The 44,592-nt window shown below is 39.1% G+C and carries 50 protein-coding genes and 2 pseudogenes; 32 read left to right on the forward strand and 20 right to left on the reverse strand.

Translation table 11 applies throughout. The annotated features are described in order from the left end of the window. Positions 1–139: 139 nt before the first annotated feature. Positions 140–1,024, reverse strand: coding sequence for an N-6 DNA methylase (locus tag XEN7305_RS26710; RefSeq protein ID WP_006510160.1), 885 nt, complete (start codon positions 1,022–1,024; stop codon positions 140–142). 169 nt (positions 1,025–1,193) lie between these two features. Between XEN7305_RS26710 and XEN7305_RS14265 the strand changes: the two genes are divergently transcribed. The 3 genes from XEN7305_RS14265 to XEN7305_RS14275 all read left to right on the forward strand — a co-directional run bounded on the left by XEN7305_RS14265 (position 1,194) and on the right by XEN7305_RS14275 (position 2,191). Continuing rightward, positions 1,194–1,427 carry a hypothetical protein gene (locus XEN7305_RS14265; RefSeq protein WP_006510161.1) on the forward strand — a complete coding sequence of 78 codons (234 nt, stop codon included), beginning with the start codon at positions 1,194–1,196 and terminating at the stop codon, positions 1,425–1,427. A gap of 62 nt (positions 1,428–1,489) precedes the next feature. Next, positions 1,490–1,681: a DUF1778 domain-containing protein gene (locus XEN7305_RS14270; protein WP_006510162.1), complete on the forward strand. Its 192-nt coding sequence runs from the start codon at positions 1,490–1,492 to the stop codon at positions 1,679–1,681. Between the two features lie 183 nt (positions 1,682–1,864). Next, positions 1,865–2,191 carry an N-acetyltransferase gene (locus XEN7305_RS14275; protein WP_006510163.1) on the forward strand — a complete coding sequence of 109 codons (327 nt, stop codon included), beginning with the start codon at positions 1,865–1,867 and terminating at the stop codon, positions 2,189–2,191. An 8-nt stretch (positions 2,192–2,199) separates the two neighbouring features. Here XEN7305_RS14275 and XEN7305_RS14280 read toward each other — a convergent pair whose 3' ends face one another. Continuing rightward, positions 2,200–3,174: a tyrosine-type recombinase/integrase gene (locus XEN7305_RS14280; RefSeq protein ID WP_006510164.1), complete on the reverse strand. Its 975-nt coding sequence runs from the start codon at positions 3,172–3,174 to the stop codon at positions 2,200–2,202. A gap of 735 nt (positions 3,175–3,909) precedes the next feature. On the opposite strand from XEN7305_RS14280, the pseudogene XEN7305_RS27695 reads away from it, so the two are divergent. The 11 genes and pseudogenes from XEN7305_RS27695 to XEN7305_RS14330 form a co-directional block, all read left to right on the forward strand. Continuing rightward, positions 3,910–4,002: pseudogene (locus XEN7305_RS27695) on the forward strand (recombinase family protein); the annotation flags it as partial. 250 nt (positions 4,003–4,252) lie between these two features. After that, entirely contained in the window at positions 4,253–4,801 is a 549-nt protein-coding gene (locus XEN7305_RS14285; RefSeq protein ID WP_006510166.1) for a recombinase family protein, read from the forward strand. After that, positions 4,794–6,275 (forward strand): Mu transposase C-terminal domain-containing protein, encoded by a 1,482-nt coding sequence (locus tag XEN7305_RS14290; RefSeq protein ID WP_006510167.1) that lies wholly within the window; start codon positions 4,794–4,796, stop codon positions 6,273–6,275. Before XEN7305_RS14285 ends, XEN7305_RS14290 begins: the two co-directional genes overlap by 8 nt. Then, entirely contained in the window at positions 6,268–7,110 is an 843-nt protein-coding gene (locus tag XEN7305_RS14295; protein ID WP_006510168.1) for an AAA family ATPase, read from the forward strand. The genes XEN7305_RS14290 and XEN7305_RS14295 overlap by 8 nt, the downstream gene beginning before the upstream one ends. A gap of 6 nt (positions 7,111–7,116) precedes the next feature. Beyond that, the gene (locus XEN7305_RS14300; RefSeq protein ID WP_006510169.1) at positions 7,117–7,491 is read left to right on the forward strand and encodes a recombinase family protein; all 375 of its coding nucleotides are present in this window, start codon (positions 7,117–7,119) and stop codon (positions 7,489–7,491) included. 113 nt (positions 7,492–7,604) lie between these two features. Beyond that, positions 7,605–8,012 (forward strand): site-specific integrase, encoded by a 408-nt coding sequence (locus XEN7305_RS14305; RefSeq protein WP_052035179.1) that lies wholly within the window; start codon positions 7,605–7,607, stop codon positions 8,010–8,012. Positions 8,013–8,406: 394 nt separating this feature from the next. After that, positions 8,407–9,378 carry a pentapeptide repeat-containing protein gene (locus tag XEN7305_RS26715; RefSeq protein WP_006510171.1) on the forward strand — a complete coding sequence of 324 codons (972 nt, stop codon included), beginning with the start codon at positions 8,407–8,409 and terminating at the stop codon, positions 9,376–9,378. Between the two features lie 82 nt (positions 9,379–9,460). Then, positions 9,461–10,039 (forward strand): hypothetical protein, encoded by a 579-nt coding sequence (locus XEN7305_RS14315; protein WP_006510172.1) that lies wholly within the window; start codon positions 9,461–9,463, stop codon positions 10,037–10,039. A 168-nt stretch (positions 10,040–10,207) separates the two neighbouring features. Further along, a complete protein-coding gene (locus tag XEN7305_RS14320; protein WP_006510173.1) occupies positions 10,208–11,563 on the forward strand; it encodes a hypothetical protein in 1,356 nt (451 codons plus the stop codon). A gap of 44 nt (positions 11,564–11,607) precedes the next feature. Further along, positions 11,608–12,051: a hypothetical protein gene (locus XEN7305_RS14325; protein WP_006510174.1), complete on the forward strand. Its 444-nt coding sequence runs from the start codon at positions 11,608–11,610 to the stop codon at positions 12,049–12,051. A 38-nt stretch (positions 12,052–12,089) separates the two neighbouring features. After that, a complete protein-coding gene (locus XEN7305_RS14330; protein WP_006510175.1) occupies positions 12,090–12,293 on the forward strand; it encodes a hypothetical protein in 204 nt (67 codons plus the stop codon). 221 nt (positions 12,294–12,514) lie between these two features. Here XEN7305_RS14330 and XEN7305_RS14335 read toward each other — a convergent pair whose 3' ends face one another. The 5 genes from XEN7305_RS14335 to XEN7305_RS14355 form a co-directional block, all read right to left on the reverse strand. Then, positions 12,515–13,225 carry a hypothetical protein gene (locus XEN7305_RS14335; RefSeq protein WP_006510176.1) on the reverse strand — a complete coding sequence of 237 codons (711 nt, stop codon included), beginning with the start codon at positions 13,223–13,225 and terminating at the stop codon, positions 12,515–12,517. Further along, complete coding sequence (locus tag XEN7305_RS14340) at positions 13,222–14,148, reverse strand: hypothetical protein (protein ID WP_006510177.1); 927 nt, start codon at positions 14,146–14,148, stop codon at positions 13,222–13,224. The genes XEN7305_RS14335 and XEN7305_RS14340 overlap by 4 nt, the downstream gene beginning before the upstream one ends. Before the next feature lie 116 nt (positions 14,149–14,264). Continuing rightward, positions 14,265–14,615: a hypothetical protein gene (locus tag XEN7305_RS14345; protein ID WP_006510178.1), complete on the reverse strand. Its 351-nt coding sequence runs from the start codon at positions 14,613–14,615 to the stop codon at positions 14,265–14,267. A 40-nt stretch (positions 14,616–14,655) separates the two neighbouring features. After that, positions 14,656–15,225 carry a hypothetical protein gene (locus XEN7305_RS14350; RefSeq protein WP_006510179.1) on the reverse strand — a complete coding sequence of 190 codons (570 nt, stop codon included), beginning with the start codon at positions 15,223–15,225 and terminating at the stop codon, positions 14,656–14,658. A gap of 376 nt (positions 15,226–15,601) precedes the next feature. Next, on the reverse strand, positions 15,602–19,174 hold the full coding sequence (locus tag XEN7305_RS14355; protein ID WP_006510180.1) for a plasmid replication protein, CyRepA1 family: 3,573 nt from the start codon (positions 19,172–19,174) through the stop codon (positions 15,602–15,604). Positions 19,175–19,685: 511 nt separating this feature from the next. Between XEN7305_RS14355 and XEN7305_RS14360 the strand changes: the two genes are divergently transcribed. Beyond that, positions 19,686–20,063: a hypothetical protein gene (locus XEN7305_RS14360; RefSeq protein ID WP_006510181.1), complete on the forward strand. Its 378-nt coding sequence runs from the start codon at positions 19,686–19,688 to the stop codon at positions 20,061–20,063. 427 nt (positions 20,064–20,490) lie between these two features. Here XEN7305_RS14360 and XEN7305_RS30355 read toward each other — a convergent pair. Then, positions 20,491–21,159 (reverse strand): annotated as a pseudogene (locus XEN7305_RS30355) (hypothetical protein); the annotation flags it as partial. Positions 21,160–21,808: 649 nt separating this feature from the next. Between XEN7305_RS30355 and XEN7305_RS14370 the strand changes: the two are divergent. From XEN7305_RS14370 to XEN7305_RS14400, 7 genes are all read left to right on the forward strand, one after another. After that, complete coding sequence (locus tag XEN7305_RS14370) at positions 21,809–22,696, forward strand: hypothetical protein (RefSeq protein WP_144053280.1); 888 nt, start codon at positions 21,809–21,811, stop codon at positions 22,694–22,696. 14 nt (positions 22,697–22,710) lie between these two features. Beyond that, positions 22,711–23,568 (forward strand): hypothetical protein, encoded by an 858-nt coding sequence (locus XEN7305_RS14375; protein WP_006510184.1) that lies wholly within the window; start codon positions 22,711–22,713, stop codon positions 23,566–23,568. Between the two features lie 69 nt (positions 23,569–23,637). Further along, entirely contained in the window at positions 23,638–23,991 is a 354-nt protein-coding gene (locus tag XEN7305_RS14380) for a hypothetical protein (protein ID WP_006510185.1), read from the forward strand. A 35-nt stretch (positions 23,992–24,026) separates the two neighbouring features. Further along, positions 24,027–26,030 carry a type IV secretory system conjugative DNA transfer family protein gene (locus XEN7305_RS14385; RefSeq protein WP_158500401.1) on the forward strand — a complete coding sequence of 668 codons (2,004 nt, stop codon included), beginning with the start codon at positions 24,027–24,029 and terminating at the stop codon, positions 26,028–26,030. 11 nt (positions 26,031–26,041) lie between these two features. Beyond that, on the forward strand, positions 26,042–26,806 hold the full coding sequence (locus tag XEN7305_RS14390) for a hypothetical protein (RefSeq protein WP_006510187.1): 765 nt from the start codon (positions 26,042–26,044) through the stop codon (positions 26,804–26,806). Continuing rightward, positions 26,796–27,518, forward strand: a complete 723-nt coding sequence (locus XEN7305_RS14395) for a DUF6753 family protein (protein WP_006510188.1) — start codon at positions 26,796–26,798, stop codon at positions 27,516–27,518. The genes XEN7305_RS14390 and XEN7305_RS14395 overlap by 11 nt, the downstream gene beginning before the upstream one ends. Before the next feature lie 57 nt (positions 27,519–27,575). Next, positions 27,576–28,256, forward strand: a complete 681-nt coding sequence (locus tag XEN7305_RS14400; RefSeq protein ID WP_006510189.1) for a hypothetical protein — start codon at positions 27,576–27,578, stop codon at positions 28,254–28,256. Here the strand turns inward: XEN7305_RS14400 and XEN7305_RS14405 are convergent. Beyond that, positions 28,253–31,684, reverse strand: coding sequence for a hypothetical protein (locus XEN7305_RS14405; protein ID WP_006510190.1), 3,432 nt, complete (start codon positions 31,682–31,684; stop codon positions 28,253–28,255). The two genes, XEN7305_RS14400 and XEN7305_RS14405, sit on opposite strands and share 4 nt — an antisense overlap. Before the next feature lie 28 nt (positions 31,685–31,712). Next, positions 31,713–32,090, reverse strand: coding sequence for a plasmid mobilization relaxosome protein MobC (mobC, locus tag XEN7305_RS14410; protein WP_006510191.1), 378 nt, complete (start codon positions 32,088–32,090; stop codon positions 31,713–31,715). 528 nt (positions 32,091–32,618) lie between these two features. On the opposite strand from mobC, the gene XEN7305_RS14415 reads away from it, so the two are divergent. Continuing rightward, positions 32,619–33,113 carry a hypothetical protein gene (locus XEN7305_RS14415; protein ID WP_006510192.1) on the forward strand — a complete coding sequence of 165 codons (495 nt, stop codon included), beginning with the start codon at positions 32,619–32,621 and terminating at the stop codon, positions 33,111–33,113. 15 nt (positions 33,114–33,128) lie between these two features. Here XEN7305_RS14415 and XEN7305_RS26720 read toward each other — a convergent pair whose 3' ends face one another. Further along, the gene (locus XEN7305_RS26720; RefSeq protein WP_144053281.1) at positions 33,129–33,827 is read right to left on the reverse strand and encodes a SprT-like domain-containing protein; all 699 of its coding nucleotides are present in this window, start codon (positions 33,825–33,827) and stop codon (positions 33,129–33,131) included. Between the two features lie 194 nt (positions 33,828–34,021). Between XEN7305_RS26720 and XEN7305_RS14425 the strand changes: the two genes are divergently transcribed. Beyond that, complete coding sequence (locus XEN7305_RS14425; RefSeq protein ID WP_006510194.1) at positions 34,022–34,348, forward strand: hypothetical protein; 327 nt, start codon at positions 34,022–34,024, stop codon at positions 34,346–34,348. Positions 34,349–34,353: 5 nt separating this feature from the next. On the opposite strand, the gene XEN7305_RS14430 is transcribed toward XEN7305_RS14425, so the two are convergent. Together XEN7305_RS14430 and XEN7305_RS14435 are read right to left on the reverse strand one after the other, a co-directional pair. Beyond that, complete coding sequence (locus XEN7305_RS14430; protein ID WP_006510195.1) at positions 34,354–34,602, reverse strand: WGR domain-containing protein; 249 nt, start codon at positions 34,600–34,602, stop codon at positions 34,354–34,356. Positions 34,603–35,157: 555 nt separating this feature from the next. Continuing rightward, on the reverse strand, positions 35,158–36,183 hold the full coding sequence (locus tag XEN7305_RS14435; protein ID WP_006510196.1) for a replication initiator protein A: 1,026 nt from the start codon (positions 36,181–36,183) through the stop codon (positions 35,158–35,160). 163 nt (positions 36,184–36,346) lie between these two features. Between XEN7305_RS14435 and XEN7305_RS14440 the strand changes: the two genes are divergently transcribed. The 3 genes from XEN7305_RS14440 to XEN7305_RS14450 are packed head-to-tail and all read left to right on the forward strand — an operon-like array spanning position 36,347 to position 38,413. Beyond that, positions 36,347–37,069: a ParA family protein gene (locus tag XEN7305_RS14440; protein ID WP_006510197.1), complete on the forward strand. Its 723-nt coding sequence runs from the start codon at positions 36,347–36,349 to the stop codon at positions 37,067–37,069. Beyond that, entirely contained in the window at positions 37,062–37,883 is an 822-nt protein-coding gene (locus XEN7305_RS14445) for a ParB/RepB/Spo0J family partition protein (RefSeq protein WP_006510198.1), read from the forward strand. Before XEN7305_RS14440 ends, XEN7305_RS14445 begins: the two co-directional genes overlap by 8 nt. Continuing rightward, positions 37,880–38,413 carry a metal-dependent hydrolase gene (locus tag XEN7305_RS14450; RefSeq protein ID WP_006510199.1) on the forward strand — a complete coding sequence of 178 codons (534 nt, stop codon included), beginning with the start codon at positions 37,880–37,882 and terminating at the stop codon, positions 38,411–38,413. Before XEN7305_RS14445 ends, XEN7305_RS14450 begins: the two co-directional genes overlap by 4 nt. 71 nt (positions 38,414–38,484) lie before the next feature. Here XEN7305_RS14450 and XEN7305_RS14455 read toward each other — a convergent pair whose 3' ends face one another. Further along, positions 38,485–38,979: an antirestriction protein ArdA gene (locus tag XEN7305_RS14455; protein ID WP_006510200.1), complete on the reverse strand. Its 495-nt coding sequence runs from the start codon at positions 38,977–38,979 to the stop codon at positions 38,485–38,487. Between the two features lie 307 nt (positions 38,980–39,286). On the opposite strand from XEN7305_RS14455, the gene XEN7305_RS14465 reads away from it, so the two are divergent. Next, the gene (locus XEN7305_RS14465; protein ID WP_006510202.1) at positions 39,287–39,580 is read left to right on the forward strand and encodes a hypothetical protein; all 294 of its coding nucleotides are present in this window, start codon (positions 39,287–39,289) and stop codon (positions 39,578–39,580) included. After that, complete coding sequence (locus tag XEN7305_RS14470) at positions 39,580–40,029, forward strand: type II toxin-antitoxin system VapC family toxin (protein ID WP_006510203.1); 450 nt, start codon at positions 39,580–39,582, stop codon at positions 40,027–40,029. Before XEN7305_RS14465 ends, XEN7305_RS14470 begins: the two co-directional genes overlap by 1 nt. A gap of 47 nt (positions 40,030–40,076) precedes the next feature. Here XEN7305_RS14470 and XEN7305_RS14475 read toward each other — a convergent pair whose 3' ends face one another. Next, a complete protein-coding gene (locus XEN7305_RS14475) occupies positions 40,077–40,442 on the reverse strand; it encodes a single-stranded DNA-binding protein (RefSeq protein WP_006510204.1) in 366 nt (121 codons plus the stop codon). Positions 40,443–40,474: 32 nt separating this feature from the next. Between XEN7305_RS14475 and XEN7305_RS14480 the strand changes: the two genes are divergently transcribed. Further along, positions 40,475–40,717 carry a hypothetical protein gene (locus tag XEN7305_RS14480; protein ID WP_040897929.1) on the forward strand — a complete coding sequence of 81 codons (243 nt, stop codon included), beginning with the start codon at positions 40,475–40,477 and terminating at the stop codon, positions 40,715–40,717. A 246-nt stretch (positions 40,718–40,963) separates the two neighbouring features. After that, positions 40,964–41,275, forward strand: coding sequence for a hypothetical protein (locus XEN7305_RS14485; RefSeq protein WP_158500402.1), 312 nt, complete (start codon positions 40,964–40,966; stop codon positions 41,273–41,275). 27 nt (positions 41,276–41,302) lie between these two features. On the opposite strand, the gene XEN7305_RS14490 is transcribed toward XEN7305_RS14485, so the two are convergent. Both XEN7305_RS14490 and XEN7305_RS29045 read right to left on the reverse strand, forming a co-directional pair. Further along, positions 41,303–41,560 (reverse strand): hypothetical protein, encoded by a 258-nt coding sequence (locus XEN7305_RS14490; RefSeq protein WP_006510206.1) that lies wholly within the window; start codon positions 41,558–41,560, stop codon positions 41,303–41,305. 115 nt (positions 41,561–41,675) lie between these two features. Then, on the reverse strand, positions 41,676–41,816 hold the full coding sequence (locus XEN7305_RS29045; RefSeq protein WP_158500403.1) for a hypothetical protein: 141 nt from the start codon (positions 41,814–41,816) through the stop codon (positions 41,676–41,678). A 308-nt stretch (positions 41,817–42,124) separates the two neighbouring features. On the opposite strand from XEN7305_RS29045, the gene XEN7305_RS14495 reads away from it, so the two are divergent. Beyond that, positions 42,125–42,709 carry a site-specific integrase gene (locus XEN7305_RS14495; protein ID WP_006510208.1) on the forward strand — a complete coding sequence of 195 codons (585 nt, stop codon included), beginning with the start codon at positions 42,125–42,127 and terminating at the stop codon, positions 42,707–42,709. Positions 42,710–42,844: 135 nt separating this feature from the next. On the opposite strand, the gene XEN7305_RS14500 is transcribed toward XEN7305_RS14495, so the two are convergent. The 3 genes from XEN7305_RS14500 to XEN7305_RS14510 all read right to left on the reverse strand — a co-directional run bounded on the left by XEN7305_RS14500 (position 42,845) and on the right by XEN7305_RS14510 (position 44,170). Beyond that, a complete protein-coding gene (locus XEN7305_RS14500; protein ID WP_006510209.1) occupies positions 42,845–43,447 on the reverse strand; it encodes a hypothetical protein in 603 nt (200 codons plus the stop codon). Between the two features lie 86 nt (positions 43,448–43,533). Continuing rightward, complete coding sequence (locus XEN7305_RS14505; RefSeq protein WP_006510210.1) at positions 43,534–43,911, reverse strand: type II toxin-antitoxin system VapC family toxin; 378 nt, start codon at positions 43,909–43,911, stop codon at positions 43,534–43,536. Then, positions 43,901–44,170 carry a hypothetical protein gene (locus tag XEN7305_RS14510; RefSeq protein ID WP_006510211.1) on the reverse strand — a complete coding sequence of 90 codons (270 nt, stop codon included), beginning with the start codon at positions 44,168–44,170 and terminating at the stop codon, positions 43,901–43,903. The genes XEN7305_RS14505 and XEN7305_RS14510 overlap by 11 nt, the downstream gene beginning before the upstream one ends. Between the last annotated feature and the right edge of the window lie 422 nt (positions 44,171–44,592).

Consider the following 44,592-nt stretch of genomic DNA (forward strand, 5'->3'; position numbering starts at 1 on the left):
CTTTCCTCTTAGTAGGAAATTAATAGAATGGAAACATTAAACAATAAGTCATAATCATCTAGATAATCGGGAAGGCTTCTTTCCTCTTAGTAGGAAATTAATAGAATTGAGCAATTTTTCACTAAAAAAAGTGAATTTGTCAGGATTCATATTCCTGGCTATCAAATAGTGATAACTGCTCAATAATGTCATCTTTTTTAGCAAAACTTATATCAGGTTTTGTTGCTTGATCTTCTTCTTCAATAGCAGCTTCTTTTTCTTGTGTCTGCTGTGGAGGTTTTTCTAGCTGAGTTAGAAAATTATGCATATGCTGCACCATTTTCAGCGTCTTATTATTTTCTAACCAGTCTTCAAAGAACATCATTTGGGGCGTTTTACGAGTCTCCCAGATTTCCATTGAAATAGTATTTCCATGTTCAACAACTGCTTGTAAATCCATCAGCGATAGCTGAAGATAGGTCATATTAAAGCAGTTACGACTAATATCTGTGGCGTGAAACTGCACATGATTTCTAGGGTCAATTCCTTGATGAGCCACTTCATGGGCTGCTGCGATTAAGGTTCCTCCTGCTCCCGATGCTGGGTCGCTGATGGTGATAATGCCTTTTTCTTTAACTTGCTGCTTAACATCTCCTATCATCATTTTGGCCATAGCAGTACTCACAGTGAAGGGCGTGAAAAACTGCCCTGCATCTTCGTTAGTCAGTTCCAGAGAACCATATATTTCTCCTAGAAAATCACCTTTATAGACACTAATTCCTTCAACGGTTAAAGCTGTTAAACTGGCAAACTGATTGAGTTCTTCTCGACTATAACGGCCTGCTACTTCTAAATATTTCTCTTCGTATTCTTGATAGCTTTCATCTTTGGGCAGTTCTCCAGCATTAAAGGGCATTTGACGTACAGCTATTGCTGCGGTTTCTAGCCAATCACTAAAGATCGTTCCTTTATTCTTGCTATAGCTGAGATTTTTGATAATATCTGCAAAATCTTTTTTGATAATTTCTACGGTACGCTGGGGCATGGAGAGCCTTTTTCTGGTTCGTTGAAGCTAGAACATATTGAAGTTGTGAACCTTCAGAAAAGCCAGCATATTAGAATATGTCAAGGTGGATTTAGGCTATATCCCTTGACAGATCATAAAATAGCTATTTGATAAGAATTATTTTCTAGAATCAATTAATAGAGTAATCATGTTCTCTTCTTGGAATAATTTTGATGAACTGACTTCTGAATCAATAAGCGATTTACCCTTTTTTCGCGCTCAGGATAATTTGTGGCTCAAGTTGGCTGAAAATTTGACCGCAGAGGCCACAGGAACTTCAGCTTTTTTGAACGATACTATTGAACATCTTCTTGAATCAGCTGAGAGTAAGAGTCTGGATTTATCTCAATCCCAAAGAGAATTCACAAATCAAATCAAGTAGTAATATATATAAATAAGCAGTCTTTTATTGTATCTTAATTAATACTCATATATAATTAGAGTATGATGCAGCAAAATATAAAGTCCTCTACCAATTCTCCTTTTTCTAAGGAGCAGCAACGGTCTCGTCCTTTGCTTAATTTATCCCCACGAGACCAACAAACGATTGCGGAAGCTCTTGTAACCCCTCCTTCTCCTAATGAAGCTCTCCAAAAGGCTGCCCGTGATTATAAACAAACAGTTCATCCCAGTTAATGTCTCGTGTTTGGTTAACAGAACTTTTTAACAAAAAAAATCCATAATCGCCGTAATTTTACCTGTGGAGAGCCTGCATTAGATCGTTATCTGCAACAACAGGGTACTCAAGATGTCCGTCGTAGGATTACTGCACTTTATGTTTGGTCGGATGAAACCAAACAAATCATTGGTTACTATACTTTGTCGGCAGCAGATCTTCCGACTGATTCGGTGAGACCCGAAACTTTACAAGCTTTAAAACATCCCCCTTATCAATCTATCCCTGCGATTTTAATTGGTCGCTTGGCTCTTACTGTTGACCGACAAGGTGATGGACAAAGTGCTGGTAGATTATTGATGGATGCTCTTTATCGTTGTCTCAATCTTTCACAACAACTCGGAGCTGCTGGTGTTGTTGTCGATGCTAAAAATGACCGAGCAATTAGATTCTATCGGAAATATGGATTTTTAACACTGCAAGATAGTGAAAATATTTTATTTCTGCCGATGAAAACTATTCCTGATTGAGTCAAAACTCAATACTGAATCCGCTCAATCTCATCGAGTGTTATCGCATCACTGGTGCGGTCATATAGCTGAGTCGTCCGAATATTGGCATGAGCAGCAATTTTCTGGGCTTTATCAATCGTGCCACCTCGTTCAAGATAGGTGGTAATCCCCGTAGCCCGAAAAGAATGATTTCCTATGGGAGTCATAATATCCGCCTCGATTCTTCTTCTTTGAATCATGTCATAGGCATTCCCGCGAGTCAGTCTTCTGGTAGTAAGCAAACGAGATTGCCCCCGAGTAGATCTAAATAGTGGCGTATGATTGCCAAAATCCAATGATTCTTGAGAGCGAGCTTTTTCAAGGTATGCATCTAAATATTCTTCGGCTTTGTGATGGGCTGGCACGTCATATTGAATCCCTCCTTTTTCCTGAAGCCTAAACCAATACCTTTTTCCCCTGGCAAAATAATCTCCCACTGACATATTTAGCACCGCACTAATTCGAGCAAAACTATAGGCCATAACGGCTATCAATGCCCGATCTCGTAAACCCACCACATGAGTATCATCAATACTCTCCAGCAGTATTTTCGTTTCTTCCGCTGTCAAAATAGGCGTAGAACCTTTCTTGACATTATGCTTGGGTCCCTTGACCGTCGCGGCGGGATTTTCCTCTAATACTCCTCGGACCACCAACCAGGAAAACAAAGATCTAATAGCGGCTAAATGTTGGTTAACCGTCGGCTTTGATTTTTCCCGCAGCAGTTTTTCAATATAGGTCGCCACGACCAACGCATGGATCTGCTCTAATTCAGTTATTCCAATCTCTTCAACCCATCGCAAAAACTGAACAACAGCTTGCCGATAGGCTGCTCTGGTATTGGGATTGCGAATCTGAGCTGTAAAAAACTCTAAGAAGCAAAATACAGTTTTTTCATCGGCATTTTCCACGATGACTGGTAAATTACTCGATAAATAAGGAATAATAATTTCATTTTTCATTCCTTTATCCTCTCTTGTTATTGATTAATTCTTGAAGTTATTCCCCATAAAAAACCGCAAAAATACCTTATTCTGACTCCTGTCTCCTTAATCCTGACTCCTTCATCTTAAAAGACATAATGTCACTTTATGTACTATAAGTTCTCACCTCAAACAACCCCCAAAAGAGCAAAATAAATCTATAATTTTATCGAGGGAAAACTTTTAAAGCTTGATTATATCTCTCTAAAATAAATATTAAAATGTCCAAGAATAAATATTAATATTTAAGAGATATTGAGTGAAGTTTAATGCTCAAGGAATAACTTCAAATCCTTCTTTACCATTTAATCGATAGACATAAAAATCACTATCTAAAGTAAAAATCCGCTTCATCCCTAAAGCTTCTGCCGCAGCTACTAATTGTAGTGGCTTGCAAAAACTAAGCCCTCGGCTCGCAAAAACCCCAATTTTCGGCTCAGATTATTTTGCAAAAACTAACCGCTTCGGCTCACAATATCTACAAAAGGACTCACATTATCTGCAAATGGCTTGCAAAAACTAATTTGGGCTCAGATTATTTGCAAAACCTCTGTAGTTCTTAATTGGCATGAGTTTTCACTATTTTTCGCTTAATAGTGTCCAGAAAAAAGGATGGGATTAACTGAACGAATATGTGGTTCAATGAGAGTATAAACTAAACGATATACGTTCAATTAAATACCAAGCATAGTTTTGTTTGGAACCCTAGTAATTATGGTTGCTTATGCCTATCTGCGAGTCTCTACAGACCATCAAGATTTAGATAATCAACGTCACGGCATTTTAGAATATGCCAATCATCATGGCTGTAACTTTCATAATTAAATAGCGTAAAATCTTTAGAATTATTTGGCGTAATACAGATCAACTAGCATAGCTGATTTTGATTTGACTGTGGCAAAACTTTCAAGTTTTGCCACAAATTCAGAATTTATGATTTTGTTAGGTTTTTTCTGTTGCAAATGTTAGTCGCAAAAGTGTATGATTTATGCACTATGTTTTGCGACGCGAAGCTAGTACTTTATTGCAACAGATTTGACCAAGGGAGATCCTAAAATTGAAAATTGGTTATGCTCGCGTTAGTACAAATGACCAAAATCTAGAAAATCAAATTTCTTTACTCAAAGAAAATGGTTGTGAAGAAATCTTTGAAGAGAAAATTTCCGGGGCGAAAAAAACTCGTCCTGAATTGGAGAAGCTATTAAGTCAAATCCGTAAAGATGACACATTGGTAGTGTGTAAATTAGATCGTCTGGCTCGTTCTACTCATCACCTTTTAGAAATAGTTGAAATATTACGAGAGAAAAAAGCTGCTTTTTATTCTCTAGGAGAACCTTGGGCAGATACCACGAGCCATGCAGGGAAAATGATTATGACTGTTTTTGCCGGTATCGCCGAGTTTGAACGAGATTTAATTCGAGAGCGTACCAGTGTGGGACGAGAAGCTGCTATGAAACGAGGTGTTAAATTTGGTCGTCCGAAAAAGCTTTCCCATGAACAGAAAGAACTAATTCTACAATTGAGAGAAGAAGGAAAATCAGTATCTGAGTTAGCCAAAACCTTCAATGTAGACCGTTCTACCATTTACCGTTTATCTAATGTCTGAATCAATGAATGATTCGATATCTAATCTAAGTGAGTTATCAGAAAGCTCTAGAGTAATAGCCTGGGAACGATACCAGATTCTACGACCTCATCTAGAAGATGCTGTGCCCTTAAAGCGAGTAGCACTGGATGCAGCTATTCCTTTTAGAACTGCCCAACGCTGGGTGGCAAATTATAAAAAGTCTGGATTGGCTGGATTATGCCGAGGTGAGAGAAAAGATCGTGGTACCCATCGGGTGATTAACGATGAAGTCAAAAAACTGATTGAAGGATTAGCTCTACAGAAGCCAGCAATGAGTATCGCAACCATTCATCGTCGGGTTACCGATTGGTGTAATCGTTCTCAGATAGCTGCTCCTTCCTACAGTACGGTTTATAGCATGATCCGTAATCTCGACCCGGCTTTGATGACATTGGCTCAGTCAGGAACCAAAGCCTATAAGCAAACATTTGAATTACTCCATCGTCATGAGGCAGAAAAACCCAACGCTATTTGGCAAGCAGATCATACGCTGTTAGATATCTGGATCAAAGATGAAAAAGAACAGCCTGTAAGACCTTGGCTTACCGTGATTATGGATGACTATAGCCGAGCGATCGCGGGATACTATATTTCTTTCTCTGCTCCTTCTGCTTTACAAACAGCATTGGCATTGAAACAAGGCATCTGGCGTAAAAACAACCCCTCATGGCATATCTGTGGTATTCCAGAAATTCTCTACACAGATCATGGTAGTGATTTTACTTCTCATCATATTGAACAAGTTTGTCTCGATCTGAAAATCCAACTGATATTCTCCACTGTTGGCGAACCCAGAGGTAGAGGAAAGATTGAGCGATTTTTTAGGACTGTGAATCAACTACTGCTAGCCAAATTACCTGGGTATGCGCCACCTGGGCATAAATCACCCAATCCAGTTCTGAATTTTAATGAGCTTGACCAGGAGTTTGAAAGGTTTTTGATTGAGTATCATCAAATAGAGCATAGTCAAACTAAACACGCTCCTCAGAAACGTTGGAATGGAAAGGGGTTTCTACCCCAACTACCAGAATCGGTGGAAAAACTAGATCTGCTTTTATTGACTATTAAAGACACGAGGCGCATTCAAAGAGATGGGATTAAATTTCAGGGCTTGAGATATACAGATCCTTTACTGGCAAACTATATCGGAGAAGATGTTAGCATCCGTTATGACCCCAGAGATATGACAGAAATTAGAGTTTACTATCAAAGTAAATTTCTCTGTCGTGTTATCTGTCCTGATTTATCTACCGAAACCGTTACGCTCAAAGAAATTAAGGCGGCTCGTAATCAAAGGCGCAAACAACTCAAACAGCAGATTAAAGATCGGGTATCTATTGTTGATGCTTTGATGGGAAATAAAAAACCGACTTCTCTGACAAATCCTGAGCCAGAAAAAATCGTGACTAAAAACCCTAAAAAGCCAGCTTTAAAGCGATACTACAATGACTAGTACCCCTCAAAAATACGCTGATGATACCCTTGCTATTGAAGAGAAAAACTCTTTTATTATCACCAAAGAATATCGCCGATTTGCTGAGTTCTGCGATGCTTGTCGTCGAGAGAAATATATTGGCTTATGTTATGGTGCGCCAGGAGTAGGAAAAACTCTTTCGGCTCGTTACTATGCCAAGTGGTTTTTCCTGGAAAATCGTCTCCCTACGCATCTTCCCTATCTGCCGTTACATCCAGACATTAGTTCTTGTCGCACTTTGCTTTATACAGCAGAAATGTCCAACCCTTATCGCACAATCAAACAGAGAATTTCCCAGATGCGGACTCAATTGGGTCGTTTTAATGAAGAACTGTTACCCCCCGAACAACAAACTAGGACTGTCAATAATATCGGTCGTTTCTGTGAGTTAATCATTGTGGATGAGACTGAACGTTTAAAAATGGAAGGAATCGAGCAGTTTCGAGAAATTTACGACCGAGGGGATATTGGCTTGATTTTTATTGGAATGCCCGGATTGGAGAAAAAGTTATCTCGATATCCCCAACTCTATTCCCGTGTTGGTTTTGCTCATCAGTATCATGCTTTAAGTCAAGAAGAAATGCGTTTTATCCTCTCTCATTACTGGGAAAAGCTAGATTTGAGTATGAATCCTAATGACTTTACTGATGCTGAAGCGGTGTCAGCGATCGCTAGAATCACTAACGGTAATTTTCGACTTTTAAATCGCCTATTTCGACAGATTCAGCGCGTGATTAAAATCAATGAACTCAACTGTATCACGGCTGAAGTTGTTGAAGCTGCTAGGGAATGTTTAGTTATTGGAGTAATTTAACGGAAAATGAAAATTGGTTATGTTTGTGATGTTAGAGAGCAAAAAAGCGATCCCACTTCTCGTATAGTTATGGCTTTAAAAGAAGCTGGTTGTCAAACAATATTTAGTGATTTACTCGATTTCGAGAAAGGCGAGCAGTTAAATTTGGCATTGGCTTTAGAGTATGCCAGAGCGGGAGATACTTTAGTTGTTTGGGACATTTCTGCCTTCTCTTCAGACACTCAAAACTTTGCAAACATCATGCAGATGCTACAACAAAGAGATATTGGTCTACAAATCCTGGCAGAAAATTTCTCGGAAATTAAACCTCATAGTTGGGAAAGCCAAGTCATGTTGGAGTCTTACTCTGTTCTTGCTAATTTAGAACGTAGATTAAAATAACGGGCTGCTCTCAAAGTGAAATTAGCTGCATTAGTCAATTTGTATTACGCCAAATAATTCTAAAGATTTTACGCCACTTAATCCTGAAAGTTACACCAATACGATTTAATTATTTGGAACAGACGCTGCGATTTCGGTCGCTGAAGAAGCGGGATAAGCTTGTCTATAGAGATGTTCCTATTCCAACCGAGCTAGTGGTAACTCTTGATGATCTGTTTGGGGTTAGAGATATCTTGATGAGGAAAGGATCTTATAAGAAGAATCAGCCTTTATGGAGTTGGTCGCGTCATCATGCCTGGTTTCTGGTTAAAGGAGTGATGAGCAAAGCCCAGATCCCCGATGGAGCACATAAGAAACCTATGGGGTTAAGACACGGATACGGAGTTGCTGCGGTTCGAGCTCAGATTCCACTTAATATGATTCAGAAATGGATGGGGCACGCTGACATCACGACAACCGCTGTTTATGCCAAGGTTTTAGAGGAGTCAGATCGAATTGTCGCTGCAAGAATGTGGAACTAAACTTTGTTTTAAGTAGTTGTGTTTTTAATAAATTTTTATTTGTAAGTTAGTAAAGATATCTATAGCTACTCGAAAATGGGTTTGACACACCTAGTGTTTGTACTTGTTACAACAAAAAACATCAATAACATATGATTTTTATATATTTGTAGATATGTTTATGTGTTTTAGATGAACAATTTTGGTTGAATTCTTAAATAAATGTTACTTAATAAGTTAAGAATCTCTAATAATCTACGTAATCTTATTTAGCCTTATTTTTTTTTGATTATTTACTCTCTGGATAAACACTAATACTAGACCAAAAAAAAGCGAATAGAATTAGATTAAAGTTCAAGTAAGACCTAAACAAGACTCCAAATTTGATTGTTACTTCTTAGATCGACTCAAAATCATGGTTATTTGTTTTCCAGATCCAGAAATTCGTAAAAAATCTCACCATAGCAATTTAGCGGAATTGCCATCAAAACAACCTTTAGGAGAAATTTTATTAGAAGCTGGATTAATTTCTATCTTTCAGATTGAAGTCGCTTTAGCTGAACAAAAGCAGTCTGATTACAGAATTGGCGAAATCTTAGCTCATCATGGTTGGATAAAGCAAGAAACTGCTGATTTCTTTGCTCAAAGATGGTCAAATCTTATTCAAAAAACTCAGACAAGACCTTTAACCTATTATTTATTTGCTGCATCATTATTAGATAAGAAGCAATTGCTAAGCTTAAAGCAACAGCAAAAACAACAAAGTTCTCATATGAGACTTCATGAACTCGCATTAGAAAAAGGTTATGTTGCACAAACGACCATTGATTACTTCCTAAAATCTTTGTTCAAAATTCATCGGAGTCAAAGTTTATCTTTTACTAGTTCCTATAAAATTATCAAAGGTTTCATTAATGGAAAATCTGACTTTCGAGATTCTGAACTCACCCAGGCTCCTTTAAATGGTGTCAGATTACAGAGCGTTATATTAGACAATTCTATTTTAAGACAAGCTAACTTAAACAATAGTAATCTAAGCTATTCTAGTTTTTCCGAAGTTAATCTGGCTTTAGCTAATCTTGAGATGGCAAATTTATCTCACGCTAATTTTCGGCAAGCATGTTTAATTGAAGCTAATTTGCGCAGAAGTAATTTAGAATCAGCCAATTTCCAGTCAGCTAACTTGCAAGAAGCAGATTTAAGAGGAGCTAATTTACTGAATGCTTCTTTTGCCAGCGCAGATCTCAGGGGAGCTAAGTTCTCGCCAGCATATTCCTATGACGTTTATTATGATAAAAACACTGCTTTTGATAGCAACTTTAATCCAATTAAGGCAGGCTGGAAATTACAAAAATTCTTAAAAATTAGTCATTACTCTCAAGAGTAATAGCAGTAAGTATCTCTCTTCTATCTTGTTATCTTTTATAATATCTTAAATATCTAACAAATATATTAACTATTTATACATTGTGCTAAAAACAATAAGAATTAATGAGTGTAAAGTAAACAATAGTTATAATCTAGTCACTCATAAACGTATTGGTGAAATTTTACTAGAAGCTGATTTAATTACTGTTCCTCAGATAAAAGTAGCTTTAGAAGATCAAACTCATAATCCCCATCTGATGCTAGGAGAAATTCTGGCATTAAGAGGGTGGTTACTAGAGAAAACCGCTGATTTTTTTGCTTCTAACTGGCCTAAACTGCTTGAACAAGATCGAAAAAAACAACTAGGCTGGTACTTACAAGAATCAGGTTTATTAGAAGCCTCAGATATTGACAGAATACTAGCTGAACAAAGAAGAATAGATTCTAAGTTTGGTGCTATAGCTGTGCTCAATGGATACATTAAGAAATCAACCTTAGATTTTTTCTTAATGTATCTATATCCTCAAGAATTTAAGCTGCCTGATACTCGAACAAGACATAAAAATCAAGGCAAGAAAAAACTGTCATTACTAAATACAAGTAAAGTAGTCAGTGAATTAAACCTATATAGTAATCATCATTCCGATGATGACAGATTTCTTGTAAAATGGATTGATTAACTTTTCTGGTAAAATTACTTACGTATTAGCAACTATTCTACTTTTAATATTCAATGAATTATAAGAATATATTCAAGATAAAAAACATCATTAATTGATTTTTATACTTATTTTTACTTATATAATATTTATTACTACAAAACGTAATATCTTGTAAGTAATATATTAATGAAAAACTTCTATCGATTATTATTAATTTCTGGACTGCTAATTAACGGAACAGTTTTTTCTTCTATAGATCCTGTTTTTGCCGAAGAAACTGACTCAACAGAGGCGCAAGGGTTTGTCACTCCAGCTACGATAAATCGTATTATGACTCCTGGCAGTTCTATTTCTATAGAGCGTCAAGTAACAATTCAAATCGACGATATTCTTGAAACAACTACTGTAGCTCCAGATAAATTAGATGTCTTATTCCTAGCTGACAATACTCATAGTATGGGTCCAGCTATTCAAAACGTTCAGGACAATGCAGAAGTATTACTTAATACCCTTGCAAATACATATAACGATCTTGAAGTAGGTGTAGCTAGATATTATGGAGATCCCCAAGAACAAATTGGGCATTGGGAAGAAACAGGAGAAACTGTCAACTATGATTACGAATATACTTATTTAGAATTTGATACTTGCTATAACTCCCAGGGAGAGGCTTGGGATTGCTATAGGTACGATGTCAAAAGAACTAATAGTGATACTGGAGATATCCATACTTGGACTGGTTCATACAGTGAGTCAACTTATCTTAATTGGGGTTCATTTCACACAGAATCTCATACAGAAGAAATTTCTAATTACAGCTCATCGGATTTAGGGGCAGATAATGCCTATCATCTCCAAACTCCAGTTGCGGGAGGAACTAAGGATGATGCCATTACCGCTATTAATGAATGGGCAGCTAGCTCTGGAGGTGATTGGGCTGAGGGCAGCTTTTTTGCTTTGCATCAAGCGGCAAGTTCTGGAGCTGACATTAATGGTTATGCGACAGGAGATATAACTAATTGGCGCGATGATGCGATGAAGATTATTGTCTGGTTTGGGGATGCTCAATCCCATACTAAAACTGTTGAGCTACAACAGGCGATTTCTGCTCTTCAAGAACAAGATATTAGAGTCGTGGCGATTCATACTTATTCGACGGAAAAAAGCTACGAACAAGGATTAGACTATGATTCTCAAGCTTCTACAATTGCTAATTCGAATAATGGAGCTTTTGCCAGTGTCTTTAGTTCTGATCTTGCAGATACAATGGTTTCTATGATTGGTGATTCTGCTGTTGAAACTGTTACTATTTCTCCTAAAATTGACTTAAGTTTTAGTTCAGTGGGAGATACTAACGGACTTAATATTACTTATAGTTGTAGTGATTTTCTTGGCTGTGACAATGTGGGAGATGGGGATGTTCGTCAGTTTACCATGGAGATAACAAGCACTAACTCTGGTAAGTATTATTTTCAAACTTTAGTTAATAATGTGTTGAATGCTGAAGCTGATAATAACATTAATGTTGTATATGTCGATTAACTCTATCATATTAAAATTTAATTTAAGTTTATGGGCTTAGTTTTATGGAAAATATTATTTTAATATCAACCGCAGATTTAAAACAAAAAGGAATCTTTAATTCAGGAGAAAATTTAGTTGAACTAAACGACTTTACTTTTAAAAAGGGAGTGAGTTTTAGTATAGAAGATAAAGAAAAAATTGTAGAAACTTATAAAATAAAGTCTCAAAGTAATGGCAAATATTTACTGGTAGAAGACAAGTTTATGTTAACGATTTGGAGTGAGGTAAAAGCTGACTTATCTCAGTCTCAAGATAATTCTTCCCAGCAAATCTCTTCTCAGAGTATCAACCATCCTGAACAAAAAAATCGTACAAAAACGATAACTAGGCGGTATCGAGGACAAACTTATGAAGTAGTAGTTCCTGATTTATCCTCTTCTGAAGCATCAGACCATAAACCAGAAAAAAAATATCTTAAGTATAGAGGTAAATATATTAATTCGTGAGGTTTTATTCAAAAAGATAGTTTCTGGTCAAAGGAGTAATGAATAAAGCTCAGATTCTCGATGGAGTCCATAAGAATCCGATAGGGTTACGACAGAGATACGAAGTTGCTGCGGTTCTAGCTTGCATTACACTTAATATGATTCAGAAATTGATAGGTCACTCAGATATCACGACAATCGCTGACTATGCCAAGGTTTTAAAGGAGTCAGAACGAATGCTTGTTGCGCGAGTTTGGTCGTGATTGCGACAAATATTGCTGAAAATTTTACGTCATTTATCTCTAAAAGTTACAGATAGCGATCGTTCACGACAAGCAAAAGACGCTAAAAGCCTTCAGTAATAAGAAGTTGGGAGTAGGGGAGGGTTATTAGAAAGTGAGCGCTCAGATTTTCCATGAGTCAGAGAAATCTGACACTATTACCAATACTGTTAGATTTTCTCAATTATCATTAATTCAAGCATCTAATATGCTACCGACACCATCTGCCGTTTACGTCTTTCTCTCACAATATTAGGAATATACTTATTTTTATGGTCTTGATCTTTAAATCCTAGACGTTGATAAACATCTCCACCAATGCCAGGCTCTACGATCCCTCGCTCATCCCGCACATCATCTTCGGCAAAGTAAAAGAACTCAAATTTATCGTAAATCGACTTATCAAAGGAGCTTTTGAGTTTTTCTGGCGCTCCTTTATAAAGAACAGGTGCAACGATAAATATTTTTTCTGGCTCTATATCTTGAATAAGATTGGTAAGATTTGTTCTGACAACACAAGCCCCAGAAATAATAGACTTGACTACTATTAAATATTGAACCCGCTTATTTGCTAGAGGTTCTTGGTATTGTCTTAAAATAGGTGCGACTTTCAGACCCTGCTCCTCAAAAGGAGAAAAACGTTTATTCCAAAAACAAGAAAAAGAAACCTTACAGTTATTGTGCTCCAGGGGATTTAAAATTCCTTTGGCCAAGAAATCGGCGTCTTCAACAGTACATGCTAAATGGATAGTACTCTCAGATGATGCAATACGCTTGAAAATCGCTGACCCAAACTCCAGACCAAGATTCATCATGGCCTCTTGATAGGCTTTTTCAGAGGTGTTTAAATCTGCTAGTTTAGCAAGCAGGATTTTCGTCTGGTGATTGGATAAACTAGAATAACTTCTGGTCATAGCAAGTTCTCAAGGTCATCAAAGTTAGTTGGTTCTTGTTGTTTTACTCTTTCCTGGAAACGGCGAAAGTCTTCTTTTTCACAGCTATATGGCAAAGTACCTCGATCTAGTCCATTTAGAAAGCTCCAATGAAAGAAACCCTTATTCAGGTTATAAGAGAATCCTGAAATATTATCAAAAATAATCTTAACAGCAGGATCTAGAACAAATTCTCTATCAACCTCAAATGACCTTATATAGCTGGGAGAATAGGATTGCGCTGTTTTCAATAACTCCAATGCAGAAATACGTGATTTATTAGCAGACTGCCAAGCTCCAAGAAGCACGGTTGCCACACATTCTATTTTATCGGGTTCTGGCTCCTCAAAGGCGCAAAGATATTTGATAGCTTTCTTAAACTCTTCTTGATGGGCTAAAAGTTGGCGAAATTCCTCATCAAAAGGAAAATGCAGCACCCTAGTAAATTCAGCTATTTTGCTGGGGATGCTTGGGGACATTGAATCTCTAACAGCCAAATTTGAGACTACCAAACACATGACGGAATTTTCTTTCCCCATAGAGCAATTATATTGATATTGCTTAGCAAAATCATCGCAAAGTGATTTAAGCTTACTCCCCCAAGACAAAGCAGCACTGGTTTTTAACTGATAATGAAGACATGAATCATCATCGTCATTTTCTATGACCAAATCATCAACAAAGCCAATAATCTGGCTTGAGAAGAATAAAACCTTTTTTTCTTCAATAACTTCTGGCGCTCGCTTGGCTAATTGAAAAGTGGCATAATAGCTCTCATAATCGGCTCCCTTTTCATTAATGCGGCCACCCCTATGTTTATTTTCTAGATAGGTTTTGACCTCAGAATCCCACAAACGTTCAACCCTTTGCAATAGATCTTCTTGTTTGTTGTCAGCGTTTGTCATACTGGACTGAATAAAAGGTTCGGGTTCTCAAACAAAACTATCATTAAATTATGTTTTGTGAAAATAGAGGAACAAAAATAAAGCCAAAAAGGGTCATATTCCTGTAATTTATCTCTCTATTGCTTCTTATTCTGCTTGATCGCTTTTTTCATAGTTTCTTGAAAGGAATCATGCAGTTGCCTCAAAAATTTAGGTGTTCCCCATTCTTTAACAATTTCACCAAAATCATCGCCGACAATTCGTCTTGTCGTACACCAGAGTTCTATCTGATCTCCTGCCTCTTCATTTGTGACATATTTAATCTCACAGATCATGCCACGACTCGCAATTTCGCGATTAACCCAGTTTTTCGTAGCTTCGAATATTTGTTCACTACTGAGTTCTCTTGGCAGATCATAATAGGTAATCTCTCGTCGTCCTTTATGGGTGACGACTTTAAAAGGATTTTCTACGGTAAGTTTAGGCATAAAATAGCTCTCTTTATTGATCCTCAAAGCCTAAAAGCTTTTATCTTTCAGAAGTTGATTTAATCCAAGAATGAAGTTGGCTCTTGATTTGCTTCATAAACCGACTTGTTTGCTGAATATCTGCGCTCACTTTCTCAGCGAGTTTTTGTTTTAAGCTGTTCTTACTTGAAAAATTATTAGTTGTTTTGAGTTGTTCTGGCTCTGCTAATTCTTCTGCGTGAAGAATATCTTCTGGTTTTACAAAGTATGTATGATGTTGAGGTTTGCCAAATATATCTTCAGAGATCGCTTGAATGCTGGTGGTGACATCTGACCAGTAAAAGCTGAGATTATGACTTAAATATTGAACTTCTTCTCTAAATTGCTCTGTGGCAAAGCTTATGACTTCTTTAATTTGTTGCAGCGGTTTGTCCCGCTGCCAAAGTCTGATAAATTCATCAATGACATCATTTAATTCAGCTTCAGCCGATCTTTGAGGCATGATTTCTGGCAAAGGAGCTATTTCTAATCCTCGTTTGCTAAACTCTTGCTCCACAAGGCTTTTGTAAGCCGTCCATTTTTCCTGGGTATCAATCTTTACCAGCTCAAAATCTTCAGTCCTATCTGACATCAACCAATTCCTTATTTGATGGAAGAGGGTGATAACATTTTTTAACTCTCAAATAAAGAGTAGATCATCAGAGACCAGCTGCGATACTAAGGTATGCAGCGGCTTAACACTCTGTTGCTTCAGTTTAAAGGTTAGATCCGCTGCTATCCGTATAGTATCGCGCTGGTCTCCCCCTCACGAGGATTGAAAAGCTATCTCTTCCTTAACCTTGGGGATTTGCCGCTCATGATGGACAACAAATACGCTCCGCTTCTCTTTTGTTACCCACAATCCCTTGGATAAGTCGAGGACTTCCCCACAAGTCCACAAGGCTTTTGCCAACAACAAATTTCAAATCAGAGTTGGTTTATTTAAGAAGTTTCTTTATCGATTCTGGTCAATCAAACCTCAGCTTTTGATGTATCAGCATTAATTTCAACATCCGAATATCGTTGAAACTATGCTCTAAGATTTGCTTTCCTAAGCTAAATGTTTCCTGCAATAGCTCATAAAGAGGATTTAAATGTTTCAATGTCTCCGACTCTGCCTTAAATCCCTCTTTTTCTGACGATGAGGACAGATTATTTTCCGTATCCAGGGAGCCCCTTAAACTTTCCAGATTATTCTTTTTAGGGGGGTCGGATACCGAATTTTTGAGTTGCTCAATCCCATAGAGACTCTTGAATTTAGCTTGATGCTCCAAAGCTTTCTTTTGTAGTAACCACTCCTGCCTCGCTTGCTCAGTGCGAATCTCATCTCGATGCTCTAATACCGAGACGGCCAAACCCAACCTATTCATTTCTAAGCTGTAATAGCGGACCTGTGCTTTCCGTTTACCCTTTTTGCGATGGGTCATCTTTAGTCCCATTTGGGCTATCAAGGCTGATAGTAACCACATCGGTTTACAATTTTTGGGAACGGTAAAACCGATAATCGATTTGAATTGAATTTTGGCTCTAACAGCTAAATCTCTCATCTTGACTAATGCAGGGTCATTGGCTGTGAGTTCTTCTCCTTTTAATAACCGTTGTAAGATACTCGGCAGCCCTAATATTTGACGAATTAACCATTGAGGAGAATGATTCTGCCAATCAGTACAAATAGCCAGTTGCTGACGTTCGTTGAGATCTCTGACTGCCACTATTTTAGGAGGAGCAGGATAGGATACCCCTGTTTGAGGATGAATGATAGTTCCCTCTGAAGGAGCAATCATCGATTCTAAGGTGATTAGCTGACGAATTAGCTGCCCTCCTTGATCCAGTTTGACTAATTCTGCGGTTACGGGCATTCCGTAATCTCTATGAATACGGAATTTTTCACATTCAAATTGTTGTTCAGGATTGAGATATTCTTTGCTTTGACGGTTTTGATATTCTTGATGAGTGATATTATCTGCTTTGACAATGGCGTCTTGATATTCTTCCTTGATAGCCTGGGCTGTTTGTTTGAGTTTCTGACCCATGACCGAATCCTGATCTGACCCTTGGGGAATTAAGTTATAGCCCATTTCACAGAAGAGCAGCTCGTATAAATCTTCCCTAAGATTATTCATCGAGTCATTACGACGGGCTTTTGTTTTGCAGTAAGCATCTAATGCCCAGTCTTTCTCAGCACCTCTTTCACCAGTTTCTGGGTCAATACGAATTAAAAAGGCGGTTAGGGAATTAAGTCGGAGAATTCTTCGCTTAATAGTAGCTTCATTGGTTTCTTTTCTGCCAAAGGGAGGATGGGGTGTTGTCCAAATATGGAGAGGCACTTGGCCACGAACACGATGCAATTGCTGAATGCATTCTGTGGCCGATTGGGAAACTCCTGAAAAGATCCCGAAAACCTGCTGAAAATGACCAGAGTTGATATCAACCCCTGTGCCGAGGGAGGGGGATGCTAAGAGGACATCAAGGTTTTTGACTTCTTCAGAGATGTTTTTAATGAAGCTGATATTTTCTTCGCTGCCGCTATTATCGCTATGAATTGCTTTTACTCTGAGGGGTTTAGCCTTGGGATCAAGGAAATTGGCTTGATTATCCTCTGCTGTGAGAAGTTTTTCTAATTTTTCGATTAGTTTCTTAGAATCGGCAACCACCATGATTTTCTGACCGATGAGGATCGCGAGTTGGAGTTTGGCAATGATCTCGCTATTATCTGACCCTTCATACCAATAAACATCTCTATCGGTTGATTGATAGGTGTTTTGAATAATAAAAGGTTTTTCTCCCAGGGGGCGCATATTCATGAAGAAGTCCAGGGTAATATCATCTAAATGGGCATCGGCTAAGATGACTAGTTTGGCGTTACGGATGATATATTCGAGGACTTCTAAGATCTCGGCTCGATTTTTTTTACAGGTGTTACTGTGCAGTAGATGAATCACGTACTGACAGGCTTCATCGATGAATACAAAATCATATTTTTGCAGTTGTTCTTGCAATTTGTAGAGGCTGTCAACGGTAATCGATAGTTGTTTGACTTGACTCCAGTTTCCTTGAGCGATTTCTGAGTACATTTGGGTGTTTAATCGCTGGGCAAGGTTTTTCAGGAGGTTAACGCGATGACCATTGTTGAGAAAGGTTTTATGGGGGTAGAGTTGACGCAGGATAGCCATGAGTTCGGTTTTACCGGTCCCCATGCCACTGGAGAGTCCGATTACTCCTGTGGAGGGAAAGGGAACATAGGAGTCAGGAGTCAGTATCCAGGAGTCAGTATCAGCGGGAACTAATTCTGATATTTCTCCTGAATCCTGAATCTTGTTTCCTGGCTCTTCTACCAAAATTCTCTCGGATAAATATTTGGTATTAACAACAACATTGGCGGGATATTTATCGCTGAGTCTTCCTGTTTTGGGATAATGGGTTTGTTGATATTTGCTCAGGCTCTGAGCTTGTTTAATAATTTCTGCAAGCAGTGATTCGGCCTGCTCTCCTCGGGCGGTTACAAAATCATCAACCCCTTGCTTGCTCCGGCCACAAGGCGAGGAAACCTCGCCGTGGGCGGTGCGCTTTTCCTCTCCTGGAAGGGAAGCAACGGAGCATTTACATCCTTTACCTTGAATTAGTTTGCCTGTGCGGATTGTCGCTGTGTAGATCGCTTTGCGAGTTTTTTCTTTGGTTTCATAGTCAAAGAGGATGATGAATTCCCGTCCTTTTTGAGTGACAGGCAGTAAATCTGGATGGAGATAATGTTTACCGTTCTTTTCGTTTTTGCGAGCTCCATTCCAAATGCCTGGTAGGGCTATGGCGACATAGCCCATTGAGAGCAGACAAGCTGCTTTTTTTTCTCCTTCGGTAAGGATAATGGGTATTTCTGGATGTTTCTTGACCCATTCCCAGAAACAAATTGGAATCGGTGATTTGATCTGGGAAATAGGAGTAGATGTTTTTTTGACTCCGTTTTTGAGGATATCAGTTAAGTTTTGTGAACCTGATGGGGATAAAGTATAGGATTTTTGATCTTTTTTACCTGAGCCTTTGCGCCAGCAGTTTTGATCTGCTAGGCGGAGGCTTAAGGGGGAGTGATAACGCTTGATGCTATAGCGCCTGGCAACTTTGTCCCAAATTCTATGGGTGATTTTGAAGTAGGTGAGGCGGATTTTAGCGTTTGGTGGAGATTCGTATTTGACTGGTTTGTTTCTTTTGGGATCTATGCGGGGGGTATCGGGTTTCAAGCGTCCCGAGAGCATAAGGTGCCATTCGTTGTCGGGGTCAAGTCCTGAGACCCACCAACCACCATTTTCAAGATGTTTATATTGTTTGAGTTTGCTGTCTCGGAGGCGGCCATCGTTGCGGCGTTCGGTGTTGGGGATGTTGTAGAGGAGATGTTCGTAGGCTTCTGTTTCGTTGAGGGAGCGTAGGTTGAGGGCGATTAATTCGGGATCTACAGAACTATTTAGCCATTCTTGGAGATGGTCGGGAAGGATGTGATTTGGTTTTTGGGCAAGATTAGCTGAGAAGCTTTTTGAATAGGGGGATATCACTATAAATGTCTCCAGTACAAAAGAGAATTTGCACAAGAAGAGACAAAGATAGTAAAATTGATATAGGGATAATTTCTATCTCTCAGATTAGTATATAAATTTAGGGTCGCAATCTAAATCTTTTTGACTAACCTGAAAGGAAATCATTTTGTCCCTTCTAGTGCAATGTGTAAAGCATATGTACATATAAAAATATGTTTTTTAACGGTGGAAACCTGGAGCGATTGGGGAATTGCATGCCAGGTTTTTTGCCGTCAGAATCATGATACTGCTGTTTTGGGAAGATATAAAAACTTTACTCAAAAAGTTCACAAATGTGATTAGCTCTTACTTTGCTCTTCAAAGAACTAGTTAGCATTATAAATATGTAATTAATAGTGTGTAACTCAGCTATAATCTGAAGGCAGCTAAATATTCACTTCTTTTGCTTAAGCCATCAAAAAATATTAAATCCCTTAAATTTAAAGGAATTGGCTAAAAGATAGAGTTTCAACCTTAGCAAACTAAAAAAATGGTTGATAAAAACCAAAAATGGCCTCATACTCCCAAAAATGGAGTAGATGGCTTGACAGATTATAAAGACTTCCTAATACATCATGATCTTAGAGAATCTATTCTCAAGGCTTTTGTGAAGTATCTAGAAAGCTACGATGACAAAGACGACCTTTTTAAAACTTTTCCTGAGAAATTCAATGTAAGAATGGAGAATTCGATAGCGGGAATAGAAGAGACATTACCTATAGATAGAGAGAAAATCGAGATGATTACACATCATTTGATGCGAGGTATTGATGGGCTACTGTTAGATGACCCTGCCCCCTCCATTCCCGAGGAATATTTGAGTTTAGCAGCAGAAGCTCTTCGAAGATACAAAGAACAACAAAGATAATAATCAGATAGTGTTGTTTTTATTCTTGTTGTACTACGACAATCCTAAAATTAACGTTCTGTTTCTTCAAATTTTCCAAATCAAGTTCGTCTAAATTGACAATCTTATTAAATGGGATATCAATATATTCCCTATCTATATTTTCCTTGTCCCAATAACTTCTGTAAGAACATAGGAATTTCATTAAACCTTCTCTAGTACGATTATTAAGGTTTAACTCTTCATAAATTATACTGATATTTTTCCTAACGCTATAATCAGTTGAACCTACCAATTCAGCAATATCTTTTGTTTTTTTCTCTTGAAAAAAAAGCTTTATGATAAGCATTTGATGAGCTGTTAATCGACAAAAACTTTCCTGAATAGACTTTTGATCGTTCATAAGGTTTGTTCTGTCACTTACTGCTGTTGCTTCATTAAGCTTATTTAAATCGGCTTTATTCTTTTTCTCAACGATGAGTTTCTCTTCTTGCATTGGTACCGAAGGAATAGCATTCACAATATCTCTAAGGGTTACACCAGGTTGTAACTTTCCAGTAAAACGGACAAAAACAGATCCAGGCATATCTAAAGGCATAACGCCCAAGGTAGCAGTAAAAGCAACTAAACCTGAGCGGGCAAGAAAAGAAATACTAAAGGGAAAACGAGTATGAAAGTCTCCCTCAGTCCCGACGGTATTGGATAATAGCATTCTATTTAACCAGAAAGGAATGATACTATCCATAGGAAGTAAAGCTACGCCAGCGTCTTTGGTATTGGTTTCCCCTGGTACTTTGAGACGGGAAATAAACCATTCTGCATTATCCCAAGAGTCAATGACTTGTTTAGCAGAGCTCTTAGCTTCGGAGAAAGTGATTAAGGGGAAGGTAATTTCTTTTTTGGCTAATGCGGTCAAGAAACCTGCTTTGACATAAGCTGCATCATCTACTCCTGGTGGGACTCTCTCTGTCAGTAAGGAAAGTAGAGTCTCTTCTTCTTCTATGGGGGGATTTTTGAGTATTTCGCAGAGTTGAGATGTTTGTTCTGCATTTAAGGGTAATGCGGGAATTCCTTGGACTTCCCTTGCAGCAGCATGTTTACGGTATGCTTCCAGCATTTAGTAATCTCCTTACATATGTGTATTGAAGGATGTTTAATTATTATCTCATTAGTTCCATTGGGAACAAAAATAGGTTTCCTAAGCACCACATCCATCATCATGCAACAACACCGCTTTAATCTGTTTTGCTCTTTCTTATGGTGAATCTTGAGAGCACTACGCTATTCTTTTTTCGCTTCGGCTCCATGGCGTTTATAAATTACATATGATTGCAACCTTTGTGACTTTTCAATCGGGAGAGGTATATCTCCATTTAAATAAGAACACCGCCTCCTAAACAAGCAATACTTCTGTATTAAAGATACTTGTTTCACACTTGTGACCTTCTTTCTTTATATTTGTTCTTAAACCTTGGATAAAAGATAATATAAACTTAAGCCTAAATTAGATTTATTGCTGCCAGCTTATAAATTAGTTTGGCATCTAGATTTATGTTCTCAATTATCAACAGATTCTAACGCTGAGAAAAATGTTTTCACTATTCTCAATGCCATTTTCTTCTTGGCGAGTCCCAGGAAAGAAAATTAGATACTAATAAATATTATTATTAAAAGCATTTAAAAATAATATTTATTACAAATTTAAATCTGCATAGATGCGAGAAATCATCCATGCACAGGATTCCTATGCCAAAAATTCAAAACCAATGAACAAACTTCAAAGACTCAAAACGCTCTTAGCATTAATTGCTATCGCTTCCACAGTTCCTGGCTGTCTACCTCCAGATAAAATAGAAGATAATGTCCCAACAGCAATCAATCTTGAAGAATCAACTCAAACGATCCAAGACTACCTCAAAAATCAACCACCAGAAACTACCCCCATTAGAATTGGCGTTACCCAAGATAAAACCAGTAGTTTAGAGGCTAATCGAGTTAAACGCCTATCCTTAGAAAAATTAGACCCCTTATTAGAGTTCATAGGGAAAAATGGTGGAGAATTGGCATACTTACGGGCTTGTAATGATTCCAATATGCCTATGTCGAGAGTCAAAATAAGTCAACCTCCAAGACTTGACGATCAAGATCTGCTCGCTCTCACTTTACCTACTAAACCAGATGAGAATGCAAATCCTTTGTTTGCCCATGAGGGAGAAGAACAAAGACAAAAGGAACGCGAAACTTTTAAAGAAGGCTTTGAGCATAATTCAGCCATTATTGCTGCCCATGAAGAAGCAATTAAAGATTGGGAAACTTCGACTCAGAACAAACTCAATCAATATCGACAACAACTGCAAACGTTATCGCAGCAGCCTTTAGACTGTCCCGCCACCGATATTTATGGCGCGATTCAACGTAATAGCCTGTTTTTCCAAGAAGACACCAGTATTTGGACAAAAAAACCTCAAGACTGGATCATCTTCATTACCGATGGACTGCATAACACAGCGAATCAAAAAGCCAACTTCCCCCAAGACACCAACGTCTTACTCGTCAACGGCGGTACTACCGTTGGAGTATTCAAAGATATTGAACATCAAAGCTTTGAAGCCCCCACGGCTGCTATTGACTATGTTCTACATAATGCAAAATAAGGAGGAGATAAACCATGTTTTCACAGGATTCTGATAGTCAATATCAAGAGAACATTCAGGCTCAACTAATAGAGCGAATACAAGCTATTAACAAAAAAGCTCCTGAATACTTTAATGCTGTTAAGCAGGCAAAAAAATGTGAATCAGACTTAGAAGAAAAACAAAAGATACGTAAACAGTTCCAAGATATTAGCCCACAACAGAAGCTGTTCTATTTCTTAATTCCGCCATTGTTGTTATGCGTCTACATTATCAATCTACTGTTGATTTCCGATGCTACAGAATATCTTGTGCGGCGGCGTTTTGGGGATACACAATGGTCAAATCTATTTGTCTTAATTGTGCCCTTAGTTTTAATATTTTTTGAAATATTTCTGGCGGCTTTTAACTTGTATGTTCAAGAAAACGCTGCTTTCAGAAAACAGTACCCAGCCGCTAAATCACTTCAGTTTTTGGTGCATTTAATTGTTTTGGTGACTCCAATTCTTTTGTTTGCGACTAAATTCGCCGAATACGCCACTAAAAATCGTCTGCCCTATCCCCATGAAGCCCTACTAATTTTAGCTTTAACCTTCCTCGCTTGGATTACCGATGCCGCAGTTGTCTATGGCATTAAATTCATCACCCAAGCGATGATCTTTTTCAGTTCTGGTTTAACACCCAAAAGAACCGAGAAAAAATCTGTCTACTGGTCAAATCAAACTAGAAAGGAACTGCAATTTATCGGCGACGACTATGAAACCTATAAACCAAATCTCCAGGAATACGACAAAAGATATCCAGAAGATCCTTTGATTCTGCCGCCTTTTAGCCAGGAAGCCAAACAGGCGATCGTCATCTACCTTGGCTGTGATCCAAAAGACGTTCTATAAAGCTTGAGTAATCAGGGGAAGCTTCCCCTGATTACTGCTTTTAATGCTTGCAATCTCAAATCTTAGATTATGTTTTTTGCTACGAAAACCGAACAAGACATACTATTTCAAATGTATGTTGCCGTTGCCCCAGCTGAAATAGCCAACCTAGATTTCTTCCAAGAAAATTACTACGGCTATTTCGAGAATCTAGACGACCTTAAACTTACTCTAATAGACAGCCAAATAGACAATCTCTCAGAAGCTTTGGATTTGGCGATATCCCAAGACGGCAAGCAAGCCACCTATAACTTTGACATTAAAAAACTAGTCACAGCAGGAAAATATTTCCTGCTCTATGACTTTCGCTATCAAGGCTTTCATGCGTTCTCACTCGACGAATACCAAACAAATCAATCTTATTCACAAAAAGAATCAGCGTAAAAATCTTATTCCTTCTCCTTATGAATTTCGAGATTTTGAATAAAAGGATAATTCATTTTCCCGGTACATTAAACGAAGTAAAAGCAGCTTTATCTACTCCTGCATTTACTCGTTTATGTACCCTGATTATCCTCTTACTTTGGGCAATTATCACCTACAATCAAGTTCAAAAACCGCTACCCTTACCTCGACAAATCCCCTCACCAGCAGATCATTATCTTCTCATTGCTCTATTATCTGGAGCTTTCTATCTGTTTTTCGCTCTTTGGAAATTTTATAAATACACCTGTTATTATGGCTGGGAAACCAGATGGCACTATTGGGGCGGATTGGGAATCTATCTAATTCTCTTAAAACTCTGCTTCGTCAAAATTCATTTCCTCGCTGGTGGTCTTCTCTATGTGTTAACAGTTGGCTCAATTCCTCACTGGATCGTCAATCTCCATAAAGAAGTCTATGCCCTCAGCGGCGTACAAACGACAGTTCAATTTGTTCGCTCTCTTTATACAAGACTCAGAGCAGATGGAGAAACAGGGGTGCTGTTTGGAGGCGTATATCTGCCTCTAAGTGCACTGTGCACCTATATGCTAGTCATTGGCTCAGTAGGAGCAGGCAAAACCATTACCCTTAGATTAGCCCTGCAAGATCTCATACCACTTATTAGTCCAGGTTCCAATCTGCGCTGTATCATCTATGACCCCAAATTAGAATTTTACGGTCTGATCTACGGCATGGGAGTTAGCTCCCCCGTATATATCTTGTTTCTTTTCGACGCTAGAGCCCATGCCTGGGACATCGCTGTCGATACGACTTCGCCTGCTGACATTATCTCCTTAATGTACACTTTGTTTCCCAAACAAACAGGGCATCAAAATGTTCAGGATTTCTTTGTTCAAGCAGCTCGCAACGTTTTAGGCGGCATCGTCGAGATCTTTAATGACTTAGCCCCAGGTCAATGGACATGGCGCGACTTATATTGGGCGATTACAGATCGCAAACTAGTTATTGCCCTTTTAAAAAGCTCTCCTCAAACCTGCCATCTAGTGGAATATTTTGCCTATGAAAAACTCGCAGCCAGCGTCATGACGACGATTTACTCTCAGTTTCAACCATTTCGCACGATCTTTGCCCTCTCCGATTACCATTATCGCCAAGGACGTAAATTCAGTGCTAAAAACGACTGGAATGAAAGTGAATCTGTCGTGATTCTCGGCAAAAATGAAGAATATCGCGATATTGTAACCCCCTTTAACCAACTCTTTCTTCGTAAAGCAGCCATGCTCGCTCTTGATTCGGCGAGTGAGAATAGCCAAACAGCTCGTTATATATTTGTTATCGATGAAGCAACCAGTCTTAAACAATTGGAGTTTTTAGACTCTTTGATTCAAGAAGGGCGTAGTCATGGTGTGGTGCTGTTATTTGCCTTTCAAAGTGTGGAAACGATGAAACATTATTACGGTGAAGCTATGGCAAACGCTTTGTTGGGGCAGTTTCGCTATAAAGCAATCTTAAAACTATCAGATCCTGTTAGCGCTTATTGGGCAGCCCAAATCATTGGTCAAATGACAATCTATCACAAAGGAGCAGATAATAGCTATCAATCAATTCCCACGGCTACAGAATTTCAATTCATCAAGCCAGTAGATCGCAAACTTTCACAAGGTTTAACAGGTTATTACTGTACACAATTCCACACCCATCAACATTACTATCGCTCGCGGGTCCTTAAAAGTAAACTTCAAGAGCCAGCTCCAGAAATCGATAACTTTATTCCCATCGCTGATAGTCAGGCTCAAATACTACAACCTTGGAATCATCAAGATTTACAGAGATTGAAGATTGCAAATATTGTTCAATCTTTGAACGAACAATCAACTCAAGATTTGGCTGCTACCGCCCAAGAAGTTACAGCAGAAGTAATACCAGCACCTGAAGAATTATCTCCAGAGCTGCAATCAAAGCTTAAAGAACTCAATCAGTTTGTCGCGAATTTGCGCCAGGAAGCAAATCCAGATCAGCAAAATCCTCTCGTTGCTTGAACCTAAAAACCATGAAAAACAAAAAACTTGCTTCAGCTCTCCATTTCTTTGGCGGAGAAAAAGGTGGGGTTGGTAAATCAGTAGTATGTAAAACTGTTATTCAACTCTATTTAGACCGCCAAATTCCTGTTGTACTTTACGATACAGATCGTAGCAATCCCGATGTCATTCGCTGTTATCGCTCAGAAGTCACTTCTAAAGTAGCTGTTCTCAGTGAAGGAGAGCGCTATGAAGATTCAGCCAATGAAATCTATAATACGGCAATATTAAATCGAGTTATTGTTAATTTACCCGCTCAAGTACTCAATCCTTTAAAAAACTGGATCTTAGATAATGAATTATTTGAGGTTGCTGCTGAAGATGGGGTGCAGCTCTATCACTGGTTTACTTCCGATGGCGGTTATGACTCCCTGCATCTAGCAAAAAACTGTTTAAAAACATTCCAAAGTCAGATGCCGATGATTTTTATTCGTAACCACGGCAAAACTGATGATTGGAGTGGCTTTGAGGATGATAGCGAACTTTTAGAATTACTACAGCAGTATCAAGTTCCTGTGATTGACTTTCCGAAACTCCCAGGTGCAGCCGCCAAAAATAGAATGGATCGTGATAGTTTAACCTTCGGTCAAGTTAGACAGAACCCCGATTTTTCCTCCATTGATAAACAGCGAGTTCGTAAGTTTTTAAGAGAAGCTTACTTTGCTTTTGATAGCCTGGGTTATTTTTCGGCTCCTCACTTAGCAGAACATTTAGGAGGTAAGGTCATTGCACAATAACGGTCAACAATCGCTTCTTGATACGATTTTAGAAGGGAAATCAGATCAGATGAAAGCGCGGGTACTAGAAATTGTCATTAAATATGGAATTAACCAGGATGACGAAGCATTTTTTTTAATCTTCGTCGCTCTGGGATATCTCCAGGTGTTATTAGAAACTAGCCCTGTAACCCTAGAACAAACCTTTGTAAGCTTTCACCATGACCTTAAACAATGGACAACAACCAATCTCAGGACACTGGAGACCTTCAGTCAAGCGACCAGCAGCTTCCAGCAGAATCAGATCCTCTCACAAGAGCTAACCACTATATTGACCAAATTGGTCGAAGCATCGCTAGAGCTGACCTCAAGAATCCAGAAATTAGAGGTCAACTCCGTACATTATCAGGACAAGTCGAACAACTTAGAACAGACGTTAACCAAGAACCTGAGCGATATTTCGGCAAAACTCAAAGCCGAATTGATCGCCATAATGAACGCTCAAAAACCGAAAAAAGCCAACCCGATTATGATCTGGGGCTCTAGAATTTCTTTGGTCGTGATTATGCTCTTGAGCGTTAATCTTTATTGGCAGATTTCCCAACTTAAATCAGCGGTAAAAACCACAGAGCAAAATAGTTCCTGGGTTCTGGAAAAGAGTAATCGCTGGGATTGTCGGGTTTTCAAACTGAAAAATCCCCAGAGTCCTGAATGTCAGGGAATTCAAAACTAAAAAATAATAAGAGCTTATTTTATTGAAATGTCATGATTAAGTCTATATGATTTAATCATGACACCAAAAGCTTTGGCAGAAATTATTGACGATATGTCTCTTTGGAGTGAAGATTGGTCTCAACTTCTCTCGCCAAAGCCACCAAAAGGAACTGTTTCTAGATGGTTGTCAAAAGAGTCAGTAATTCCCCGCCATTACATCAAACAAATCATTAAGCTCAATACTCTGTTTCAAAAGGAGCTTCAGAAATTTTTGGCAGAAATTCCGCTAATTGGAATTGAGAAACTGTATTATGTAAGATATTACGATAATCAGGAATTCTGGGAGTTTTCCCCTTCCCTACACAACTGTTTTCTAGGATGTGCCGATTTTTATAACGGCTTTCTCAATGCCATCACGAAAAAACTCCAACAACAGAATATTTCCGTGTTCACGGTAGATTTTAAGAGAGGAAAATATGTCTCTTGGCTAAAATCAAACAAGTTTACTCATAATCAAGCTAGGTTAAATGAATGGGCTAAATTTTCCTATCAGCCCCCAATGCGATTAGATAAGTTACCAGAAGATATGCGAGCCAGGGCAGAGGAAATAACAGCTCAACATTCCACTTCAGCGACCGATCATCACTTCGATATCGAAGACATGGAAGAAACGGTCTTAGAAAGACTAAAGGCCATAATCCTTAGAGCTAAATTAAAGCATTTAGCTGAAAAGAGAGAGTTAGCAGAAACGCCCTAATAGCCTAAATCATTATCTTGACTGGGGGCAGATTTAGAAGAATTGTCTATCGATTTATTATTGTTTTGTTCAGGAGATTCTTTGAATGTTGACTGTTCTTTTTGAGCGGCAGTTTTCACAGCAACACCAGCGGCTATGGATTTGGTCGATAATTCTAACCAATCCAATCTTCGACCCACTTCGGGGGCTAATTGTTTAGATTCCCTGATTTTATTAACTACTTCAGGATATTCAGATTTTTCCATCGCTTTGACAGAAGAGAAAAGTTTGTCGTAAAAATAGCCCTTGGCTTCTTCCTTGCTTAAATTTGCTGTTTGGGGACTAGCCTGTTCAATAGCTTCTCGGATTTCTGCTCTTTGATATCCAGCAGCTCTCATAGTAGAAGCAATACCTCGATCATTATTGATAGCTTTATCGATATTGGTCAAAGATTTAAACCCTTTTGCTTCCTGTTTTAATTCTTGGTTAACTCTGCGGCCTAATTCTGCTTGATATTCTTGTTTAGCAGTAAGTTTAACTTGAGGATTATTTTTGGCATAGTTTTCTACCTTTAAAGCTGATTCGATTCTAGCAACCCATTTATCATTGGAAGCTTCTTCTTTATATCCTGCACGACAAGCTTCTTTGTACATTTCTTCGGGATGATTCTTCTGGAAGTGATTGGGTTGCCCAAAGATATAAGGACTGGCTTCTTTAATAACTTGTTCAAATTCTTCTTTGTCGATTTTTTGATTGTTCTGAGCGTAATCTTTGCCAATACTTCTAACGATATTTTGCTCTATTTCTTTATATTGAGGTGTTTTGTTATTATAGTCTGTGCGAAATTGTTGATTATATTCTTGACGAAATTCTTTAGGAGTTAGTCCAAGCTTATCAACATAATTTTTTTCAACTTTTCCTAATCGATATTGATAGGTTTCTTTTAAAGTAAGATTTTTTTGTTCAGTGTTTTTGACTTGTTGATAAACTTGTGCTGCTTGCTCGAATCTAGAAATTCTCTGAACTTCTATTTTTTCTTGGATTGTTTCTCTTTGTTCTTCTAACTTACGATTGTGTTGTTCTATTCTTTGTCTTTGTTGTACTTCATAACGTTCATGTTCTTTTGGTTTCATTAAACCATGTTCGTACTGAATATTTTTTCGTGCTTCTTGTTTTTCTTTATATGATTTTATTCCCTCTCTAATTGTGCTTTTAAGTTTACTATATTGACTTGATTTTGATGATTCTTTTTCATCTTCATCCAAACATGTTGATTTGTTTGTTAGAGAAGTTTCTTTGGTTTTAGAAAATGATTTTTGTTCGGTTTTTTGAGGAATATTTGAAGGAATATCCGTAGTTTTTAATCCTACTTGATTGATTGCCGATGATTGTTCTTTATTTTTAGGAACTAAGGTCTGTCCGCCTTTGAGAGGTTCTGGTTTTACCTGTTCTTTTACTGCATTTATTTTCTCTTGTTTTTCTGGAATATCTTGTTTCTTTGGTTGTTGTTGAGATTTTAATTGCTGAAAGTTTTGCGCTCCTTTTTCAATGGGGTCCTTTGTTTTTTCAGATGCTTTGAAAACATCTTTGGTCACTTGTTCAAATTTTTTTGTGCTTTTTTCAGCTAACATCTTAGTTTCTTTTTTACTAGCTTCTTTCGCACTGCGTTCAGCTGCCTCTTTCTTGGTAGCTTCAACAGCTTGTTTTTTAGCCTGAGCTTGAGCTGTTTCTTTAGCTTTTTGTTCAGCTAGTTCCTTGGCTTCTTTTTTGGCTACGGATTTAGCAAGTTCTTTAGCAGCTTTAAGAGCTAAAGGTGCGTATCTAGCGATATACCACCACATTTTTGGCTTGAAGGTAACGTTACTATTTCCCATAGTAGCGAAAGACTTACCTTGTGGGAGTTTATCAGGTTTTTCTAATTTCTTCTGGGCTTCTGGTTTTTGGTTTTTATAGCCCGCAACCTTATGGTGAAATCGTTCCACTAGGCTACGCAGATAAGATTGTCTGCGACTGGCAACTTGATTGAGTAGATTGGGAGATGCTCTTAAAAGAGTACGACGAATCGCTTCTTTACTGTATCCACGCTGGGCTAGCTTTTCGGCTAAATATTTATCTCCACTGTGATAAAAGCTGACTCCTTTGGCTTTCATCTGTTGACCAAGCTCAGTCAGATAGGCGCGAATCGGTCGTCTTTGATTGGGGTCGGGTTTTTCAGCTTTAGTTGCCGCTATTTGAGCCAGATATAAGCGACGATCTCTTTCAGTGATAGCAGCAGCTCCTGATACAGCCAGGATATTAGCTGTTCTTTGGTTGTAGGGTTCTAAGCTGGAGGGGAGTTTTTGTTGTGAGCCTCTGGTATTAGACGTTGAAGTCTGACCAAGAGGCTTACTTCGTTCCTGTTCTGATTGAGAGCGGTAATAGATTTGTTCAGGGGTTACTTTCCCTTCAGCAACTTCTTGTTCAATTTGCTGAATTTTTTCTAGGTTTTTAATTTCTTGAGTAAGACGCTGATCTTGGGAGCGTAGTTCTTCTAGATTCTTAGCTGAAGGAATTTCTCTTCCTGTAATATGGGTTTTAGCTTCTGTTACTGAGGGTAAATGGGAAAGAGATAAATCTGAAAAACGTTGTTTTATTTCTGTTTTTTTTACTCCTAAGCATCGGCCTAGTCCGTGAACATTACCTGTTCTATCTACAATTACATAGCTATGACGAACGCGACCACCCGTACCTGCTCTTTCTCCCCTAGCAAGCAAGTAATCCATCGATAAAATAGCTGCCTCAAAGGCTTTACCGTTATCGGTTTGCTCATATGCTTGCCTGAGATCTGCTTTGACTTGATTGATCTCAATTCCAGTTCGTTTTTCCTGTTGTTGTTCTGGCCAAGTTTTCTCAGCCACGGGTCGTTTAACTTCTGTTGCTTTAGCCGATTCCATCCATTGGACAATCTGATTAAGACCCTCTTTTTCCAGCTGTTTGATGACAGCGGCATTGTGTTTACCAATAGTGATGTTATGGCCAAGATCATATTCTAATTTGCGGGCAATTTTTTCGTTACGCAGATAGTTATGCCAGATGCTAATTTCGGTGCCATTTTCTCTGATGCGATTGTAAACTCGATGTTTGTGAGTTCGACCCTGTTTGGTATGGGTCACTTCAATAAAGGCTTGTTCGCCTAAGTTATATTCAGTTTCAAATTCTGACCAGCATTTTTGCCAGTCGTCTTCACTGATGATTTGGTCAGGGTTGAAACTAACATGGAATAGATTTTTGCTTTTTCCCGTTCCAGCCGCGAGAGCATCCATAACCTGGAGGGATTTAGCGACGGAATTATTTTGCCAAACGGACAAGTAGCGACTGCTAGTGAAGCTGACTTGCTCATTGTCATCGGTATTGATTAAATGAGCGGCTAAACGTCGGGCTTCTCCTCTGGCTGAGGTTTTGATGATCATTTTCTAAAGGAGTCAGAATTCTGTTTACTCAATTATCATTAGCAGCACTTCTACCAAGAGCTTGAAGTACTTGTTCAATCGTAAAATTGAGAATTTCCATCTCAGCCTCAACTTCTTGTTTATAGGGAGGAAAACCCTGATTATGACGACGTGACAACTGATTAATGTTGTTGCCGATTTTATTCAGTTCGGCGAGGGTTTTACGTAAGAGTTCTATTTCTACAGGAGGACGTTTAGCCTGTGGGGGAACGGGAGCATTGACCAGTATTTTACGAGCGTAATAGCCTGGGGTGATGCCCGCTCTTTCTGCATCTTCTTGGATCTGCTGTTTTTCTTGTTCTGTTACGCGAAAGCGAAACACTTCTTGTCGCTTCCTTTTTTCGCTGCCTGTACGTTTTTTGCTCATCAGGTTTTTCCGTCTGATTGATACCGTAAATCGGTGATGCTTCTTCAGTTTAATAATTATCAAAGACCATTGGTTTAAAAGAGGAAAACTAACATTCACTGGGATTGTTTTTCCTCAGCTTTGACCGATGCGTCACAGGCTTGGGGAGCAAGATTCAAATTGATAGTGGAGGGAAAATTGGGGAGCAGCTGTTTTTGGGGGATGCAATGGGGGTTCGAACCCCCTTGCCAAGCCTGCGAGGTAGATAACACGGCACGTGGTAGCTCCGCGCAATGGCTTGCTCCTCTCTCACGCGATCCTATTATGCTGCCTTATTGTCGGGGTGGGCAGTTCGTTCCTTTGGGGAATTTTATTGAGCGCAAACGCTCATCTACTAGCGTGAAGTCTCAGCTTTGATTGCCTATAATTATCTCATCAATGAAGTTAATAAGGCGTAAACTTTTATGAATAATCGTCGATTGATACTAATCTCCAATCAAAAATCCAAATATGGCATCATGAAGAAGAACTCATAAGAGCCTCTAGATCATGAAATCTTCAATTGAACGTAAATTGGATTCTCTACGGGATAAACAAAGTCAAATTCAACAGCAGATTAAGAAGCTGGAAAAAGAAAAATCCACCGAACTACGAAATATTCGCCACAAGAAATATCACATGATTGGTCAAGTAGTTTTAGAGACTATTGAGGCGGGACAAGCTGTATCTTTGCCCTCTTCTGAGGCGTTACTATCTCTGATGGATGAACGTCTTTATCGCAAAACAGATCGGGCTTTGTTTGGTTTGAAAAGTGAGGGTAAATCTGCTGCGAAAAAATCTGCTCAAACTGCTAAAAGTTCTCACGATTCCCAGAACTCAGCACCCCACCAGATTGAGACTCTAGTTGCATCGAATTTGGAAATTACGGCCAAAACAAAATCTAGTGAATCTAATAATCAAGCTTCTACAGTAGCTGTTAAATCTCCAACTCATCTGAGTTCTTCTCATTCTCAGGATGAGCTACTCAAGGAGTTTAATTTGTGATTTAGGAGAAAATTTTTATTTAAAAATCAGTTGCTGAGGTTTTTCGATAAAGACAATTCCTGATTCTCCTTCAGGCACTTCAATTTTGTTGTAGCCGCATTCTCCATTACAAAGAGGTGTAATGGCTGGAGGGAGTTTAACTAATTTTAGTTCTAGTTCGCATTGGGGACATTGATAGGTGACTTTTTCTGGAGGTTTTTTAGTGGGAGCATAGGGATATTTCATCTGCCAGACAAAAATATCTGAGGGAAGTTCTTGATAGGCTTGTTCAAATCTTCCTCCCTCCTCTACATAATGCTTGATCCCATAACCATGCTCTAAACCTCCTGGTTGTCCTGTAGAAGAAGGCATTAATCCAACTCGCTTCATCCGCTCCGCCCATCCTTGGGAATAATAGCCTGAGCGACGGCTACTTTGGTTGCTTTCTCCTGATTCTAAGTAATATTCGAGATGTACCATCATCCGAGTGAGGGTTTCACAAAGCTCATCAGAGCTTTGGATTAGTTTGGGACTCAGAAGAATTAAATGGGCTTCTTCTTCTTGATGGCGAATCCAGACTTTGGGTTTAAAGGCTCCATCGCAGCGAGAGAGATTTTGGAACTGAAAATAGGGATAGGGAAGCCGATTCTCAAACAGATGTTGATTGAAATGGTCGAACAACAGATAGAAGCATTCTAGTTGTTCTGCTGTGGGTTTGATGGCGGGTTTTGCCATTTGATCTGTCTCATCTTGCTTTTGGGTTTGCCATCCCAAATTGGTTTAGTTTCAGTGAGATAATCATCAATTTTTATTCTTCTCGTATTTGTTAAATATGCTCGGTTGGAAAATTTAAATCAACCTAAAAATTCGGTGTCTCCTAAGCAATCAACTAGTAGTCTGAAAATACAGATATTAGGGAGCAAAGAATTATGATTAACGGCAGAAATCCTGAGATAACAATTAAGTTCACTGAAAAACCTGAACTTCCTGAACAAGGAAAAAAAGTTCAACTCGAAATCAAATCTGACAATGGAATCATTATTAAAACCGAGGTTAATCGCAAAAGTTTGAAAAAACAGGTGACCAAAATGGAAAGCTTTGCTGATTGGGTTGGAGCCTTATCAGGAAAAATTGTGAGTGTTTCTCCCGAAGGTGTGATTGAAATTGAAGGGGCAGGGGTGAATGTTTTTGAAAAGAAACCAAAGGCTCCTGCACCAGCAAAAGAAGCTAGTCCTGAAACTTCAACGGCAGCTTAAAAAAGCTATTGCTGAATATAACCCCGTTTGTGACGGTGGCGGTTTTGTTGCTGGAAAAGTTTCAAGGCTTCTTCGTAGTTTTGGCAAACTGTTGTTAGCGATTGTCCTGCTCCCCGCGTCTGATCTCTTCCCCAGTTACGCTTGATAATCCAATTAGCAAAAATATCTTGGCGCAGTTCAATGGAGTAATACCTGGTTCCTTTGCGCCAAGTTGAAGAAAGCCATTGATTGAGGGTATAGCTGATTTGAGTCATCCTTGGTTCTTAACAGATTTTTTAACCTCTGGGATGATTTTAGTACTTGGCAAGTAGGGTAGATTGCTTTTTCCTCCAATACTTACTTGTCGGTAATCCTAGAGCTTTTAAGCACTACTTAAAGGGATTATTCTCAGTTCTTCCCACATTACAAATGCCCCTTAGTTACCTATTTTATTCTTTCAAGCGGTTTGGCAGTTGATCTCTGAAGCTAGATTGCTCAGTTTTATCCCCAAATCAAACCGTTAGGTTTTGTTAATCAAATTTGTTAATACGTTAAAGTACTATTGTTAGAAAGTTACTACGTTAAGGGTTTATTAACCAATTGATTTTTCAAAGGAAATAGGATTATTTTGTCCGTAATGTTCCGATAAATTGTCCTCGATATTCCGATAAACTGTCTGCGATGTTCTGAGGATTAACGTCCGTGATATTCCGACAAACTGTCTGCGATGTTCTGAGGATTAGCGTCCGCAATGTTCCGATAGATTTGTCCGCGATATTCCGATAGCAAAAAACTTATCAACAAAGCTGTAAACAGAATTATGCCTAATTTTAAATAGGGTTATTGGCGACAAACTTCTCACAAAATGCCAAAAATGCTTGCTCTTTATTTTGAGGAATCACTTGATTCTGCCCTTGTATCCAAGTCTTCCAAGCTATCTGAATTGTTTGAATATCATATTTGGGATAGCGTTGCTGTGCCTGTGACCAAGTGGTTTCCTCAATCGAGAAAGGGTTGTTCTGACTGGCCTTTGTTCTGGGAAAAAGAGACTTAAAGGTGACAATCTCTGGAGACTTTCTATGTTGACTTTCTCTTTTGATAAATAATTGATAATCGGGAATCTGCTCTCTAGAAATTACTTTTCGCAAATCAGCTCGAAACTTTCGTAAATCTCGAACTGTACCGCATTTATTAGCTAGCTTAGACAAACTGATAGACCAATTTTTCTGATGGCCGCAATGCTTACGTGCTAGTTCATACAGACGGCGTTCTAGCCCCATTTTTAGCTCGAAGTAATCGGGGTTAATAGTTAATACCCGACGGTCTTTCGTAATGGCGCGGAACATCCAATCATTTAAAGTGACTTCGACAGCCCCCATAATTCTGGTGCCGTCGGCTTTTTCTTTTTCAATGACGCGCCAGGTTTCAATCCACCCAAATCCTCGCCGTTCTCTTTGTTGCCCTGCTGCGATAGTAGTCACAATATTGGTGCTTCTAAGGCGAAACAAGGCATCGAGGAATAATTCATAAGAGCGTTTACCTGTGCCTCGACCGGTACTTTTGAGGCAATCATAAGCAGCAAATTGAATTGTACGAGATACGGGTAGGTCTTTTTCAATTCTGTCATTGAGCAAGGTTGCCAAATAAATGAGGATATCTTTATCCCAAACTGTGGCAATGCCTTTAGGGCCTGGTTCAACTTTAATTTGAACTCTGGTATCTTCAAACAGAATTGGTGTCATTTTAGGTTGCTTTTGAATGGAGAAAAAGGGAAACTCCATGAGCACGCGGTCATCCTTGAAAGAGGCATCGGCAATATTGCCCAAAAACAGATCGATTTGTTGTGCTTGTTTCATGCTTAGTTCTTTTTGGATGTCCGCGATGTTCCGAGAAAAACAGACTATAAAGACTATTGATAGATTGCAAGAACGGTTTGAAATAGTAAAAAATTTCTAAAATTTGGTTGGCGTGGCTAAACTTTAGTGCGTACCCTTGAATCAATATCAAGAAATAACTTTTATGAGTGTGACTCGAATTGCTGTAGCTGGGAGAAAAGGAGGAGTGGGAAAGACTACCATTTCCTGCGGGATTGCTTCGGTGTTTGCCCATCAAAAGAAGCGAGTTTTGGTGTTAGATCTAGATCCTCAATCCAATGCCGCTTTCGCTCTAGGAGGAGACCCCACTCAACCTGGGACAGCAGAATTATTACTAGGACAAAATCCCAAACCTCTAATCATTAACGACTATCTGTCCGTTCTCCCTGGAGGAGTAGAATTAGGCTCTCAAGGCATTCAATCATGCTATGCCGAAGATTTAGCCGATGCTGTTTCCCCCTTACCCTACGAGATACTGATTTTTGATTGTCCTCCTGGCAATGAACATTTAGAAAGACTGGCTCTGTTTGCTGCTCAATCGGTATTAATTGTCGCCAATGCCCATCCGATGGCTATTATGGGCGCGGGACGAGTTCACGGTGAACTGACAACTTCTCAAAAGAAAGGAAGAAATAGTGCAAGTCGCTGGGCAATTGTTCAATCTCTTATTGATAAACGACGTAAATTGGACAAAAATTTGGAATTAGTTTTAAAGGATTTGTTTCCAGCCTTAGAACATCTTATTGTCCATCAAGATACTGAAATGGCGAATGCCACAGCGAACCAAATCCCCATCATGGAACATGCCCCGAACTGTCGAGGAGCTAGGGATTTACAAGTAATAGCAAATTGGGGAACTCATGGCTAAAAAAAAAGCACCCAACTGGAATGTTGTTGCTCAAATCACGAATGATATGACTGATAAAGATCAGCAACAACAAGTGAAAAACGCCCAAGAGCATCAACCAAAAACTATCATTCCTCTAGAACAGATCAAAGTTCGAGAACAAGATACCAGACCGCTTCATGAATCCCATGTAGCGGACTTGGCTGAATCTATTACTGTTTTAGGACTTCTCGAACCTTTAGTTCTAGATCTCCGCTATCGGTTATTAGCAGGAGGTCATCGTTTAGCCGCTATCCAACTAGTCAAAGAAACCAATACCAAAGCTTATCAACAGCATTTTCCCAATAATCTTGTTCCTGTTCGCATCATGGCCTTTGATGCTGTGGAGAATCCCGATTTGGCTCTACAAGTAGAAGTAGCCGAAAATGAACATCGTCGGGATTACACCCCAACTGAAGTTAAACTAATGGCAGACCGCTTACAGGAGCAAGGCTACAAGCGATTAAAGGGCAGACCAGCGCAGGGAGAAAAATCTCTTGTCCAAGCGTTAGCTTTTGTCGTTAATAAAAGCAAGCGCACCATTGAACGCTATTTACAAGAGGATAAAAATCATGATGGCCAAGAAAGTGCGACACGTGTCGCACTTTCTTCTGAACGAGCTGCTTTGAGAAAAACCTATAAAGACCTCAAAAGCTGGCAAAAAGCCCTACAGGAAGAACCTCAAACTCCAAAACGTCAGTCATTAGCTAAAAAACTACCGAGTATGATGCGATTGATTGATGCGGCTTTAGCTGAAATAGAGGGGATAGAAAAAGAAGAACAACAAACTTCATGACAGCTCGTTCCCATATTCCCTTTGCCATGTGTTTATGGTGGATTTTTAGCCTAGTTATGGGCTATCCGATAACAGGGCATAGTTCTGTTATCGCAGGAATAGGAGGTTTAATGCCTGATTTAGACCATCCTAAATCAGCTTTAGGGCGCAGAATTCCCCTTGTCAGTGACACCATCTCAGCTTTATTCGGTCATCGAGGCATTACCCATAGTTTACTCGCTGTGGGAGTAATGATTCTAGTTCTAATGAGCATCACAACTAAGCCAGAATATCAAGAATTGAACTGGATGGTTGCGCCTCTTTGCATCGGTTATATTTCTCATATTATCGGCGATTCCCTCACCCCATCAGGAGTACCATTACTTTATCCAAAAAAGAAAAACTATAGTCTAAAAGTCTTTAAAACAGGAAGTCTTCTCGAATTTATCATCATGGGATTACTGACTATTTTTCTGGTGACAATCGGTGGAGTCGGACAACAAGTTTATCAACAGATCCTGATGACATTTCAGCAGAACCTTGCTTTTTAAAATCACTTGAAAAACATCCCCAATCTTTTTTTCTGTGGGAAGGAGTAGAGGAGCAATATATTCTTCTCTCTTCAACAACAACGAAATATATGGATTTTGCCATCAGAACCCTGGTCATGATGGTAATCCATACTTAAATCACGAGCAAAGGCTTCATAATCAATATAAAAGTGCAGATGATCTGGCAGTTCATAAAGATAAAGCTGATCAAACAAATCATCAGCATAATCTCTAAAGCTCTCCCACTCGCCACAGTAACTTTCCTCAAATCCTTCTTCTGCGGCATAATCTTCGCCTATATATTGAGCATAGATTGCATAGGCTTCGCCATGTTTGGACAGTAAATTTGCTATTTCCAACACTTGAGAGATACTCGGACTTAAACCATAAAAACCATCATAATCAGCTATCTCCCATTCTTCAGCTAAAGGCTCTTGAGACATGGCTAAGATCTCTTTAATAGCGTCCCATAATCCATCTTTGTCTAAATCTTCTAACTCGACCCATCGGCCAACAATCCGTCCTGCATTGTAATCAGCTAGAGATTGAATAAAAATACTAGTCATAACTCACTCCATAAATTGAGGTTAAAGGTGATGCGCGTGCATGACCTTCTGCCCCTCGGCGAGAGTGGGGAGGCAAAGTCAAGACCAGTAAAAGGGGAGGGGTATCTCCCAAATTTCTGTCAGTTAAAAATCAAATCTTTTCTGAAATTAGGGGACACCTCTTTGGCTGCTTGGAGCGTTAGCGTAGAGTTTAATCTTGACTGCGCCAGGGTGCGAAGCCCCTTAGCATTGGAGAAAGGAGATATTCTCTTGAATAATCAGCTAAAATGAAATAAGATAAGCCTCTTAAGCAACAAGGGATAGACTCGTGTCAGAAGCTACAAATATCAGAAATGAAATAGCTAATCAGCTGCCCAACATGCCTGCTGAACAGATTAAGCAAGCAGTTATTAAATGGCTTGATACAGAAAATGCTGAACTGGATGAATTATCAGAGAATTTAGCTCAGGAACAAAAAAGCTCTTCCCCTCAGAACTCCTTATCCAAGGAAGAAAAGATAGCAGCTTTTCATGAATGGGTAGAAAGTCATAGAGGACTAAATCTGCCTTTTCTCAGTGATGAAGATATTAGTAGAGAAAGCATGTATCCAGATAGATTCTAATGTCATACCTATTAGATACCAATATCTTGCTACGTGCTGCTTTGACCAATCATCCTCTGAATGCTGTCACCGTAAAGGCGGTAAATCATCTATTATCAGTCGATGAAGAATTAGTAATTGCCCCTCAAAATTTGATTGAATCGTGGAATGTCTTGACGCGCCCGCAGAACAAAAATGGCTTTGGCTTGAGTCCTAATGATGCCCAGCAAGAAATTGAGAAATTAAAAATAACTTTCACTTTGCTACCAGACACCTCTCAGGTTTTCTCAGAGTGGGAAAAGTTAGTAATGAAATATCAAGTGAAAGGAGTTAATGTTCATGACACTCGTTTAGTTGCTTTTATGTTGGTGCATAAGATAAGTCATATTTTGACCTTTAATACTAAAGATTTTCAAAGATTCAATTCGGAAATTATCGTCGTGCATCCTGATGCAGTGGAGAATCAATAAAAAGAAAGACCCCATCAGTAATAACTGATGGGGATTAGGTGATTACTTTAAAAGGCCACTTCTTCAGAGACCTTTGACTTGGTAGGTAAGACATCCTTATCGATGCGCTCGCCGCGAATGCTGGCAACCCAGTAAGATTTACTATCTTGAGCATCAACTTTATAGTAGGAGAGGGAACCTTCAATTTTGACTCTTTGACCAACCTTGAAGTAGCCAGCATGTTGCTGAGCTTGTTGTCCGAAGAAAGTGACTTTGTGCCAAACTTCAGGCAACTGTTTCCAGTCTTCATTTACTTTGTAAGCATCTTGAGTGCAGATAGTGATTTCAACGCGAGTCGAACCGTCGGGATTTGGTATCACTTCAGGGTCTTTGCCGAGATTTCCTCTTAAGATAATTTGGTTATTATAAGCCATAAGATTTACTCCTTGTTTAATGGTTAACTAACTTGAGGCGGATTAATACAGTAGGAGAATCTTTTGTCGCTCAAGGGCATAGCGAACTAAAAACGGAGGGTCTAACCAGAGGTTGGAAACCGTTTTTAGCCTGGAACGACAAATCCCCTACTGTAGGCCAATACAAGTTAAGTTTTACCAATAAACAACCAGGAGCCAAGAACGAACAATGGCTCATTATGAGGGAAATTAGCCCAAGAAATCTCAAAATTCTGACCAAGTTAGCAACCCCTTAATCAGTTCTCAATTATCTCTGGAAGTAGCCACCAGGAATGAAAGTGAAACAGCTTTGTTCAAGAGTAGAGATCAATTCACTCTTTAGCAAGTTACACAGCTATGGTTGAATTGGAATAGGAGTAGCAGCATGAAAGAGTAAAAGAGAAGTCCCCTGGATGAGTTAAAAAGAGGGTAGGTTGATGAATTTCATAAATACGCCAGCCTTTTTAAGCGTTGATACTTTGTTTAATTGGCAGTCTAAAAAAATGAAGAGAGACTGTCAGTGTCGTTTGAGAATTTACAAGATTACTGTAGAGCAAGCGGTTGTCATCGCTTCTCAACTGCCAGATGAAGCAAGTTGTTCGATTGCTGATGAAGCCTTAACCCTGATCCCCCTGATTTGTCAGAAGTTACTTCTTAAACTGACCAGTATTATGTGGGTAGAACATTATCCCAAAGGATATCTCAAGGATGAAGAGGTCTATGAAGAGGTGACGTTAATACAAGATAAAATCACCTCGAAAAGAATCAAAAAACAGAAGATCGAAAACCTCTTGTCAGTGAAGCTCATAGTTTGAGTCGTTTAGCTATACGTTCTAATATCATTAGTTAATATCCCTTGCTACTTCAAATTCATTCAGAATATTACACCCCAATTCCCATTCAACTAAAGAATTCACATTCTCTTTGTTATCACAATTTAATTCCCATTCTTTCCTGATTTCATCTTCAGTTTTATTGTAAATATTTGAAAACACCGTAAATCTTATATTTTCTGGATTCGAAGGATGCCATACTTTAATATTTCCATCATCATTATCAACGACAACAGAGTAATTACCGTTCCCCCATTTAATTAACATTTTCCTTTTTCTCTCTATGCCTCCAATATCTTGATAAAATTAAATTTAAATAATCAACTTACTACATTGTAATCTCTTCAAGTAAATATAAATAGAATATTTAAGTTAATTATAGCTATGGTAGTTTTCGCCAATCCCATTCTCTTGAGCCTCCAGGAAAAAGCTTGGCGTCTTTATATTGCTGAACCTCTACTTCGATTTGTCCCCACTTGATATAGGTAATGGCTGGAGAACTCGGTTTGATAGCCCCCATCATGCTTCCTCAACATCTATTTCCCTCAGTTTAACAAGTGCCATAATGGGCAATTTCTCTGCTCAACGATTAAACTGAAGACCCCCGAGCTGAATTTCGAGATCAAGGACCTCTAGAAAACTGCTTTTATCTCTTCAAAAACAGGCAAATAACAATAGATAAGATTTCCTTATCTATTAAGTAATTATACTTAGCCTCTTCGCGATTATTCGATAAGTTTTCCTTAATCGCCTTACAAACGGCAACGAAATCATAGGCTTTTAAGCCCCTTACGCTATCAAAGTGGGGTTTGATAATGTAAAATCTGTTCCATGAAAGTGAACAAATTTGGGCGAGCAGCAATCCTCACCCCGGCACAGATAACTTTACTATTTGACGAGGGCTTTACCAAAGCGCGCGATCGCGCGATGTTTGGCGTTTGTTTATATGCAGCGGCACGGATTAACGAAGCTTGTACTCTTTTAAGAGGGGATGTGATCGGTATTAAAGGAGTGCGAGATGTTTTGGTGATTCGCTCTTATAACACTAAAGGAAAACAGTCTACCCGCGAAATTCAGATGCATCCTCAGTTGAAGGAATATCTGGAGCTGTATCAAAAAAAGGCTCTGTATCAGAACAGTCCTCATCTGTTTCCTGGAAGACATGGTAGGGGCAGTATTCATAAAGCCAGTGCTGACAGGATTTTACGAGATACTTGTAAGCGGTTGGAGATTGAAGGAGTGAGCACCCATAGTTTTCGACGTACAGCATTGACCAAGATGAGTGATTCTGGAGTGCCATTGCGGCATATTCAAGCGATCTCAGGGCATCGTACTCTAGCTGCTTTGGAGCGGTATTTGGGGGTTACGGAGCAACAAAAAGAGAATGCGATTGCCGCGTTGAATTTTTATTTGTAAGTAATCTCCCCAAAGAAATGAAGCCAAGTTACTTAGAAAAACTGAAGGAAGTGCTTGTTGAGAATTTTGGATATTCTACTTTTTCCAGTGTTGAAAGAAAACTTTCTTGATTACAGCTCCCAGGTCATCTCTTGTTTAACAGTGATCCGCTGTTATCCTATCTAACCTTTCATTAAACTCATCAGGCGTTAACTTACAAATCGGTTCGCGTTCGGGATAGGTTTTAAGGATATTCGCGGCGGCATCTCTGCCTGTCCCTTCTGGCGGAGCAATCACCCAGGTCGGGACATTAAGCTCCACAATCTTGGAGTACATCAACCTCGCGTAATCCTCCATTCCTCCAAGATCCTGAGCGTAATCGGCAAAGATCAGCAATGCTGCGGGACGACCACATTTCAGGCAGGGAATGAGTTTGCTGGCAATCTTTTCGATTGATTCAGGGGGTTGCTGGGCAGAGTGAGGGTCTCGGTTGCCGAATGATGCGGCCCTTCCGCCTAATGCTTGATCTAATTGATGGGAAAGCTCTTTGCCAATAGGTTCAAAAATAGCTCCCCTTTTAGCTGTCATCGGGTCATCGGGGTCACCAACTACTTCACAAAGAATCTGGGTTTGCCCATCGGGGCGCTCTTGCAGCAGGACGCGGCCTAAATCACCGAGTTCCGAGTGACGAAACATAAAAGCTACACCATTGGGCAGTTGTTCTTGACGGTAGGTAATATCAGAGGAAAGGTTGAACACGCGGGTTTTAGCCTCAAGTTTTTAATCTAGGCTACGCCGGATCATTCCTCGAATGTAATTCGCTTATCTTTTTTTAATGGGAGGAGTCAGCTTGATATTAGCCCGACAGGATAAGTCTCGATTTCCGCGATACTTAGGAGCTTCTTATCATTGGTAAGAAGAGGCGCACCTAACTTGAAAGCTGTGGCGGCAATGATGGCATCTGGCACTTTGAGATTATATTTCTTTCGCAGAGAGATCGTTTCTGTCTTGATGGGATTCTTAAGTTCAACAACAGTTACATCATTAATAAAATTTTGAATCAGGTTAATTTCATATGCCTGAATAGGGGGATAAGAAAGCAGTTCGATCTCCGTGATAATTGAAATGACGTACTGCTTCTTTTCTAGAGGTTTTTGTAAACGACCGCCTAAATGATACAGCACCACATTGGTATCTAGAACCAGGAAGGAACTACCACTCACTGCGCATACGTTCCTGAAAGGTTAAGGGGTCTTCGCTCAAAGTTACTGTTCCCGCGTATTTATCTAGGCTGCTTGCTGGCTTAACATCCTCAATAAGTTCTTTGAAGTCATCTTCTCGTGAATTTTCTGCTTCAGCGGCTTCATAAGATACCGTCAGCTGGATATCCTGATTGATGATACCTGTGGGAATCTCCATGTCCAGATGCACCATACCATCAGAGCCTGTATGGGCTTGAATACATATTTCATGGTCAGACATAATGCTGCTTCTATCCTTGCTGCTTTCAATTAAGGCTTAATAGTATCTAATTCTATCCTGTAATTCAATGTTCTAACTTGTCACTTTCAGATTCTACATCGGGATTTCGTAGTATGACGATCAATTATCAACCCAGACAAGACAAAGAGTTGAGAGTAAGTGAATGCGATCGCTATGTGTAAAAAGATGAGAGTTGAATGTGGGAAAAAGAAATTATTCCGCAGCGAATAATACAAGAAATCGTCAGACCACTGCTATAGAGGAGCCACAGAAATCTTGTTCAGTGAGATTGTTAAGTTTTTTATCACTCCCCTAGCTCTTCACGTTACGTCACCCCCTATCTTAAAAATACAGAGAATTAGAAGCAACGAAAACATCATGTACAGTATTGGGGAAGATGAAATTAAATTTGTTCATCTCTT

The sequence above is a fragment of the Xenococcus sp. PCC 7305 genome (assembly GCF_000332055.1).
Classification (GTDB): Bacteria; Cyanobacteriota; Cyanobacteriia; order Cyanobacteriales; family Xenococcaceae; genus Xenococcus.

Excerpts from the sequence above, each read along its gene's own strand:
- XEN7305_RS14345 (WP_006510178.1), bottom strand. The coding sequence starts at position 14,615 with ATGCCTAAACTTACCGTAGAAAATCCTTTTAAAGTCGTCACCCATAAA.
- XEN7305_RS14450 (WP_006510199.1), top strand. The coding sequence starts at position 37,880 with ATGACAGCTCGTTCCCATATTCCCTTTGCCATGTGTTTATGGTGGATT.
- XEN7305_RS14430 (WP_006510195.1), bottom strand. The coding sequence starts at position 34,602 with ATGACTCAAATCAGCTATACCCTCAATCAATGGCTTTCTTCAACTTGG.
- XEN7305_RS14320 (WP_006510173.1), top strand. The coding sequence starts at position 10,208 with ATGAAAAACTTCTATCGATTATTATTAATTTCTGGACTGCTAATTAAC.
- XEN7305_RS14325 (WP_006510174.1), top strand. The coding sequence starts at position 11,608 with ATGGAAAATATTATTTTAATATCAACCGCAGATTTAAAACAAAAAGGA.
- XEN7305_RS14335 (WP_006510176.1), bottom strand. The coding sequence starts at position 13,225 with ATGACCAGAAGTTATTCTAGTTTATCCAATCACCAGACGAAAATCCTG.
- XEN7305_RS14300 (WP_006510169.1), top strand. The coding sequence starts at position 7,117 with ATGAAAATTGGTTATGTTTGTGATGTTAGAGAGCAAAAAAGCGATCCC.
- XEN7305_RS14340 (WP_006510177.1), bottom strand. The coding sequence starts at position 14,148 with ATGACAAACGCTGACAACAAACAAGAAGATCTATTGCAAAGGGTTGAA.
- XEN7305_RS26710 (WP_006510160.1), bottom strand. The coding sequence starts at position 1,024 with ATGCCCCAGCGTACCGTAGAAATTATCAAAAAAGATTTTGCAGATATT.
- XEN7305_RS14425 (WP_006510194.1), top strand. The coding sequence starts at position 34,022 with ATGATTAACGGCAGAAATCCTGAGATAACAATTAAGTTCACTGAAAAA.
- XEN7305_RS14270 (WP_006510162.1), top strand. The coding sequence starts at position 1,490 with ATGATGCAGCAAAATATAAAGTCCTCTACCAATTCTCCTTTTTCTAAG.
- XEN7305_RS14390 (WP_006510187.1), top strand. The coding sequence starts at position 26,042 with ATGAAAAACAAAAAACTTGCTTCAGCTCTCCATTTCTTTGGCGGAGAA.
- XEN7305_RS29045 (WP_158500403.1), bottom strand. The coding sequence starts at position 41,816 with ATGATGGGGGCTATCAAACCGAGTTCTCCAGCCATTACCTATATCAAG.
- XEN7305_RS14485 (WP_158500402.1), top strand. The coding sequence starts at position 40,964 with ATGAAGAGAGACTGTCAGTGTCGTTTGAGAATTTACAAGATTACTGTA.
- XEN7305_RS14330 (WP_006510175.1), top strand. The coding sequence starts at position 12,090 with ATGAATAAAGCTCAGATTCTCGATGGAGTCCATAAGAATCCGATAGGG.
- XEN7305_RS14455 (WP_006510200.1), bottom strand. The coding sequence starts at position 38,979 with ATGACTAGTATTTTTATTCAATCTCTAGCTGATTACAATGCAGGACGG.
- XEN7305_RS14400 (WP_006510189.1), top strand. The coding sequence starts at position 27,576 with ATGACACCAAAAGCTTTGGCAGAAATTATTGACGATATGTCTCTTTGG.
- XEN7305_RS14490 (WP_006510206.1), bottom strand. The coding sequence starts at position 41,560 with ATGTTAATTAAATGGGGGAACGGTAATTACTCTGTTGTCGTTGATAAT.
- XEN7305_RS14440 (WP_006510197.1), top strand. The coding sequence starts at position 36,347 with ATGAGTGTGACTCGAATTGCTGTAGCTGGGAGAAAAGGAGGAGTGGGA.
- XEN7305_RS14280 (WP_006510164.1), bottom strand. The coding sequence starts at position 3,174 with ATGAAAAATGAAATTATTATTCCTTATTTATCGAGTAATTTACCAGTC.
- XEN7305_RS14475 (WP_006510204.1), bottom strand. The coding sequence starts at position 40,442 with ATGGCTTATAATAACCAAATTATCTTAAGAGGAAATCTCGGCAAAGAC.
- XEN7305_RS14445 (WP_006510198.1), top strand. The coding sequence starts at position 37,062 with ATGGCTAAAAAAAAAGCACCCAACTGGAATGTTGTTGCTCAAATCACG.
- XEN7305_RS14415 (WP_006510192.1), top strand. The coding sequence starts at position 32,619 with ATGAAATCTTCAATTGAACGTAAATTGGATTCTCTACGGGATAAACAA.
- mobC (WP_006510191.1), bottom strand. The coding sequence starts at position 32,090 with ATGAGCAAAAAACGTACAGGCAGCGAAAAAAGGAAGCGACAAGAAGTG.
- XEN7305_RS14380 (WP_006510185.1), top strand. The coding sequence starts at position 23,638 with ATGTTTTTTGCTACGAAAACCGAACAAGACATACTATTTCAAATGTAT.
- XEN7305_RS26715 (WP_006510171.1), top strand. The coding sequence starts at position 8,407 with ATGGTTATTTGTTTTCCAGATCCAGAAATTCGTAAAAAATCTCACCAT.
- XEN7305_RS14375 (WP_006510184.1), top strand. The coding sequence starts at position 22,711 with ATGTTTTCACAGGATTCTGATAGTCAATATCAAGAGAACATTCAGGCT.
- XEN7305_RS14510 (WP_006510211.1), bottom strand. The coding sequence starts at position 44,170 with ATGTCTGACCATGAAATATGTATTCAAGCCCATACAGGCTCTGATGGT.
- XEN7305_RS14265 (WP_006510161.1), top strand. The coding sequence starts at position 1,194 with ATGTTCTCTTCTTGGAATAATTTTGATGAACTGACTTCTGAATCAATA.
- XEN7305_RS14495 (WP_006510208.1), top strand. The coding sequence starts at position 42,125 with ATGAAAGTGAACAAATTTGGGCGAGCAGCAATCCTCACCCCGGCACAG.
- XEN7305_RS14370 (WP_144053280.1), top strand. The coding sequence starts at position 21,809 with ATGAACAAACTTCAAAGACTCAAAACGCTCTTAGCATTAATTGCTATC.
- XEN7305_RS14405 (WP_006510190.1), bottom strand. The coding sequence starts at position 31,684 with ATGATCATCAAAACCTCAGCCAGAGGAGAAGCCCGACGTTTAGCCGCT.
- XEN7305_RS14435 (WP_006510196.1), bottom strand. The coding sequence starts at position 36,183 with ATGAAACAAGCACAACAAATCGATCTGTTTTTGGGCAATATTGCCGAT.
- XEN7305_RS14290 (WP_006510167.1), top strand. The coding sequence starts at position 4,794 with ATGTCTGAATCAATGAATGATTCGATATCTAATCTAAGTGAGTTATCA.
- XEN7305_RS14360 (WP_006510181.1), top strand. The coding sequence starts at position 19,686 with ATGGTTGATAAAAACCAAAAATGGCCTCATACTCCCAAAAATGGAGTA.
- XEN7305_RS26720 (WP_144053281.1), bottom strand. The coding sequence starts at position 33,827 with ATGGCAAAACCCGCCATCAAACCCACAGCAGAACAACTAGAATGCTTC.
- XEN7305_RS14470 (WP_006510203.1), top strand. The coding sequence starts at position 39,580 with ATGTCATACCTATTAGATACCAATATCTTGCTACGTGCTGCTTTGACC.
- XEN7305_RS14350 (WP_006510179.1), bottom strand. The coding sequence starts at position 15,225 with ATGTCAGATAGGACTGAAGATTTTGAGCTGGTAAAGATTGATACCCAG.
- XEN7305_RS14295 (WP_006510168.1), top strand. The coding sequence starts at position 6,268 with ATGACTAGTACCCCTCAAAAATACGCTGATGATACCCTTGCTATTGAA.